General features: G+C 63.7%; 60 protein-coding genes (2 of these 60 running past the window's edge). 28 read left to right on the top strand and 32 right to left on the bottom strand.

All coding sequences use genetic code 11. The features are described 5' to 3' along the window. The 4 genes from RFM41_RS11595 to RFM41_RS11580 all read right to left on the bottom strand — a co-directional run. A protein-coding gene (locus tag RFM41_RS11595; RefSeq protein ID WP_320245342.1) for an O-antigen ligase family protein crosses the window boundary here: on the bottom strand, window positions 1–1022 show its 5' portion. The gene continues 295 nt to the left of window position 1, outside the view; only the first 1022 of its 1317 coding nucleotides appear in the window; its start codon is at window positions 1020–1022; its stop codon lies beyond the left edge, outside the window. Further along, the gene (locus RFM41_RS11590) at window positions 1019–2554 is read right to left on the bottom strand and encodes an undecaprenyl-phosphate glucose phosphotransferase (RefSeq protein WP_320245340.1); all 1536 of its coding nucleotides are present in this window, start codon (window positions 2552–2554) and stop codon (window positions 1019–1021) included. Before RFM41_RS11590 ends, RFM41_RS11595 begins: the two co-directional genes overlap by 4 nt. Before the next feature lie 99 nt (window positions 2555–2653). Beyond that, entirely contained in the window at window positions 2654–3784 is a 1131-nt protein-coding gene (locus RFM41_RS11585) for a glycosyltransferase (protein ID WP_320245339.1), read from the bottom strand. A 10-nt stretch (window positions 3785–3794) separates the two neighbouring features. Further along, window positions 3795–4358, bottom strand: coding sequence for a polysaccharide biosynthesis/export family protein (locus tag RFM41_RS11580; protein ID WP_040983193.1), 564 nt, complete (start codon window positions 4356–4358; stop codon window positions 3795–3797). Window positions 4359–4621: 263 nt separating this feature from the next. On the opposite strand from RFM41_RS11580, the gene RFM41_RS11575 reads away from it, so the two are divergent. Together RFM41_RS11575 and RFM41_RS11570 are read left to right on the top strand one after the other, a co-directional pair. Then, on the top strand, window positions 4622–6859 hold the full coding sequence (locus tag RFM41_RS11575; protein ID WP_320245338.1) for a GumC family protein: 2238 nt from the start codon (window positions 4622–4624) through the stop codon (window positions 6857–6859). 201 nt (window positions 6860–7060) lie between these two features. After that, entirely contained in the window at window positions 7061–7495 is a 435-nt protein-coding gene (locus RFM41_RS11570) for an FKBP-type peptidyl-prolyl cis-trans isomerase (protein WP_320245337.1), read from the top strand. Window positions 7496–7556: 61 nt separating this feature from the next. Here RFM41_RS11570 and RFM41_RS11565 read toward each other — a convergent pair whose 3' ends face one another. Then, window positions 7557–7793, bottom strand: coding sequence for a metallothionein (locus tag RFM41_RS11565; RefSeq protein ID WP_320245336.1), 237 nt, complete (start codon window positions 7791–7793; stop codon window positions 7557–7559). 226 nt (window positions 7794–8019) lie between these two features. Next, window positions 8020–9249 (bottom strand): GNAT family N-acetyltransferase, encoded by a 1230-nt coding sequence (locus RFM41_RS11560; protein ID WP_320245335.1) that lies wholly within the window; start codon window positions 9247–9249, stop codon window positions 8020–8022. 91 nt (window positions 9250–9340) lie between these two features. Here RFM41_RS11560 and RFM41_RS11555 point away from each other — a divergent pair, with 91 nt between their 5' ends. After that, the gene (locus tag RFM41_RS11555) at window positions 9341–10399 is read left to right on the top strand and encodes a polysaccharide deacetylase family protein (RefSeq protein WP_320245334.1); all 1059 of its coding nucleotides are present in this window, start codon (window positions 9341–9343) and stop codon (window positions 10397–10399) included. A 124-nt stretch (window positions 10400–10523) separates the two neighbouring features. On the opposite strand, the gene RFM41_RS11550 is transcribed toward RFM41_RS11555, so the two are convergent. After that, complete coding sequence (locus RFM41_RS11550; protein WP_320245333.1) at window positions 10524–10928, bottom strand: hypothetical protein; 405 nt, start codon at window positions 10926–10928, stop codon at window positions 10524–10526. Between the two features lie 94 nt (window positions 10929–11022). After that, window positions 11023–11238, bottom strand: coding sequence for a DUF2842 domain-containing protein (locus RFM41_RS11545; protein WP_320245332.1), 216 nt, complete (start codon window positions 11236–11238; stop codon window positions 11023–11025). Window positions 11239–11390: 152 nt separating this feature from the next. Here RFM41_RS11545 and RFM41_RS11540 point away from each other — a divergent pair, with 152 nt between their 5' ends. After that, window positions 11391–12482, top strand: a complete 1092-nt coding sequence (locus RFM41_RS11540) for a COX15/CtaA family protein (RefSeq protein ID WP_320245331.1) — start codon at window positions 11391–11393, stop codon at window positions 12480–12482. A 3-nt stretch (window positions 12483–12485) separates the two neighbouring features. Here RFM41_RS11540 and RFM41_RS11535 read toward each other — a convergent pair whose 3' ends face one another. From RFM41_RS11535 to speB, 4 genes are all read right to left on the bottom strand, one after another. Continuing rightward, window positions 12486–12800, bottom strand: coding sequence for a hypothetical protein (locus RFM41_RS11535; RefSeq protein WP_320245330.1), 315 nt, complete (start codon window positions 12798–12800; stop codon window positions 12486–12488). Window positions 12801–12883: 83 nt separating this feature from the next. Further along, window positions 12884–13717: an aminoglycoside phosphotransferase family protein gene (locus RFM41_RS11530; RefSeq protein ID WP_320245329.1), complete on the bottom strand. Its 834-nt coding sequence runs from the start codon at window positions 13715–13717 to the stop codon at window positions 12884–12886. Between the two features lie 6 nt (window positions 13718–13723). Beyond that, the gene (gene argC / locus RFM41_RS11525; protein ID WP_320245328.1) at window positions 13724–14656 is read right to left on the bottom strand and encodes an N-acetyl-gamma-glutamyl-phosphate reductase; all 933 of its coding nucleotides are present in this window, start codon (window positions 14654–14656) and stop codon (window positions 13724–13726) included. 29 nt (window positions 14657–14685) lie between these two features. Continuing rightward, window positions 14686–15687, bottom strand: a complete 1002-nt coding sequence (speB, locus tag RFM41_RS11520) for an agmatinase (protein ID WP_320245327.1) — start codon at window positions 15685–15687, stop codon at window positions 14686–14688. 124 nt (window positions 15688–15811) lie between these two features. On the opposite strand from speB, the gene RFM41_RS11515 reads away from it, so the two are divergent. Then, window positions 15812–17026, top strand: coding sequence for an acyltransferase family protein (locus RFM41_RS11515; protein ID WP_320245326.1), 1215 nt, complete (start codon window positions 15812–15814; stop codon window positions 17024–17026). A gap of 83 nt (window positions 17027–17109) precedes the next feature. Continuing rightward, a complete protein-coding gene (locus RFM41_RS11510; protein WP_320245325.1) occupies window positions 17110–18168 on the top strand; it encodes a glycerophosphodiester phosphodiesterase family protein in 1059 nt (352 codons plus the stop codon). Between the two features lie 180 nt (window positions 18169–18348). Here the strand turns inward: RFM41_RS11510 and RFM41_RS11505 are convergent, their stop codons facing one another. Next, window positions 18349–19221 (bottom strand): aldo/keto reductase family oxidoreductase, encoded by an 873-nt coding sequence (locus RFM41_RS11505; protein WP_320245324.1) that lies wholly within the window; start codon window positions 19219–19221, stop codon window positions 18349–18351. A 96-nt stretch (window positions 19222–19317) separates the two neighbouring features. Here RFM41_RS11505 and RFM41_RS11500 point away from each other — a divergent pair, with 96 nt between their 5' ends. After that, window positions 19318–20226: a LysR family transcriptional regulator gene (locus RFM41_RS11500; protein ID WP_320245323.1), complete on the top strand. Its 909-nt coding sequence runs from the start codon at window positions 19318–19320 to the stop codon at window positions 20224–20226. Between the two features lie 56 nt (window positions 20227–20282). Here the strand turns inward: RFM41_RS11500 and rpsI are convergent, their stop codons facing one another. The 3 genes from rpsI to RFM41_RS11485 form a co-directional block, all read right to left on the bottom strand. Beyond that, a complete protein-coding gene (rpsI, locus tag RFM41_RS11495) occupies window positions 20283–20753 on the bottom strand; it encodes a 30S ribosomal protein S9 (RefSeq protein WP_320245322.1) in 471 nt (156 codons plus the stop codon). Further along, entirely contained in the window at window positions 20753–21217 is a 465-nt protein-coding gene (gene rplM / locus RFM41_RS11490) for a 50S ribosomal protein L13 (RefSeq protein ID WP_320245321.1), read from the bottom strand. Before rplM ends, rpsI begins: the two co-directional genes overlap by 1 nt. Window positions 21218–21447: 230 nt before the next feature. Next, window positions 21448–21912 (bottom strand): PaaI family thioesterase, encoded by a 465-nt coding sequence (locus tag RFM41_RS11485; RefSeq protein WP_320245320.1) that lies wholly within the window; start codon window positions 21910–21912, stop codon window positions 21448–21450. A gap of 153 nt (window positions 21913–22065) precedes the next feature. On the opposite strand from RFM41_RS11485, the gene RFM41_RS11480 reads away from it, so the two are divergent. The 6 genes from RFM41_RS11480 to RFM41_RS11455 all read left to right on the top strand — a co-directional run bounded on the left by RFM41_RS11480 (window position 22066) and on the right by RFM41_RS11455 (window position 26784). Then, window positions 22066–22887, top strand: coding sequence for an enoyl-CoA hydratase (locus RFM41_RS11480; protein WP_320245319.1), 822 nt, complete (start codon window positions 22066–22068; stop codon window positions 22885–22887). Between the two features lie 44 nt (window positions 22888–22931). After that, window positions 22932–23714, top strand: coding sequence for an AAA family ATPase (locus tag RFM41_RS11475; protein ID WP_320245318.1), 783 nt, complete (start codon window positions 22932–22934; stop codon window positions 23712–23714). Continuing rightward, the gene (locus RFM41_RS11470) at window positions 23701–24480 is read left to right on the top strand and encodes a GNAT family N-acetyltransferase (RefSeq protein WP_320245317.1); all 780 of its coding nucleotides are present in this window, start codon (window positions 23701–23703) and stop codon (window positions 24478–24480) included. The genes RFM41_RS11475 and RFM41_RS11470 overlap by 14 nt, the downstream gene beginning before the upstream one ends. Continuing rightward, window positions 24477–24998, top strand: coding sequence for a CoA-binding protein (locus tag RFM41_RS11465; RefSeq protein WP_320245316.1), 522 nt, complete (start codon window positions 24477–24479; stop codon window positions 24996–24998). The genes RFM41_RS11470 and RFM41_RS11465 overlap by 4 nt, the downstream gene beginning before the upstream one ends. A gap of 159 nt (window positions 24999–25157) precedes the next feature. After that, complete coding sequence (locus RFM41_RS11460; protein WP_320245315.1) at window positions 25158–26438, top strand: O-acetylhomoserine aminocarboxypropyltransferase; 1281 nt, start codon at window positions 25158–25160, stop codon at window positions 26436–26438. Window position 26439: 1 nt separating this feature from the next. Next, window positions 26440–26784, top strand: a complete 345-nt coding sequence (locus tag RFM41_RS11455; RefSeq protein WP_320245314.1) for a cupin domain-containing protein — start codon at window positions 26440–26442, stop codon at window positions 26782–26784. 84 nt (window positions 26785–26868) lie between these two features. On the opposite strand, the gene RFM41_RS11450 is transcribed toward RFM41_RS11455, so the two are convergent. Both RFM41_RS11450 and RFM41_RS11445 read right to left on the bottom strand, forming a co-directional pair. Beyond that, window positions 26869–28107 (bottom strand): cytochrome P450, encoded by a 1239-nt coding sequence (locus RFM41_RS11450; protein ID WP_320245313.1) that lies wholly within the window; start codon window positions 28105–28107, stop codon window positions 26869–26871. Window positions 28108–28204: 97 nt separating this feature from the next. Next, the gene (locus RFM41_RS11445) at window positions 28205–28933 is read right to left on the bottom strand and encodes a hypothetical protein (protein WP_320245312.1); all 729 of its coding nucleotides are present in this window, start codon (window positions 28931–28933) and stop codon (window positions 28205–28207) included. A gap of 59 nt (window positions 28934–28992) precedes the next feature. Here RFM41_RS11445 and RFM41_RS11440 point away from each other — a divergent pair, with 59 nt between their 5' ends. Together RFM41_RS11440 and RFM41_RS11435 are read left to right on the top strand one after the other, a co-directional pair. After that, window positions 28993–29388, top strand: coding sequence for a DUF6949 family protein (locus tag RFM41_RS11440; protein ID WP_430708735.1), 396 nt, complete (start codon window positions 28993–28995; stop codon window positions 29386–29388). A 19-nt stretch (window positions 29389–29407) separates the two neighbouring features. After that, complete coding sequence (locus RFM41_RS11435) at window positions 29408–29935, top strand: gamma carbonic anhydrase family protein (protein ID WP_320245311.1); 528 nt, start codon at window positions 29408–29410, stop codon at window positions 29933–29935. Between the two features lie 27 nt (window positions 29936–29962). Here RFM41_RS11435 and RFM41_RS11430 read toward each other — a convergent pair whose 3' ends face one another. The 4 genes from RFM41_RS11430 to RFM41_RS11415 all read right to left on the bottom strand — a co-directional run bounded on the left by RFM41_RS11430 (window position 29963) and on the right by RFM41_RS11415 (window position 33030). Further along, the gene (locus tag RFM41_RS11430; protein ID WP_320245310.1) at window positions 29963–30541 is read right to left on the bottom strand and encodes an ankyrin repeat domain-containing protein; all 579 of its coding nucleotides are present in this window, start codon (window positions 30539–30541) and stop codon (window positions 29963–29965) included. A gap of 220 nt (window positions 30542–30761) precedes the next feature. Further along, window positions 30762–31367: a transglutaminase-like cysteine peptidase gene (locus tag RFM41_RS11425; RefSeq protein ID WP_320245309.1), complete on the bottom strand. Its 606-nt coding sequence runs from the start codon at window positions 31365–31367 to the stop codon at window positions 30762–30764. A gap of 234 nt (window positions 31368–31601) precedes the next feature. Continuing rightward, window positions 31602–32219 carry a PilZ domain-containing protein gene (locus RFM41_RS11420; RefSeq protein WP_040999862.1) on the bottom strand — a complete coding sequence of 206 codons (618 nt, stop codon included), beginning with the start codon at window positions 32217–32219 and terminating at the stop codon, window positions 31602–31604. A gap of 172 nt (window positions 32220–32391) precedes the next feature. Beyond that, window positions 32392–33030 carry a PAS domain-containing protein gene (locus RFM41_RS11415; protein ID WP_320245308.1) on the bottom strand — a complete coding sequence of 213 codons (639 nt, stop codon included), beginning with the start codon at window positions 33028–33030 and terminating at the stop codon, window positions 32392–32394. A gap of 427 nt (window positions 33031–33457) precedes the next feature. Here RFM41_RS11415 and RFM41_RS11410 point away from each other — a divergent pair, with 427 nt between their 5' ends. Together RFM41_RS11410 and RFM41_RS11405 are read left to right on the top strand one after the other, a co-directional pair. Further along, on the top strand, window positions 33458–34198 hold the full coding sequence (locus RFM41_RS11410; protein WP_320245307.1) for a rhomboid family intramembrane serine protease: 741 nt from the start codon (window positions 33458–33460) through the stop codon (window positions 34196–34198). A 132-nt stretch (window positions 34199–34330) separates the two neighbouring features. Continuing rightward, window positions 34331–34762, top strand: coding sequence for a CBS domain-containing protein (locus tag RFM41_RS11405; RefSeq protein WP_320245306.1), 432 nt, complete (start codon window positions 34331–34333; stop codon window positions 34760–34762). A gap of 47 nt (window positions 34763–34809) precedes the next feature. Here the strand turns inward: RFM41_RS11405 and RFM41_RS11400 are convergent, their stop codons facing one another. Continuing rightward, the gene (locus RFM41_RS11400; RefSeq protein WP_320245305.1) at window positions 34810–35082 is read right to left on the bottom strand and encodes a YjhX family toxin; all 273 of its coding nucleotides are present in this window, start codon (window positions 35080–35082) and stop codon (window positions 34810–34812) included. Window positions 35083–35455: 373 nt separating this feature from the next. Here RFM41_RS11400 and gatB point away from each other — a divergent pair, with 373 nt between their 5' ends. From gatB to RFM41_RS11385, 3 genes are all read left to right on the top strand, one after another. Further along, window positions 35456–36958: an Asp-tRNA(Asn)/Glu-tRNA(Gln) amidotransferase subunit GatB gene (gene gatB / locus RFM41_RS11395; protein ID WP_320245304.1), complete on the top strand. Its 1503-nt coding sequence runs from the start codon at window positions 35456–35458 to the stop codon at window positions 36956–36958. 2 nt (window positions 36959–36960) lie between these two features. Beyond that, window positions 36961–37455 carry a GNAT family N-acetyltransferase gene (locus RFM41_RS11390; protein WP_320245303.1) on the top strand — a complete coding sequence of 165 codons (495 nt, stop codon included), beginning with the start codon at window positions 36961–36963 and terminating at the stop codon, window positions 37453–37455. A gap of 127 nt (window positions 37456–37582) precedes the next feature. Further along, window positions 37583–38281 (top strand): AIM24 family protein, encoded by a 699-nt coding sequence (locus RFM41_RS11385; RefSeq protein WP_320245302.1) that lies wholly within the window; start codon window positions 37583–37585, stop codon window positions 38279–38281. 51 nt (window positions 38282–38332) lie between these two features. Here RFM41_RS11385 and panC read toward each other — a convergent pair whose 3' ends face one another. Both panC and panB read right to left on the bottom strand, forming a co-directional pair. Beyond that, the gene (panC, locus tag RFM41_RS11380; RefSeq protein WP_320245301.1) at window positions 38333–39184 is read right to left on the bottom strand and encodes a pantoate--beta-alanine ligase; all 852 of its coding nucleotides are present in this window, start codon (window positions 39182–39184) and stop codon (window positions 38333–38335) included. Beyond that, entirely contained in the window at window positions 39181–40020 is an 840-nt protein-coding gene (gene panB / locus RFM41_RS11375) for a 3-methyl-2-oxobutanoate hydroxymethyltransferase (RefSeq protein ID WP_320245300.1), read from the bottom strand. The genes panC and panB overlap by 4 nt, the downstream gene beginning before the upstream one ends. A 279-nt stretch (window positions 40021–40299) precedes the next feature. Between panB and RFM41_RS11370 the strand changes: the two genes are divergently transcribed. From RFM41_RS11370 to RFM41_RS11360, 3 genes are all read left to right on the top strand, one after another. Continuing rightward, a complete protein-coding gene (locus RFM41_RS11370) occupies window positions 40300–40698 on the top strand; it encodes an NADH:ubiquinone oxidoreductase subunit NDUFA12 (RefSeq protein WP_320245299.1) in 399 nt (132 codons plus the stop codon). A gap of 127 nt (window positions 40699–40825) precedes the next feature. Beyond that, window positions 40826–41443, top strand: coding sequence for a DUF2155 domain-containing protein (locus RFM41_RS11365; RefSeq protein WP_320245298.1), 618 nt, complete (start codon window positions 40826–40828; stop codon window positions 41441–41443). A 61-nt stretch (window positions 41444–41504) separates the two neighbouring features. Continuing rightward, the gene (locus RFM41_RS11360; protein WP_320245297.1) at window positions 41505–41894 is read left to right on the top strand and encodes a hypothetical protein; all 390 of its coding nucleotides are present in this window, start codon (window positions 41505–41507) and stop codon (window positions 41892–41894) included. On the opposite strand, the gene aat is transcribed toward RFM41_RS11360, so the two are convergent. From aat to RFM41_RS11330, 6 genes are all read right to left on the bottom strand, one after another. Continuing rightward, complete coding sequence (gene aat / locus RFM41_RS11355; RefSeq protein ID WP_320245296.1) at window positions 41885–42502, bottom strand: leucyl/phenylalanyl-tRNA--protein transferase; 618 nt, start codon at window positions 42500–42502, stop codon at window positions 41885–41887. The two genes, RFM41_RS11360 and aat, sit on opposite strands and share 10 nt — an antisense overlap. Before the next feature lie 12 nt (window positions 42503–42514). Continuing rightward, window positions 42515–43858 (bottom strand): acetyl-CoA carboxylase biotin carboxylase subunit, encoded by a 1344-nt coding sequence (gene accC, locus RFM41_RS11350; protein WP_320245295.1) that lies wholly within the window; start codon window positions 43856–43858, stop codon window positions 42515–42517. A 19-nt stretch (window positions 43859–43877) separates the two neighbouring features. Further along, window positions 43878–44348, bottom strand: coding sequence for an acetyl-CoA carboxylase biotin carboxyl carrier protein (accB, locus tag RFM41_RS11345; protein WP_320245294.1), 471 nt, complete (start codon window positions 44346–44348; stop codon window positions 43878–43880). A 26-nt stretch (window positions 44349–44374) separates the two neighbouring features. Next, complete coding sequence (gene aroQ, locus RFM41_RS11340) at window positions 44375–44809, bottom strand: type II 3-dehydroquinate dehydratase (RefSeq protein WP_320245293.1); 435 nt, start codon at window positions 44807–44809, stop codon at window positions 44375–44377. 131 nt (window positions 44810–44940) lie between these two features. Then, window positions 44941–45768: a DsbA family protein gene (locus RFM41_RS11335; RefSeq protein WP_320245292.1), complete on the bottom strand. Its 828-nt coding sequence runs from the start codon at window positions 45766–45768 to the stop codon at window positions 44941–44943. A gap of 59 nt (window positions 45769–45827) precedes the next feature. After that, window positions 45828–47240 carry a M48 family metalloprotease gene (locus RFM41_RS11330; protein ID WP_320245291.1) on the bottom strand — a complete coding sequence of 471 codons (1413 nt, stop codon included), beginning with the start codon at window positions 47238–47240 and terminating at the stop codon, window positions 45828–45830. Between the two features lie 184 nt (window positions 47241–47424). Between RFM41_RS11330 and RFM41_RS11325 the strand changes: the two genes are divergently transcribed. Both RFM41_RS11325 and RFM41_RS11320 read left to right on the top strand, forming a co-directional pair. Further along, window positions 47425–48573, top strand: a complete 1149-nt coding sequence (locus RFM41_RS11325; protein WP_320245290.1) for a pyridoxal phosphate-dependent aminotransferase — start codon at window positions 47425–47427, stop codon at window positions 48571–48573. A gap of 5 nt (window positions 48574–48578) precedes the next feature. Continuing rightward, a complete protein-coding gene (locus tag RFM41_RS11320; RefSeq protein ID WP_320245289.1) occupies window positions 48579–49508 on the top strand; it encodes a glutaminase in 930 nt (309 codons plus the stop codon). Window positions 49509–49600: 92 nt separating this feature from the next. On the opposite strand, the gene RFM41_RS11315 is transcribed toward RFM41_RS11320, so the two are convergent. Continuing rightward, window positions 49601–52555 (bottom strand): Rne/Rng family ribonuclease, encoded by a 2955-nt coding sequence (locus tag RFM41_RS11315; RefSeq protein ID WP_320245288.1) that lies wholly within the window; start codon window positions 52553–52555, stop codon window positions 49601–49603. A gap of 92 nt (window positions 52556–52647) precedes the next feature. Between RFM41_RS11315 and RFM41_RS11310 the strand changes: the two genes are divergently transcribed. The 3 genes from RFM41_RS11310 to RFM41_RS11300 form a co-directional block, all read left to right on the top strand. Beyond that, a complete protein-coding gene (locus RFM41_RS11310; RefSeq protein ID WP_320245287.1) occupies window positions 52648–52785 on the top strand; it encodes a hypothetical protein in 138 nt (45 codons plus the stop codon). 417 nt (window positions 52786–53202) lie between these two features. Next, on the top strand, window positions 53203–54456 hold the full coding sequence (locus RFM41_RS11305) for an N-acetylmuramoyl-L-alanine amidase (RefSeq protein ID WP_320245286.1): 1254 nt from the start codon (window positions 53203–53205) through the stop codon (window positions 54454–54456). A 229-nt stretch (window positions 54457–54685) separates the two neighbouring features. Further along, window positions 54686–54687, top strand: a 2-nt sliver of a protein-coding gene (locus RFM41_RS11300; RefSeq protein WP_320245285.1) for a penicillin-binding protein 1A. Its footprint extends 2455 nt past the window's final position; a 2-nt sliver of its 2457-nt coding sequence is all that appears in the window; its start codon straddles the right edge of the window (only 2 of its three bases are visible, at window positions 54686–54687); the stop codon falls past the right edge of the window.

Here is a 54687-nt window from a genome sequence, read left to right as displayed (position 1 = left end):
GATACGAAGCCCAGCCAACCGTAATCCATCAGCGCCTTCAACCAGATGTCGTGCGTGTCCTCGCCATAGATCGTGCCGAACACCAGCGGGCCGATGCCGAACGGGTGCTCCATCGCCAGCTGGAAGCCGATCGTATAGCGCGCGAATCGGCCGAGCCGCGCCGAATCGTAGCTTTGCTCGAGCTGCGCGCGCTGGGTGAACATGTCCGACACGCCAGGCAGTTGCAGGATGATGAGGAAGGCGATGACCAGCAGGGCCACGGCCGCGATCGTCATCACCACCACCCGCAGCCGGAACTTGCCGCTGGCGCTCTGCAGGAAGAGGCATGCGGTAAGCAGCACCGCCGACACCGCGAACATGCCCCAGGCGCCGCGCGAGAACGAGAAGAAGATGCCGGCGGTGATGATGAGCAGCGGCACGGCCAAAAGCGGCATGCGCGATACGGGGCCGGTCAAGAGCAGATAGAGCAGATAGGTTCCGGGCAGCACCAGGAACGGGCCGAACACGTTCGGGTCCTGGAAGGCGCCTGCGGCGCGGTCGTATTTGGTGAACATTTCCGCGCCGGGAAAGGCATGGAAATAGCCGGCGATGCCGAGCAGCGACGTCGCCACCGCCGACACGACATAGGCGATGAAGATCAGCCGGTAGAGGCTGGGCTGGACCGAGGTCACCGAGGCGAAGAACACCGCGCTGAAGGCGAGGAACAGCGAGACGGCGAGATAGAGCGGCGTGTTGGCGAGGTCGGCCATCTGTGTCATGGCGATCATGCCGCCGATGTTCATCGCCACCAGAAGCACCAGCAGCGGCACGATCGCGCGCGAGATGCGGAGGCCGAACAGCGCCCAGACCGCTATCAGCCCTGCCATGTAGATCTCGTAAGGCGCGGGCTCGCTGATGACGAAGCCGGAGAGCAGGATGCCGATGCCGATCGCCGCCGCCGCGATCAGCGAAATCAGCTTGGCGTTGACTGCTGAAGGCGGCAACTTGACTGCCGCCGGCAACTCATGGGCGATGGCGCTCAATAGGCGTTTTCCGTGTTGAGCAGGCGGACCGGCGTCAGGAACAGGATGCGCAGGTCGAACAGCATCGACCAGTTCTCGATGTAATAGAGGTCGTATTCGGTGCGCATGCGGATCTTTTCGTTGGTGTCCATCTCGCCGCGCCAGCCGTTGATCTGCGCCCAGCCGGTGACACCGGGCTTGACCTTGTGGCGCGCGAAATAGCCGTCGACCACCTCGTTGTAGAGCAGGTTGTGCGACTGCGCAGCGATGGCATGCGGGCGCGGCCCGACCAGCGATAGCGAGCCGAAGAGCGAATTGAAGAACTGCGGCAGCTCGTCGATCGAGGTCTTGCGGATGAAGCGTCCGACGCGGGTAACGCGCGGATCGTTCTTGGTCACCGTCTGCTTGGCAGTCGGGTCGGACCGGTCGGCATACATCGAGCGGAACTTGTAGACCTCGATGATCTCGTTGTTGAAGCCGTGCCGCTTCTGCTTGAACAGCACCGGGCCCTTGCTGTCGAGCTTGATGGCGATCGCGGTGGCGAGCATCACCGGCGAGAAGAGGATTATGCCGACAAGCGAGAAGACGATGTCGAACGCGCGCTTGGCGACCGAATCCCAGTCGTTGATCGGCTTGTCGAAAATGTCGAGCATCGGCACCGAGCCGATATAGGAATAGGCGCGCGGCCGGAACTGCAGCGCGTTGGAATGCGCCGAGAGCCGGATGTCGACCGGCAGCACCCAGAGTTTCTTGAGCAACTGCAACACGCGCGATTCGGCGGTCAGCGGCAGCGACACGATCAGCATGTCGATGCGCGCGATGCGGGCGAATTCGATCAGCTCCGAGATCGTGCCGAGTTTTGGATAGCCGGCGACGATCGGCGGCGAACGCTTGTCGTTGCGGTCGTCGAAGATGCCGCAGATGCGGATGTCGTTGTAGGGCTGCTTCTCGACCGAGCGTATCAGCTGTTCGGCCGCCTTGCCGCCGCCGACGATGAGGGCGCGGCGTTCCATGCGGCCGTCGCGCGCCCAACGCCGGATGAGCCTGGACATCACGAGTCTCAGGCCGAAGATCAGCACGAAGCCGACCACGAACCAGGTGCCGAACAGCAGGCGCGAATAGTCTTCCGACGCCTTGATGGCAAAGGCGGTGAGCGCCATCAGCGCGAAGCTGCCGGCCCAGACCAAAAGCACGCGCCCGAAATTGGCCAGCGGCCGCATCAGCGCCGCGATCTGGTAGCAGTCGGTCACGTCGAGCAACACCACGGCCAGGAACGACGTCGCCGCGATCGCCAGCGGATATTGCCAGGCCAGATAGTTGAAGAAGCCGACATAGTAGAAATAGACGCCGAGCCCCGACAGAAACAGCAGCGCGAACTCGACCATGCGCAGCACGCCGCTGACCATGATCGGCGACATGGTATCGCGCCGGTATTGCGAGGCGACCTGGCGCGCCACGTCGTTGATGCCGCCGGGCTTTTCGCCCTCGACGGGAGCGTCGTAGTTGCGCACCGCATCTATGGAAAAGCGGCGCGCGGGGTCGATCTCATTCATGGGAATTGTCCGCGAGCTTCGCGAAACTGCATAGCAAAAGAGAGCTAAGAAAGCCTTGAAACAACCGGTGGTTTTGAAGCTGTCGGGCCGGCCGCGTGCCTATTTGTTCAGCGCGGCGAAATAGGCCTTCTCGATCTCGGCCGCCATCACGTCGGCTCCGAATCGGGATTTGAGCTCGCCGGCCTGCGGCATCGCCTTCAGGTACGCGTGGCGGTCGTCCAACGCTGTCCCCATCTTTGCCGCGAGCTGCGAGGGATCCGGCCGGATCAGGGCAGGGGAGCCATCGCCAAAGATCTCGGGAATGCCGCCGACCGCGGTCGCGATCATCGGCATGCCCGCGGCCAAGGCCTCGAGCACGATATAGGGCATCGCCTCCGCGCGGGATGGCACCACGATCAGCCCGGCCAGCGCGAACGCGTCTCTTGCCGGCATGGGCGGCAGGAAACGGACATGGCTCTTCAAGCCGAGTCGTTCCACTTGCGCGTGGTAGCGCGGCAGGTCGTCGCCATCGCCGACCATCACGGCGCTCAACGGACTGCCCAATGCGCTGCCGGCCAAAGCCAGCGCATCGATGAAGATATCCGGGCCTTTCAGGTCGCGCATCATGCCGATGTATAGAAAATCGGCGGCATTCGCCGCCGTCGCGACCGGTTCGAATTCGGCGGCGCGCAGGCCGTTATAGACAAGCGTGTTGGGTATGGGCGGCTCGCCGACCTTGCGGCGATAGGTGTTGCGCTCATAGTCGGAAACGAATAGCAGGCAATCGGTGAAGCGCGCCATGAAGCGCTCCAGGCCGAAGAACAGCTTTCCCATCGCCGTCGTTTCGTCATAGTGGAGGGAGCCGCCATGCGGCGAATAGAGGCGGGCAACGCGAGACCTTGAAACCCGCAACAGTGAGCCGAACAGCCGGGCATAGGCGCCACCCTTGGCGCCGTGCCCATGCAGCACGTCCGGCCGCAATTCCTTGATGATTCGATAGGTGCGCCAGGCCGAGGCGAGGTCGCCCGGCCCGACATGGCGCTGCATCGGCGTGCGATGGATGCCGAGCGCGAGGCTGTCCTTCATCGCCTCGAAGAGCCGCTCCTCATAGTCGCCGCCGGTCGTCGAGTCGCAGACGATGCCCACCGCATGACCAGCGGCGACCTGCGCCTCGGTCAAGTCGCGCACGTGCCGGAAGATTCCTCCGACAGGTGAGCGAAAGCAGTGGACGATCCTGAGCTTCACCGCCACGACGGGTTTTTCAGAACAGGCGTTCGCGGACGTAGACGGTGTCGCCGGGCAGGAGCGGATCGGATGTCAGCACCCGTCCGGTCATCACCTTGCCGTTGATGTCACGGGTGATGTCGACGCTCTCCTGATTGGCGCGCGGCGTGAAGCCGCCGGCAATGGCGACCGCCTTTTGCACCGTGAGTCCCGGCACATAGGAGTACTGGCCGGCAGCGCCCACTTCGCCCATGACGAAGATCGGCCGGTAGCGATCGATTTCGACCGAAACGTCGGGATCGCGCAGATAGCCTTGGCGCAATTTGTCGGCGATCTCCTTTTCCAACTGTTGCGCGGTGTGGCCGCGCGCCGGCACTGCGCCGACCAGCGGGAAGGAAAGATAGCCGGATTGGTCGACGCTGTAGGTGTTGGTCAATCCGTCCTGCTCGAACACCGTGACACGGACGCGGTCGCCGGCGCCGAGCCGGTAGGGCTGGTCGAGCACCTCATGGAAGGCGGCGGGTGTCGGACGGTAGCTCGAGCATCCCGTGAGCAGCGACAGGGCAAGCAAAGCGCGAAAGAGGGAAGCAGTGCTTTTCATGACCGGCCAGGAACCTTCATCGCTCTTGCCGCAAGCAGCGGCACAACCCCAGGAAAGTGCGACCGTTATCATCCTGTTAGGGTTAATGGGTGGTAAAGGAGCATGATCGGGGAGGGCTGAGATCGGCAAAAAGCCCAATTGTTCTATTGCTTTCGCGCAGTCTTCTTTGAGTGTTCACTAATAAGCGTGCGTTCCGATCTTAACGGGTGGGTTACCATAGTTGTTTACGGTCCATCCTCGACTCAAAGTTCGGAGCAGGATGCATGTCCGTTCAGTCCGCGGCAGCAGACGTCGATGTCGATCTGAGACAGCTCTTCGCCAGCCTGGCGAGGAACTGGCTGCGCATTGTTCTCGTCACCCTCATGGTCGCCGGGCTCGCCTTTGCTTTGGCCTGGCTCGCGACGCCTTATTATAAGGCGACGGCCAAGCTGGAGATCGGCTCGCGCGAATCGGAATACACCCGTCCGCCAGGTACCAACGACGACGACAAGCCGATTCTCGACGAGCAAGGCGTAGCCACCCAGGTCCAGATCATCTCTTCGCCCGATATCCTCAAGCAGGTGGCGACGAAGCTCAACCTGGACAAGCTGCCGGAGTTCGACGAAACGCTGAAGATGTCGGCGCTCGGACGCATGCTTGTCCTCGTCGGCCTGAAAAGCGATCCCTTCGATATTCCGCCGGAAGAGCGCGTGCTGAATGCCATGCACGACAAGCTCAACGTCTACGCCGTTGAAAAGACGCGCGCCATCGCGATCGAGTTCGCCTCGAAGGACCCCAAGCTTGCCGCTGACGTCGCGAACGGCATCGCCAACGCCTATATCGCCTCGAAGGGCGACGCAAAGCTCGAATCGAATGCAGCCGCCACCGACTTCCTGGCGCCGGAAATCGCCGACTTGCAGAATCGGGTGAGGGACGCCGAGGCGAAGGTCGCGGCCTTCCGTGCCCAGTCCGACCTTCTGATGGGCGGCAACAATGCGGTGCTGCCGACTCAGCAGCTCGCCGAGCTGTCGAGCGAGTTGTCGCGCGTGCGCGCCAGCCGCGCCGCCGCCGAGGCGAGCGCCGAGAGTGTGCGCCGGGCGCTGCAGAATGGCGGTTCGCTGGACAGCGTGCCGGAGGTCCTGTCCTCGGAGCTGATCCAGCGCCTGCGCGAGCGCCAGGTGGAGCTCAGGGCCAACATTGCCGACCTCTCCACGACCTTGCTCGACAACCATCCGCGCATTCGCGCGCTGAAGTCGCAGCTTGCCGACCTTGACGGCCAGATCCGCAACGAGGCGCAAAAAATCATCCGGGGGCTGTCGGCCCAGGCTCAGACCGCCAAGGCTCGCGAGGATCAGCTGGTTGCCGACGTCAACACGCTGAAGGCCGCCTCGGCGCGCGCCGGCGAGCAGCAGGTGCAGTTGGACGCCCTGCAGCGCGACGCGAACGTTCAGCGCCAACAGCTTGAATCCTATATGGCAAGTTACAATGCGGTGGCCTCGCGCAAGGATCGCAGATACTCGCCCGTCGCGGCGAGCCTGATCGCGAGCGCCCAGGTGCCGTCCCAGCCTTACTTCCCGAAGATCGGGCCGATCACCGGTGCCGCCGCAGCCGCTTCGCTGCTGCTGATGGCGATCGGCACGCTGCTTGGCGAGCTGTTCTCCGGCCGCGCCATGCGTCCGGCCGCTGGCGCCCGTTTCAGCGATATCGAGCAGGTGGCGATGCCTGCGGCCAGGGTGGAACCCATGGTCGCCGAGGCACATGATGAGGGTCGGGCTTTTGCGCCTTATGAGGAAGCCGCGGCAGGACATTCGATCGCGGAAGCGGAACTCCCCAGACCGGCCGAGAGCGAGCCGGCTGAGGATCGCGCAACCGCAATGGAAGCCTCCGAGCCGAGCGAAGCGATGCCTGAACCGAGGCAATCCAGGCTCGGCGAGATCGATGTCGAAAAGGCTGCGGAGAAGCTGATCGCCTCCGGCGCCGCGCGTGCGATCTTCGTGTCGCCGGAAGGCGACGAGGCGGCAGCGTCCGCCGTGCTCGTGGCGCGCGAAGTATCCGACGCCGGCCTGCGTGTGTTGCTGCTCGATCTGACCGCGTCGGGTGCGGCCTCTCGGCCGATGCTGGACTCGAGCCTGTTTCCGGGCATCACCAATCTGCTGGCATCCGAAGCGCAGTTCAGCGACGTCATCCATCCCGATCTCTATTCGGATGCGCATGTCATCCCGGTCGGCACCGCCGACCCGGTCCGCGCCATGCGCGCCGCCGACCGGCTGCCCATCATCATGCAGTCGCTGACCACGGCCTACGACCTCGTCGTGGTCGAATGCGGCCCGGCCGATGCGCAGGGCATCAGCCGCCTGGTCGGCGACGGCACCGAAGTTTTCCTGTCGATGCTGGAAGCCGACGACCAGGTGACACAGGCCGCGGTGAAGCTGATCGAGAACGGCTATCCGGACGTCACGCTGGTCACGCCGGTCGGTCATGAACCGGGAGATCCATTGCCCGGGCGTCGGTCGGCTGCATAAGGCTGGAGGCCGTCAAGGCGGTCCCGCGCTGCAGCGGCGCTGCGCCTAACCGTGGCATTTCTCGGCGGCTCCTGCACTTTACATTGGCGGCAAAGCACCTAGTTCTGATGTTTCGCGCTGCGCACTTTTCGTGTGTGGATGATCGAGAGCGGGACCGTGAACCCTGGGCCGGTCCCTCAAAACTCCCAAAGGATGGCTGTTATGACACAGGCCAAGAATGGCGACACCGTACGCATCAATTACACTGGGCGTCTGGTTGACGGCACTCAATTCGATTCTTCCGGCGGTGAACCGTTGCAGTTTACACTGGGTGAAGGACAGGTAATTCCTGGTCTCGAAACCCATGTCGAAGGCATGGAGGTCGGCACGAAAAGCACCGTCACCGTTCCCGCCGACGCCGCCTACGGTCCCCATCGCCCGGAAGCGGTCGTAACGATCGACCGGGCCAGCGTGCCGGACAACATCAATGTCGACATCGGCACCCGATTGCAGGCCCGCACCCGCGAGGGACGTCCCATGCAAGTAACGGTCGTCGGTGTGGACGACGCCAGCGTCAAGCTCGACGGCAATCATCCGTTGGCCGGAAAGGACCTGGTGTTCGACGTCGAATTGGTCGAGATCGTTCAGGCGGCGTAGTTAGAACTGAACGACTGGCCCAAGGTCCGCCCGGCCCTCCAAGGCGGGGGAATCGCGATTGTCACGGCGCGCGATCGGTCAGGGCGTTGGCTCCTTCCTGCCCGGCGCAATGCGCGCAGCAATAGATGACATCGCCCTGCTCGACGCCATGTCCCATGATCCGCACCCTGCAATGCGGACAGGTCGGCGCAAGCTTCTGGATCGCGCACTCGAAGCTGTCGAACGTGTAGGTTTGCCCGCCCAGGCTCACCAGGAATGCCTTGTCATAGTCGTTGCCGCCCTGGTCGCATTTAGCCATGGCCCAATCTCCTTCCGAGTGCGAAAACCTCTCGGCGCTCGATAGGTTCCGTCGAGTCCCTCTGGGTTTCGGCCCCTTGCCCGCATCCCGGGAGCGTAGCGGCGATTGCGCGACTCTTGCTGGGCCTAGAGCATGTCTCCCGAAAGTGGAAACCGGCTTTCGGAAAAGATCACGCTCCAACAATGAGTTAGATCAGGGTGACGATTCAACGAAACGTCACCCTGATCTAGCTGTCGTCCTCGGCTGCGGCAGGTGCTGCCTGTCCGGCAGCCCTGCGTCGCAGCATCTTGGTCAACTTCCAGACGGTCGGATTGTTCTTGATGAAGGACTTCGCCCGCGCGCCCTGCCGCAACCCGGTCGCCAGCGCCCGGCCCTTTAGCGTCAACGGCGCAAGCACCTCGAAATGCTGGACCTCGATATCGCACCAGAGCCGTTTGTAAGGTTCGTCGCCGACCGAGAAGTCGTACACGTCGAAGCCAAGCTCGCAGGCTTCCTGGATATTGTCGAAGAACAGGAAGTCGCCCGGGCTGGTGAAGGCGAGATCGTCCTCGGCGATGGCGCCAAACTCGCAGATCAGCCGCTTGCCGGAGCGGCTGGAGCCGGTGACCGCGCGCAGCTTGCCCGCCACGTCCAGGCCATGCAGTAGGAAAGGGGGCTTTTCCTTAGCCAGCGCATCGGTGAACAACGCCCGGAAGAAGTCGCGCACTTGCCTGTCGCCGAAGACATTGGCGATGCCCATCTTGGCGAAACGCGCTTCCTTCATCTCGAGGAAGGCATCGAGCAGCCTGTCGACCTCCTCGCGGGTGCGGGCCTCGATGCGGCGGAAGGTGCCGACAGCCTCGAACTTGCGCGTCTGCGAGCGGTGCTTCTTGCGCTTGCGCTTGCCGCTCGCGCGCGAGAGCAGCGCATCGAACCCGCCGTCCAGGTCGACGGCGAGCGCCAGGTTCGGACTCGGAAAGCCGGGCAGCGCAGCGAGCGGGTTGGCGACGCCATCGAGGTCGGGCAGCAGCCTCTCCAGTGAGATCAGGTCGATGTCCGGCCGCATTCGGGCGATTGCCTTGAACATCGAGCGGATCGCGGGGCCGTCGACGGCGGGCAGGAGCCGCGGATCGACGGCGGCGAAATTGCCGTTGGCGTGCCGGCCGCCGGCGAAACGGGCAACCTTGAACGGGCCGCGTCGCACGACTTCCAGCGCCAACGACAGCGCCGGGCGAGCATCGCAGGCCAGCGTCGCGACAACCATGTCGGCGCCGGTCGCGGTCGCCCAGTTGCTCACCCAGGATCCGCTTTGCGCGGGCGCAAACAGCGCCGAGGCGCAGAATTGAACGTAGTCCGCAATGCCGATGCCGTCGCTTGTCGTCGCGGCCCAGTGGTTCGGATGGGCTCCAATCGGTCGCGCGGAAATCTCGTTGGCCGCGACCCGGTTGCCGTCAAATGACGCGGCGGCGTCAACCATCCCTCAATCCTTAAGACGTATTGGTTCCGACTTGGGGGTTCGCATAGGCGAATGTCGTGCTTGCTTGAGCCTAGGCGCAAAAGGTGAAGGAATGATCGACGGGGGCGAGGCGATCCGGAAACTGGCATTGAACCTTGCCCGCTACTCCGGTCTCGCGCCTTTGGCGCGCCCGTTTGTCGGCGGCATCGGCGCTATCCTGATGCTGCACCGTGTCACCGCGACACCGGAAAAGCCGAACAGCGTCAATCGCCATCTGAACATCGCCCCCGCCTTCCTCGACAGGCTGATCGCGGACATGAAGGGGCAGGGCTATGCCTTTGTTTCCCTTGATGAAGCAATCGAGCGCATCAGGGATGGCGGCAAGGGCGGTCAGTTCGCCACGATCACCGCCGACGACGCCTATCGCGACAACATGACCGAGGCGCTTCCGGTCCTGGAAAAGCATGGCGCGCCGATCACCATCTACGTCGCTCCCGGCCTGATCGACGGCGCCGTCGATCTCTGGTGGGACGTGATCGAGGACATCGTCGACACCAGCTCGCGCCTGACGCTGACCATCGCGGGCAAGTCGACGGTGATCGATTGCTCGACACAAGGCAAAAAGATCCAGGCCGTCGCGCGGCTGAATGCCTGGCTGACATTGGAAGTCTCCGAGGAAGAGCAGGGTGCAGCGCTCCGCGAACTGGTCCGTTCGAATGGGTTCAAATTGGGGTCAAGCCGCCCATGCACCTTGATGAACTGGGATGAGCTTCGCACCATGGCCGCCCATCCGCTGGTGACTATCGGCGCGCACACCGTCAATCATCGCAACTTGAAGCGGCTGTCCGAAGCCGATGCGCGCCATGAGATCGGCGACGTTCGCCGCATCCTCAAGGAAAGGCTCGGCGAGGAGCCGCGTCATCTGGCTTACCCCTATGGCTATGCCAGTGCCGTCGGCTGTCGCGAGGTGGGCTTTGCCCGCGACGCGGGCTATGCCTCTGCGGTGACCACGCGCCATGGCGTGCTGCGCGCCGAGCATGCCGGTTTCCTGCAAGCGCTGCCGCGCATTTCCGTCAACGGCCGCTATCAGAGCCTGGCGCATATCCGCACGATGCTGTCCGGCATCACGACGCCGCTTGCCAATGCGGGCAAGATGGTTGTGACGATCTAAAGCATGTCTCCCGAAAGTGGGAACCGGTTTCGGCATAAAGACATGCGTGAAATCAAAAACCTACAGCGCACGGAGCGAATCTGAAAGATCGCGACGCGCTTTAGGCCTGCCTCGCCTGCGCTGCTCAGCACTTATGGAAATATCGGTAGGTATCCGGCGCGCTCATCCATTTGAAGTTCGCCGACAGTCCGCCATGCGCGTTGATCCAGCCTCTGATGTCGGCTGCGTAGGCATTCCAGAGCATGCCGGTCGCGTCGGTGCGGTGTGCCAGATGGAAGCCGAAGCTCGCCGCTGGCGTCACGCAGATGCGGCTGCGCGGAATATAGCCGAGCAGCACGGTGCAGGCGGACTGGCACTTGCCGACGATCCGCACATCGACGCCGCGGGCCGCAAGCGCCTTCCAGCGCTGGCTGTAGGCGGCGACGCTGCCACCGTGTGCGTCCGAGACATCGATGGTTTCCGCTGTCGCGATCGAAGCGGCGAGCGAGCCGATCAGAACGATCAGCCCCGCGAACATGGTCCTCAGCATGCCAAGCCTCCCTGCCGGGCTATCAGCCAGGCAGGGTAGGCGCGGGTTCAATTACGTCTGAATCACATTCGTGTTTGGCCTGGCCGAGGGCGGCTCAGCTCTTCGGACGCGGCTCGATGATCAGCCACTTGATGATGGCCATGGCCGGCAGAACCCAGAGAAAACCGCTGAACAGGAAGAACAGGAGATGCACGGTCGGACCATATTCGACCAGCCTGGTGACCGCGATGGCGGAGGCGATCAGCGCGTAGATGACGACCAATGCCACTAGCAGAATGGTTCCGATCAGCTTTTTCAGGCGAATGGGCATGTCGCGGTTCCGTTGATCCGCCCCGCTTAGGCCGAATGAAGGGAGCGCGCAACCGTCGCGGCCCGGCGCGACGGCGTGCCGCGCTGGACAGGCTTGCCAGTCGGGCGGCCTTGGTCCACCACGTCAGCGCTTCAACTGCCGGAAAAACGCCCATGGCTGCCATCACCGCCACGGCTCCCTATGCCGCCCGCGCCCGCGACCTCCACAACCGCGCTTTGGTGCGCGGCTGGCTTTACGCCGTGCTGCTTGTGCTGTTCGCGCTGGTGCTGGTCGGCGGCTCCACGCGCCTCACCGGGTCGGGGCTGTCGATCACGGAGTGGCAGCCGATCCACGGCGTCATCCCGCCGCTCAACGACGCCGAATGGCAGGAAGAGTTCCAGCGCTACCAGCAGATCCCGCAATATGCCGAGATCAACAAGGGTATGAGCGTCCAGGACTTCAAGTCGATCTTCTGGTGGGAGTGGGCGCACCGTATCCTGGCGCGTAGCGTCGGCGTCGTCTTTGCCTTGCCGCTGCTGTTCTTCTGGGCGACGCGGCGCATCGAACGCGGCCTCGGGCTGAAGCTCGCCGGCATATTGGCGCTTGGCGGGTTGCAAGGCGCCATCGGCTGGTGGATGGTGGCTTCGGGCCTGGTCGATCGCGTCTCGGTCAGCCAGTACAGGCTGGCGACGCATCTGACGCTTGCCGCGCTGATCTTCACCGCAACCATGGTCGTCGCGCGCGGGCTGGCGCCGCATTCGGAGCCGGCCGCCGACCGGTCGACGCAGCGGCTTGCCGGCTTCATCGTGCTTTTGGCGATGATCCAGATCTATCTCGGCGGGCTGGTCGCCGGGCTGCACGCGGGCCTTTCCTACAACACATGGCCGCTGATGGACGGAAAAATGATCCCGTCCGATCTGCTTCTCCTGAAGCCCGCCTGGCTGAACTTCTTTGAAAATCCGAAGACGGTGCAGTTCGTGCATCGCATCGGCGCCTATACGATCTTTGTCGTGGCGCTCTGGCATATGATCGCGACGTGGCGGCGCCAGCCTGGCACCACCCATGCCCGCCGGGCCACGCTTCTGTTCGTGCTGGTGGTCGTCCAGGCCTCGATCGGCATCGGCACGCTGCTGATGCAGGTGCCGCTGCACATGGCGTTGACGCATCAGGCGATCGCGCTTGTGTTGCTCGGCTTCGCCGCCGCGCATTGGCGCGGCACCAAGGGCGCTTATCCGCTGCCGACGAAGATGAGCGCCAGAAGCTGACGCTCACATCGAGAACAAATGCGACTGGGTCGTCGGCTCGTTGTCGAATTCCGCCTGGCGGGCGGCGGCCGCGGACGTCGTCGACTGGTTCTGGTCGGTCTTTTTCGCGTCGGCGGCCTTGAGCGCGTCGAGCTTGGCCTGGAGGGCGGCGGCCTGCTGCTGCAGCCTTGCCGCGTCGGCTTCATCCTGAGCCGCCTTTGCTTGATCTTGCAGGGCCTGGATCTGTTTTTCGAGCGCGGCTTCCTGCGCCGCGTCGTCGGACGACGTTGACGAGGAATATTGCACCGACTGGACGGAGCTCGAGATCGCGCTGACCATGGGATATCCTTCGTGGGAGGCTGGATTCCATCAGTAGTCGATTATGGTGAATCGATGGTTACCACGGCCATCGCCCTAAACATTCAAAGCTTTGCCCGAACCATGCGGATTGCCTCGGCGACGGCCAGCTCCCGCTTCTCGTCGACCGCGTTCTTGTCCTCGCGATGCCACGCGGCCGACAGGCAGCCATAGGCGATCGCGTGGTCGAGAATGGCACGTGGCGACTGCCCGAGCGTCTTTCCAAACATGTCGGCCATATGCGCGATCCGGCGCGGATCGAGGCAGAGATCGTCGCGGTCGAGCGGATTGTAGAACATGTTGGCCGCATCGAAGCCGGGATCGCCGATGACCCCCTTCGGATCGATCGCCAGCCAGCCGCGCGGCCCGAGCAGGATGTTGTCGTGATGCAGGTCGCCATGCAGCGGCTTGATCTCGTGCGGATCGGCAAACAACCGCTCGGCGATGTCTGCGGCGTGGACATAGAGGCTGGTTCGCCCGGTGGCCCGGTCGGCCTTGGCCGCTCGAAACAGGCTGACATACCGTTCCCGCAGCGGCTGCAGGTCGGGCGGAGGCGTGTGCTCGGACGGCGACAGCAGCTTCGCCATCACGTCGGCCGCGATCGCGGTGGCGGCATCGTCGCCATGCTCCGCAAGATGCTCGGAAAGCAGCCTGTCGCCGGCATGTTCGAGAAGCATGCGATTGCCGACACGGCCGAGCAGCCGCACCGCGCCTTCGCCGCGCCGCCAGGCGAGGTAATGCTCGCCGCGCAACTCGTCCGCCACGTCGTCGAAGGGTTTCAGGTCCTTGACGATCGCCGGCGAACCATCCTCGCGCATCACCTTCCAGATCCGGCTGGAAAAGGTCTCTGCAATGAGTTCAGGAACGCTGACCTTCCAGCGCTCGGGAAATGCCTGCATGACCTGTCAGTGCTTGATGCCGAGCATCAGGTCGAGATTCTGCACTGCGGCGCCGGAAGCACCCTTGCCGAGATTGTCGTAGACGGCCATCAGCAGCGCCTGCGCCCGCTCGTCATTGGCGAACACATAGACCTTCATCCGGTTGGTGCCGTTATAGACCTCCGGGTCGATCTCCGGGATGCGCTCCATATGGGTGTAGGGCGCAACCTCCACCACGCCGCCGTCGATCGACGCATAATGGTCGGCAATCGCCGCGTGAAGCTCGGCGCCGGTCGGCACGCGGTCGAGGCCGCCGAGCTGCAGCGGCACCACGGTGATCATGCCCTGCGCGAAATTGCCCACCGCCGGCTGCATGATCGGGTCGTGCGACAGCTTCGCATAGGTACGGAGCTCCGGCACATGCTTGTGCTGCAGCGTCAGCCCGTAGGGCAGGAATTCGGGCGCGTCCTCGCCCTTGCCGACATAGTCCTCGATCATCGGCCGGCCGCCGCCCGAATAGCCGGAGATGCCGTTGACGGTGACTGGGAAGTCGGCAGGCAGCAGGCCGGCCGCAACCAGCGGCCGCAGCGTAGCGATCGGGCCTTGCGGCCAGCAGCCCGGATTGGCGATGCGTTTCGCGCCGCCGATCTTCTTCGCCTGGCCCTTGTCCATTTCGGCGAAGCCATATTCCCAGCCCTCGGCCACGCGATGCGCCGTCGAGGCGTCGATCACCTTGGTCGTGTCGTTCGTGATCAGCGACACGCTCTCCTTCGCCGCCGCATCCGGCAGGCAAAGGATCGCGACATCGGCCGCGTTGAGGAATTCGGCGCGGGCGGCGGTCTCCTTGCGGCGTTCGGTGGGGATGGAGATGATCTCCAGGTCGCCACGGTCGGCCAGCAGCGCCCTGATCTGCAGGCCCGTCGTGCCATGTTCGCCGTCAATGAAGATTTTCGGTTTCATCGCTTGCCTGATTCCCTGCGATTCCAATGTCATATGCCGTGAGCATGATTTAGCGCGACATGATTGCCGTTGCTCAGCTCTTCCGCCCGTGCCTTTCGCTCCGCCAGCAGGCCGAGATAATGCATGGCGATGATCGATCCGGCGATGGCCGTTATATCGGCATGATCATAGGCCGGCGCAACCTCGACGATGTCGGCGCCGACGATGTCGATCTGGCCGAGTTGGCGCAGCGTCGACAGCATCTTTGCCGAGGAGGGGCCACCGGACACCGGCGTGCCGGTGCCGGGCGCGAAGGCCGGGTCGAGGCAGTCGATGTCGAAGGTGAGGTAGGTCTTCTTGCCGCCGGTGCGCTCGACGATCGCATAGGCGATGTCGGAGGCGCGCATTTCCTCGACCTCGTGGCCGTAGAGGATTTTTATGCCGAACGTGTCGGGCGCATGGGTGCGGATGCCGATCTGGATCGAGCGGTCGGGGTCGATGATGCCTTCCTTGACCGCACGGGCGACGAAGGAGCCATGGTCGATGCGCTTGCCGTCATCCGGCCAGGTGTCCTGATGCGCGTCGAACTGCACCATCGCCAGCGGCCCGTGGATCGCGGCATGCGCCTTGAGCAGCGGCCAGGTGACGAAATGGTCGCCGCCGAGGGTCAAAAGGAACGCGCCTGATTTCAGGATCTTGGCCGCCTCGCGCTCGATCGTGCCCGGCGTCTTCTGGTGATTGCCGCTGTCGAGCAGGCAATCGCCGTAGTCCACCACCGAGAGGTGCTCGAACAGATCGCGCGAGAACGGATATTGCGGATCGTTGTCGAGGATCGCCGAGGCGCGGCGAATCGCCTGCGGCCCGAAGCGCGCACCGGGCCGGTTGGTGACCGCGGCGTCGAAAGGAATGCCCCACACGACGGCGTCCGCGCCCTTCACGTCTTTCGTGTATTTGCGCCGCATGAACGACAGCGCGCCGGCATAGGTCGGCTCGAACGACGCGCCCGTCTTGGAGCGGGCAGTGAAGGCGTGGTCGATCTCTTGGTTCGCCATTACGGGTCCTCGGTTTTCATCGGGCAGCCACAACTACAGAACCGGCACGCAACATGCCAGTCACTGCTTGCGGAAAGGAAGCGGCGCTCGGCGAGTGCCACGGCAACACAGGACCTGTATCATTATGGCTGAGACCGCCTTGCTCAACCTTGTGCCCGCGCCGGCGGCGACCCGTGTCGGCACGATGGCCGGGGAGCGCTTCCTGGTGCTGGATTCCTGGCGCGGTATCTGCGCGCTGCTGGTGGCGCTGTTCCATTTCCCGACCACCTCGATGATCTCGCAAAGCGCCTTTGTCGGTGGCTCCTACCTGTTCGTCGATTTCTTCTTCGTGCTCTCCGGCTTCGTCATCGCCAGCGCCTATGGCAGCCGGCTGAGCGAGCAGGACGACCTTGCCCGGTTCGCGCTGGTGCGCTTCGGCCGCATCTACCCGCTGCATATCCTGATGCTTGCTGCCTTCGCCGGCTTCGAGGCGCTGCGGCTCGTCCTGCCGGCGCTGCACGGAACAGGTCCGGCACCCTTCACCGCCGGTTTCGGCCTGAAAAGCCTCGTCGCCAACCTGTTCCTTTTGCAAGGCATGGGCGTTGAGGATCGTCTGAGCTGGAACGCGCCGAGCTGGAGCATTTCGGCCGAGTTCTTCACCTATCTGCTCTTTGCCGCCGTCGTCTTCATCGCTGGCCGGCGCGCGTGGATATGGTTCGTCGCCGCCGCCGTGACGGCGCCGCTTTTCCTGATCGCGGTCTCGACGCGTCATATGGACGTGTCCTTCGATTTCGGCTTCATCCGCTGCCTTTACGGCTTCTCGCTCGGCGCGTTGCTTGCCTGGTTTCAGCACGATTCCATTGCAGAGGCGCGACAGGCGCTGAGCGACGGGGCAGGGCGCCTCGCCTGGACGCTGGCCGAGATTGCGATGATCGCGGGGATCGCGCTGTTCGTCTCCATCGCCGGCACCAACGACCTTGGCATTGCGGCGCAGGTTGTCTTCGCCCTGGCGCTTTACTTGTTTGCCCATGAGGGCGGTCTGGTCAGCGCCCTGCTGCGCAGCCGGCCGATGCTGCTGCTCGGCTCGCTCTCCTATTCGATCTACATGGTCCACGTCTTCGTCCAGGCGCGCATGATCAATGTCGGCGGCCTGATCGAACGCAAGCTCGGGCTCGGCATCGTCGGCGACCTGATGCTGCGCGGCGACCACGCGACCGGCTTCGGCGCCGGCTCGCCCTGGATCGGCTTTGCGGCTTTGATCGCCATGTTGATCGCTGTCATCGTCGCGTCGTGGTTCACCTGGCGCTTCGTCGAAATGCCGGCGCTGGCCTGGTTCCGGCGCCTTGCGAAGCTGATCTGAGGAAACAACTAGCCGGCTTCGTTCACCGGCATGTCATGGGCATCGCCTAACCGGGTCCCGACCCGGAACGGAGCGATTCCCCGATGCGAACACTCTGGCTGAGCCTTCTTCTGTCCGCCGCGCTTGCCGCTGTCTCGGGCCAAAGTTTAGCCGGCGAGACGCGTGCCGCCCAAATCCTCGACCGCTTCGAACATGCCAACCAGTGGCGCGATCATGTGATGATCGCCGCGCATCGGGCCGGCAGCATGCAGGCCGGCAAGACGCTTTATGCCGAGAATTCACTGGCCGCCGTCGAAGGCTCGATCGCGATCGGCGCCGAGATCGTCGAGGTCGACGTGCGGCGCGCGAAAGACGGTGAGTTCGTCATCATGCATGACAGCTGGCTCGACAGAACGACCAATTGCAAAGGTGAGGTGGTGAAATACACGCTTGCCGAGCTGAAGAAATGCCGGCTGGTGATTGAGGGCACGGGCGTCGTCACCAACGAGACGGTGTCGACATTGCGCGAGATGCTGCTTGCGACCAGGGACAGGATCCTGATCAATCTCGACAACAAGCTGGAGGTGACTGACCTGCCGGGCATGATAGCGGAGGCGCGCGATCTCGGCATGGCCGATCAGGTGATCGTCAAGGAGAACCTCTGGAACCGCCAGCGCATCGATGCCGCAAGCGCAGCACTTGCCAAGGCCGGCGGCGGCTTCCAGTTCATGCCGATCCTCGCCGACGATGCCGTGCATGACGCAACCTTTGCCGGCGAGGTCGACAAGGCTTTCGCGCCGCGCGCCATCGAATTGATCAATTGGCGCAACGGTGCCGAGACGCTGACGTCGACCGGCGGCCCGCTGTTCAGCAACCATATGCGGGCGGAAGCGGCCCGCGGCGACTGGCACCTCTGGGCCGACACCTACGCCATCGTCAACAAGCCCGGCGGCTTCCTCGCCGGCGGCCGCGGCGACGAGCTGGCGGTCGCCGCCAGCCTGCCGCGCGAAGCCTGGGGCTTCTGGGTCGACCACGGCGCCACGATCATTCAGACCGACGAGCCGAAAGCGGCGATCGAGTGGCTGGCGGCGAATGGTTATAGGGTGCCTTACACGACAGACATCAAGCAGGCCGAGCCGGCGCATACGGCGAGTATAAATTGAGCGAGGCGCTGGAACTGGAATCTCCCCCCTTGAGGGGGAGATGGCCGGCAGGCCAGAAGGGGTCGTCTCACGTAAATCGCCTGCGTGGTCTCTCGTTGCGGAAGGCGCTGGCGCTCCACGCGAAGCGACCCCCTCTGTCGCCTTCGGCGACATCTCCCCCTCAAGGGGGGAGATTAAGGCTCACGCGGCTTTCGCCACGCCCTCCAACTCGCGCAGCACCTCGGCCGACAGCTTCAGCCCCGCGGCCGCCAGGTTCTCCTGCAGATGCCCAACCGACGATGTGCCCGGGATCAGCAGGATATTGGGCGAGCGCTGCAGCAGCCACGCCAGCGCAACCTGCATCGGCGTCGCGCCAAGCCGCTCCGCCACGCCGGACGGCGTCGAGGATTGCAGCGGGCTGAAGCCGCCAAGCGGGAAGAACGGCACATAGGCGACACCGTCGCGTGCGAGTTCGTCGATCAGCGCGTCATCGTCCCGGTGGGCCAGATTGTATTGGTTCTGCACGCAGACGATCTTGCAGATCTTACGGCCTTCCGCGATCTGCGCACGGGTGACGTTGCTTAGGCCGATATGGCGCACCAGGCCTTTGCGCTGCAGTTCCGCCAGCACGGTCAGGGGCGCCTCGATCGAACCTTCGGCCGGGCCATGCACCCCGAACATGATGCGCAGATTGACGACGTCCATCACCTCAAGGCCGAGGTTGCGAAGATTGTCGTGCACGGCCTGTTCGAGCTCATCGGCCGAGTAGGCCGGCAGCCAGGAGGCGTCTTCGCCGCGCCGCGCGCCGATCTTGGTGACGATGGTAAGGTCGTCGGGGTAGGGCGCCAGTGCCTCGCGGATCAGCTTGTTGGTTACATAAGGGCCATAATAGTCGCTGGTGTCGATGTGATTGACCCCATTCGCCACTGCTTCGCGCAGCACGGCGATGGCTGCGTCATGGTCTTTGGGCGGACCGAACACGCCTTTGCCCGCAAGCTGCATGGCGCCATAGCCGATGCGACGGACCGAGCGGTCGCCGAGTTTGTAAATGCCGGATTTGTCTACGCTGGACATTGCGTTTTCTCCTTCGCTGTCGGCGAGAGAGATAGGGCATGGCTGCTGTCCCGATAACCGGATATAATCGGCACAGCTTGTGCGGAATCTGGAACAATGGCGGCTGAGCTCAACGATCTTCAGGCGTTCATGGCGGTGGCGCGCGCCGGAGGCTTTCGCGAAGGTGCGCGCGCGACGGCGGGCAGCGCCTCCGCGCTCAGCGAGGCTATTCGCAGGTTGGAGACCCAGCTTGGCGTCAGGCTTTTCAACCGCACCACGCGAAGCGTCGCCTTGACCGAGGCCGGCGCCAGCTTGCTCGCGCGGCTTGGCCCGGCGCTGGGCGAGGTCGAGGCGGCGCTCGATGTGGTGAACGGCTTTCGCGATCGTCCTGCCGGCACCTTGCGCCTCAACGTGCCGATAAGCGCCTCGCGGCTGGTGCTGCCCCGGATCGTTCCGGGATTTCTCGCGGCCTATCCCGCCATTCGCCTGGAGGTGATTGCCGAGGAGAACTTTATCGATCTGCTGGTGGCTGGCTGCGATGCCGGCATCCGCTATGACGAGCGGCTGGAACAGGACATGATCGCCGTGCCGATCGGACCGCGCACGCAGCGCTTCACCACCTCCGCCGCGCCGGCCTACCTTGACCGGCACGGTCGGCCGCAGCATCCCCGTGATCTGCTTGGTCATGCCTGCGTGCGCGGCCGCTTCCCGAGCGGGGTCATGACGCCCTGGGAGTTCGAGCGGGATGGCGAGGTGGTGCGGGTCGATACCACGGGCCCATTGCTCGTCAGCATCGGTGGAGGCGTCGATCTCGCTATCGATGCGGCGATCGCCGGCGTCGGCATTCTCTGGCTGTTCGAGGACTGGGTGCGTCCGCATTTTGAGAGCGGCGTGCTGGAACCTGTGCTGGAGCCGTGGTGGCAAAACTTCTCGGGGCCGTTTCTCTATTATCCCGGCCGACGGCTGGTGCCCGCGCCACTGCGTGCCTTCATCGACTATATCAAAACGCCGGCCGGGCACTGGTAATGGAAACAAAAAGGCCGCCCGGAGGCGGCCTTTCGAGATCTTGCGTCTCTCGACGCTTAGCGCTTCGAGAACTGGAAGCTGCGGCGGGCCTTCGCCTTGCCGTACTTCTTGCGCTCGACCACGCGGCTGTCGCGGGTCAGGAAGCCGCCCTTCTTGAGCACCGAGCGCAGGCCCGGCTCATAGTAGGTCAGCGCCTTGGAGATGCCGTGACGCACGGCACCCGCCTGGCCCGAGAGGCCGCCGCCGATGACGGTGGCGACGATGTCGTACTGGCCGGCGCGGTTGGCCGCGACGATCGGCTGGTTGAGGATCATCTGCAGCACCGGACGCGCGAAATAGGTCGCGAATTCCTTGTCGTTGATGGTGATCTTGCCGGAGCCCGGCTTCACCCAGACGCGCGCGATGGCGTTCTTGCGCTTGCCGGTAGCATAGGCGCGGCCCGACTTGTCGAGCTTCTGGACATGCACGGGCGCGGCCGGCTGCGCGGCGACGGTGCCGAGTTCTGCGAGCGAGGAAAGCTCAGCCATTACGAAGCCCTCTTGTTCTTGGAGTTCAGCTTGGCCACGTCGAGCGTGACGGGCTGCTGGGCGGTGTGCGGATGCTCGGCGCCAGCATAGACGCGGAGATTCTTCATCTGGCGGCGGCCAAGCGGGCCGCGCGGGATCATGCGCTCGACGGCCTTCTCGAGGACGCGCTCGGGGAACCGGCCCTCGAGCAGCTGGCGCGCGGTGCGCTCCTTGATGCCGCCGGGATGGCCGGTGTGCCAGTAATAGACCTTGTCGGTGTACTTCTTGCCAGTGAGCACCACCTTGTCGGCATTGATGACGATGACGTTGTCGCCATCATCGACATGCGGGGTGAAGGTGGGCTTGTGCTTGCCGCGCAGATGGTTGGCGATGACGGTGGCCAGACGACCGACGACGAGACCTTCGGCGTCAATCAGCACCCACTTCTTCACCACATCCGCAGGCTTCTGCGAAAAGGTAGCCATGGTTTTGCTCTCAGGTTGACCTTTCCCGTCCCAGGAGGGGCAGGGAGAAGGCGTTTCTTGTTGCTTGGATTGACGGGAGAACCGGAGCCACCCGCCAATAACAAAACGGCGGCCGTTGCGGGCCGCTGCTTCGCGAGGGCTTATAGGCGAGGGCGGTTGATGCGTCAAGGCAGCGAAAAATGAGTTATGGCGAATAAACGTAGCAAAAACAATGCGTTGGTAATGAGGTATTATTTTACCGCATCATTGTCGAGCTTCCTTGGGATCGAATAGGTGCCGGTGGCATGCGCCACAGTGTGCCCATCCGGCCCTGCCACGATGTCGATGTCGAACACCATCAGGCTCTTGCCGAGCTTCAGGATCCGGCAATGGCCGTCGATCGGGCCCGCTTCGGCCTTGCGCATGAAGTTGATGTCGAGGTTGACCGTCACCGAAAGCGCGTCCGGGCCGGCATGGCTGAGAACGCAGACATAGCCGCCGATGTCGGCAAGCGTGAACAGCGACGGACCCGAGACCGTGCCACCGGGGCGCAGATGCCGCTCATCGGCGTTGAGCCGCACCGTGCAGCCACCCGGGAACACGTCGATCGCCTCATAGGAGGTGAAATTGTCGTTGAGCTGCGGATAGACGCTCGCCATCAACGCATTGACCTCGGCCGCGTTGAGCATTGGCTTCAGATTGCTTTGGGCAGGCATGGGCGGCGTCCTATATGAAAGGGCAAGCTCCGGGCGACGTGCCTGGACCAAACGGTGCGACGGAGAAAACACGGCTCGCGGCTGTTCTTCAACCGGCAGCGTGCTAGTTCTGTTGCTCCATGCGCTGCGAGCGCTGACCCGAGAGGTTTGGAAATGGCCGAAGTCGTCGCCATCAAGCCCGCCGTCGCCGACGGCCCCGTTCTTGTCGCCCAGGACAAGGGCATCCTGCGCCTCACGCTCGCCAGCCCGCCGGCCAATGCGCTGTCCTTGGCGACGATGGCGGCGCTGCAGGCCGAGCTCGATCGCGTGAAGACCGACAAATCCGTGCGCGTCATCATCCTGGCCGCATCGGGAAAAGTGTTCTGCGCCGGCCACGACCTCAAGGAAATGACGGCTCGCCGCGCCGATCCGGATCGGGGTAAGGCGTTCTTCGAAGAGACATTCGCCGCCTGCGCCAAGCTCATGCAGACGATCGTGCGTCACCCGAAGCCAGTGATCGCCGAGGTCGACGGTCTTGCCACCGCCGCCGGCCTGCAGTTGGTCGCCAGCTGCGACCTCGCCATCGCCTCGCATGAGGCCAGCTTCTGCACGCCGGGCGTCAACATCGGCCTGTTCTGCTCGACGCCGATGGTGGCGCTGTCGCGTAACGTCTCGCGCAAGCAGGCGATGGAGATGCTTCTGACCGGCGAGACGATCGACGCCGCGACCGCCAAGGAATTCGGGCTGGTCAACCGCATCGTGCCGCGCGAATATCTGAATCAGGTTGTCAACAAATACGCGCAAACCATTGCATCCAAATCATCTTTGGTGGTCAAGACCGGTAAGGAAGCCTTCTACGCCCAGGCCGAAATGGGGCTCGCCGACGCCTATGCCTATACCGGCCGCGTGATGGTCGAAAACATGCTGGCGCGAGATGCGGAGGAAGGTATCGGCGCCTTCATCGGCAAGCGTAAGCCCGAGTGGGCCGACGAGTAGCCGGTTTGAATGGAGCCGCGCCATCCCATCGCTGAGGGTTCGACGTGGCTGCCCGCAAGCAACTGACGCGGCTGAAAGCGCCCTATCTCACGCGCATCCTGCTTGAGCCGTCGCGCGTTGCCGACTGGGAGCAATATCCCTGGAACCTGCCGATCTTTCGTGATCGCGAATTCGAGTTCGAATTCGCCTCGGCCATCACCATCATCGTCGGCGAAAACGGCACCGGCAAATCGACGCTGCTTGAAGCCATTGGTGCGCTGGCCGGCTATGACGAGGCGGGCGGCGGAAAGGGCTACATGCCCGTCGATCATTCCATCGCTATTGACAAGAGCGGCGCGTCACTTGCTGGCGCGTTTCGCGCACATTGGCTGCCGAAGGTCACCGCCGGTTGGTTCTTTCGCGCCGAGTCTTTCTACTCTGTCGCGCGCTACCTCGATAAGGTTGCGCTCGAGGATCCGTTCAAGCCGCCGCCGCCCGATTTCCTCTCCTGGTCGCATGGTGAGGGCTTCATCCGCTTCTTCGAGGAGCGCTGCCGCCGGCAAGGCATCTATATCCTCGACGAGCCTGAGAGCGCGCTGTCGCCGACGCGCCAGATCGAATTGCTGAAACTGCTTCAACGCATGGAGCAATCCGGCACCGCCCAGGTGATCATGGCGACACACTCGCCGCTGCTGATGGCTTGCCCGAATGCACGGCTGTTCCGCATCAGCCGCTTCGGCCTCGACCCGGTCGATTTTCAGGACACCGATCATTTTCGCATGATGCGCGACTTCTGCAGCGACCCGCAGACCTTTATGGAGGAGGCATTGCGGGATGACGATGACTAGCGGTGGGCGCGTGAACCGGGAAGACCTCAGTTGGGAAGTGGAAGAAGCCTGTCGTGAGGCATGGCCTGCGGCGCTCGAGACCGTCGCTCTCGGATGGATGTTGCGCAGCTCAGGCGGGCGGATAAGGCGGCCGAATTCCGCTAATCCCCTGCGCGGCAGGCGCGGTACGCCGGGGCGGGTAGTCGACGCCGCCGAGGCGTTCTACACCAGCCATGGCCAGGCCCCGCTGTTTCGCGTTCCCGACATCGCCCCCGAACTGGAACTCGAACTCGACCGTCGGGATTACAGCCGGGAAGGCGGTACGATACACCTCCATGCCGAGATCGACGCGCTTCAGGGACATAGCGATGGCGACGTCACGGTGTCAGCGGCGCCGACCGAGAACTGGTTCGAGGCGCGCTTCCGTACCGGCGGCTACGACGATGCGGAGCGCCGCATCTTTCGCCATATGGCGAGCTTGATCGCGGGCGACAGGGCATTTGTGTCATGCGAGCGTGATGGCCAAATCGCAGCCTTTGCCTTTGGCGTCATCCGCAACGGGCTGCTCGTCGTCGAGGCGGTTGAAACCGACGCCGGTTTCAGGCAGCAGGGGCTCGGCCGCAGGACGGTCGGCAGCCTGATCGGCTGGGCCAGGCGAGCGGGCGCAAAGGCCGGGTGCCTGCAGGTGGTCGCCGACAACACGCCCGCCCGCGCGCTCTACGCCTCGCTCGGCTTCAACCGCGAGCTCTATCGCTACCATTACCGCAGGAAGACCACGGCAGCATGAACCACGATAGCTACGACAACGCCTACATCGCCGGCATCCTGAACTCGGTGAGGACGATCGCCATGGTCGGCGCCTCGCCCAACGACGTGCGGCCGAGCTATTTCGTGCTGAAATATCTTTTGGCCAAGGGCTTTTCGGTGCTGCCGATCAATCCCGGTCATGCCGGCAAGCAGATCCTCGGACAGACGGTCTATGCCAGCCTGGTGGATCTGCCGCATCCGGTCGATATGGTCGATGTTTTTCGAGGCTCGGCGGCAGTGCCCGGCATCGTCGACCAGGTGCTGAAGCTCGATCCGCTGCCCAAGGTCGTCTGGATGCAGCTTGGCGTACGTCACGCCGAGGCCGCTGCCCGCGCCGAGGCCGCCGGCATCAAGGTGGTGATGAATCGTTGCCCGAAGATCGAGTACGGCAAGCTGTCGGGCGAGATCGGTTGGACCGGCGTCAACTCCGGCGTGCTGTCGTCTAAGAAGCCTTTGATGAGGCAGGGCTTCCAGAGCTTCGGCGTGCGGCAGAAATAGGCGGGCCGCGGTTCGCGCAAAATTATTCCGGGAAGAAATGCATTTTTCCGGGCGTTCGTCGCAGATCGCGCCCCGAACGGTATTTTCTTCTTTGCATTCCAACTCGGGCTTCGCCAAGAATGCCCGGCGATTTTCGAAGATCAGGAGAGGTAGGTTTCGATGACCCGTACGCCCGGTTTCAACACTTTAGCCGTTCATGCCGGCGCAAAGCCCGATCCGGCAACCGGCGCGCGCGCCACGCCGATCTACCAGACGACCTCGTTTGTCTTCGACGACGCCGACCATGCCGCCTCGCTGTTCGGGCTGAAGGCCTTCGGCAACATCTACACCCGCATCATGAACCCGACTCAGGCGGTTCTCGAGGAGCGTGTGGCGGCGCTCGAAGGCGGCACGGCGGCGCTTGCCGTAGCTTCCGGCCATGCAGCCCAGGTGCTGGTCTTCCACAACCTGATGCAGCCCGGCGACAATTTCATCGCCGCCAACAAGCTTTATGGCGGTTCGATCAACCAGTTCGGCCATGCCTTCAAGAACTTCGGCTGGGAAGTTCGCTGGGCAGAAGCAAACGATCCGGCGACTTTCGAGAGCCAGATCGACGACAGGACCAAGGCGATCTTCATCGAGAGCCTGGCCAACCCCGGCGGCGTCTTCGTCGATATCGAGAAGATCGGCGATATCGCCCGCAGGCACGGCCTGCCGCTGATCGTCGACAACACGCTGGCCTCGCCTTATCTGGTCCGGCCTATCGAGCACGGCGCCGACATCGTCGTGCACTCGCTGACCAAGTTCATCGGTGGCCACGGCAATTCGATCGGCGGCGTCATCGTCGATGGCGGCACCTTCGATTGGTCGAAGTCCGGCAAATACCCGATGCTGTCGGAGCCGCGGCCTGAATATGGCGGCCTCGTCCTGCACGAGACCTTCGGCAATTTCGCCTTCGCCATTGCCGCGCGCGTGCTCGGCCTGCGCGATATTGGCCCGGCGATCTCGCCCTTCAACGCTTTCCTGATCTTGACCGGCCTGGAAACGCTGCCGCTCAGGATGCAGCGCCACTGCGACAACGCGGCGAGCGTTGCCGGCTGGCTGTCGAACCATCCCAAGGTTGCCTGGGTGAACTATCCCGGCCTCCCAGGCGACAAGAACAATGCGCTGCAGAAGAAATATTCGCCGCAGGGCGCCGGCGCGGTGTTCACCTTCGGCCTCAAGGGCGGCTACGACGCCGGCATCAAATTCGTCGAGGCGCTCGAACTGTTCTCGCACCTCGCCAATGTCGGCGACACCAAGTCGCTGGTCATCCATCCGGCTTCGACCACGCACCGACAGCTTTCCGACGAGCAGAAGGTCAAGGCCGGCGCCGGGCCGGACACGGTGCGGCTGTCGATCGGCATCGAGGACGTGAACGACATCGTCGCCGATCTCGAACAGGCGCTCGGCAAGGTCTGATATGTCGGCCTTCCTTGCGGTCAATGCCGACAACGTAGAACCGGAGGCCGGCGCGCCGGTCCCGGATCGCGTGCTGTCGGGCGATCCCAAATTCCGCACCTGGAACGTCGAGGAGCGCGACGGCGGTCTCTATGCCGGCATCTGGGAAGCGACGCCAGGCAAATGGCGCATCGTCTATGACGAATGGGAATTCTGCCACATCCTGTCCGGGGTCTCGGTGATCGCCGAGGACGGCGGCGAGGCCCGCACCGTGCGGGCCGGCGACAGCTTCGTGCTGAGGCCAGGGTTCAAGGGCACATGGGAAGTGCTGGAGACGACGCGCAAGGAATATGTGATCAAGCTCTGAGTGGGGGCCTATCGTTTCGTCATTCTGTGGTCTGCGCGTCGCTTCGCTACGCCCAAGGATGACGAAGCCGCGTTAGGCCTTGGCTCAAAACGTGACGGCAACCCGCTCCAGCCCGTGGAAGTGATAGGTGTCGCGGAAACGCGGCACTTCTGCCAGACGAAGCTTTGGCAGCCGGTCGAACAGCGTCTTCAGCGACACCTGCAACTCAAGCCGCGCCAGCGGCGCGCCGATGCAGAAATGGATGCCGGCGCCGAAGGAGACGTTCTTCTGGTCCGTCCGGGCCGGATTGAAGGTGTTAGGCTCGGCAAACGCCAACGGGTCATGATTGGCCATGCCGAGCAGCAGCGCCACCATCTCCCCGGGTTTCACCAGGATGCCCGGCGAAACCTCGATCTCCTCATACGCGTAGCGCAGGAACATATGCAGCGGCGCGTCGTAGCGCAGGCACTCCTCGACTGTCGCGGCGTTTCTTTCCGGCGTTTCGAAGAAGCGGCGCGGATCGCCGCCTTGCGCCAGGATCGATCGCACCGCATTGCCGGTCAGGTGCACGGTCGCTTCATGGCCGGCGTTGAGAAGCAGGATGGCCGAGGAAACCAGCTCGTCTTCCGACAGCTTCTGGCCGTTGTCCTGCGCCTCGATCAAGAGCGACAGCAGGTCGTCGCCCGGCTTCCTGCGCCGCTCGGCGACATAGCCGCGCAGGAAGTCAGAGAAGTCGCGCGCGGCGCGGTTGGCCATGTCCTCGGCCTCGCGCGTGCGGCCATGCATGTACATGGCGACCATCTGATGCGACCAGTCGAGCAGTTGCGGTCCCATCTCGACTGGAACGCCGAGCATCTCGGCGATGATGGTGATCGGCAAGGGGGAGGCGTAGGCCGGCAGAAGGTCGACGCCTTTTGGCTCGAAGCGGTCGATCAGTTCATTCGCCAGCACCTCGATGCGTGGCCTGAGGCGCTCGACCTGACGCGAGACGAAGGCGCGGTTGACCAGCGTTCTGAGCCGCGTATGCACCGGCGGCTCCAGCTCCAGCATGGAATTGGCCTCGGTGGCATCGAAGGCCGCGAGATGCGAGCGGTCGTCGCCCACGCCGCGGCTGTCGGGAATTCCGGCCGGGTTCTGCCGGCCGAAGCGACGGTCGCGCAACAACCGGTTGACGTCGTCGAAACCACCAAAACACCAGAAACCATAGTCTTCCCAAAAGAAGGCGTTGGCGGTGCTGTTTAGGAAGGCATAGGCCTCATAAGGATTCTGCACGAAGGTTGGTTCGTGCGGGTCGAGGCGCAGGCGGCGGCTGGTCGGGTCGAAGGCAAGATAGGCTGGCGTCATGGCTGACTATTAGCGCGCCTTGTCAGTCCTATGCCAGCCGGTATTTCCGGCCGCCAAGGCGAGGCCTGGAGCCCAGTAGGCGATTAAACTGGAACTGTCAGTGGCCCGTCTTCAGGATGTTTGCCACCTTTGCGGCGATCGCCGCGTCGAGCGCCGGCCAATCCGCCAGCAGCTCGCGAGGAAAACGATAGGTGAGGCTGAGATCGTCGCCGACCTGGATGTCGCGCTCGCAGGGCGCTAGTGATTCCTCCGCGCTCGGACCGCTCAGGCAGCGGGCGACGAACGGATCCTTGCCAGCGCGCTCGGCAACGGCCAGCATCTCGTTGAGATAGCCTGACTTTTCCGTGAAGGTGTAAATCGTCGTGCCGCCTGGACCGGGCGTGCCCGGCTTTTCGATCAGGGCGCTGTAGATCGGTGCGAAGCGGCCGCTCATGTCGCGCGACATCATCCGCGGCTCGAATGACAGGAAGATGATCTTCCTGGTCGTCGTGTGGTTGAAGTCGTCGCGCGAGGCCGTGCTGTAGCCGTCCATCTCGGGATAACGCAGATAGAGATCGAGCCGCGAGGCGATGCCGTCGCGCCTGGCCTGGTCGAAGCGGATGAAGTTAGCCGGCACGCTGATCAGGTTGTTGCCCATGACGATCTGGCGCACCGTCGTATCGTCCGTATAGCCGGCCATGGCGATCGACCGTCCGAGCCATTTGCCGCCGACGCTGATCGCCACCGAAAGCAGCGCCAGCGCCGCGAAGATGTAGAAGACCCGCTTCATCAGGGTCGAATCGACGACCTCGAAGTCCGGGCTCTCGGCAGTCGTTGCGTCTTTCATTCCTTCTTCCTCGATCCGCCCATCTGTCCTTCGGCGGCACAGCCGGCGCGGCATGGCTCTTGCAGCGCGTTGGCACGACTGTGCGTTTTCATGGTAAACGGTTGGTAAATATGGATCCCATTGTGCTTGTTCTTTACGCGTTTGCGGTTGGCGTCACGGCTTGCGGGCTGGCCGGGTCGGCCATGGAACTGTTGTCAGGCCGGCGCCTGGCCTTTGCCGAACCCTATGTTTCGCCTGTCCATATCCTGCGTTCGCTGGCGGCAACGGCTTGCGCCGGGCCGTTTATGCTCGCCAACGAGGCTTTGGCCGCCCGCCGCGAAGGCCGGATCGGCACGATGGCGCTCTTGTCCTGCGGCTGCACTGCAATCGCCTGGGCACTGGCGCTCGGCGTCGTGCTGATCGCCATTGCATCATGGGCGACCGCCAACCTAGGGTCTTTCGAATTCGCTGGTTGAGACGAATCGGAGACGAGAAATGCCGATCTATGCGATCGATGGGAAGGCGCCTGAGTTCGAGGACGCCGATACGAACTGGATCGCGCCGGACGCCACGTTGATCGGCAACATCCGGGTCGGCCGTAATGTCGGCTTCTGGTTCGGCGTCGTCATCCGCGGCGATGGCGAGCCCATCACGATCGGTGCCGACACCAATGTGCAGGAACATACGATCATGCACACCGATCCGGGCTTTCCGCTGACCATCGGCGAAGGCTGTACGATCGGCCACAGGGCGCTGCTGCATGGCTGCACGATCGGCGACAACAGCCTGATCGGCATGGGCGCCATCGTGCTGAACGGCGCCAGGATCGGCAAGAATTCGCTGGTCGGCGCCGGCGCCCTCGTGACGGAAAACAAAGTTTTTCCGGACAATTCGCTGATCGTCGGCTCGCCGGCCAAGGTGATCAGGACGCTGGACGAAGCGGCGATAGAGCGGCTGCGCGTCTCGGCCGCGCACTATGTCGCCAACGCTAGGCGCTTCAAGGCCAAGCTGAAGGCCGTGTGACGACGGCGGCAGCGTCTCCGCACGTCTTCATCCGCGGCGGCTGTTCATCGCTTCGCGCAGCAGAAAAGCGCCGGCTTCGAAACCTGCCTCTTCCACGCCTTCCAGCGCCGTTTCGTAGTCGTCGATACGGGTCCTCAGGGACGGATCCGCGCCTGAGAGCAGCAGGAGACGGATCGCCTCGGCGTCGCGCCGGGACACTGAATAGTGGAGGGGCGTCCAGTCGTTCACGCCGCGCATGTCCGGGTCCGCGCCATGCTCGAGCAGGATACGGACGACATCCAACCGGTCCGGCCGCTCCGTCGACAACGCCGCAATGATTGAGGGAAACCCGGCAGGATCATCGTAATTCGGGTTCGAGCCGGCATCGAGAAGCGCGCTGATGAACGTGGCCGGGCTCCAGTAGATCGCATATTCCAGCGGATGACCGAGGCCGAGCTCGAACGGCATCCGCTCGTCGAACCAGCGTGCTGAGCCGCCGAGGGCGAGACCCAAAGCTGCGAAATCCCCGGCCTTGAAGGCGCCGTCTATAGCCATGAACAGCCGGTGTCTGGCGCCGCGATCCTCAGGGAGTTCCAGCATCGCCTTCATTCGCAATGAACGAGCCATTCTGCTCTGATCCGCCTCGGCGTGGAAGGGCGTCGTCAGCAGTGCGGCGCCGATCGGTTGCAGCGGGTGGGCTCGGCCCGAAATAGCGGAGCCGGCCCCGGGGACAGGGGCCGGCTCCTAAAACCCGGTCGTTGGGGACGGGGAGGGTGGGGACTCGACCGGGCTTTCTCCTTGGGCACGTCGCTACATCACGGGCGACGTACCCGATCGCTTTGGCGTCTCAGCGGACGCTGGCGACCGCGTCCTCGCGGCCGTCGTTGATCGTCACCCAAACACCCGAGTTCTCAGTCGATTGACGCTTGAGATAGGTGTAGGCCGTGTCGTTCCAGGCGAGCACTTTCGGTTCGAGATTGTCGAGGATGAATTCGCCGAGGCTGGTGCGCACCGTCAGCACCGCATGACCGTCGCCATTCGGCTGGCGCACCACCGTCATCAACAGATCGCCGGCAGGCACACCCGCGGCCATCAGCTCGCGGCGCTTCTCCAGTCCGTAATCCTCGCAGTCGCCATAGCCGTTGTCCGGATAGGCCCAGTATTCCTCGTCGCCGTAGTTCTCCATGTCAGTGCGCGGCTTGATGCGGGTGTTGACCGAATTGTTGACGTTGATGATCGTCGCCCACAGCTTGCGCGTCAGCTCGACCGGCGGGCCCTTCGGCGTCCGCTCGTTGCATTCGGCCGGGATGCGCTGGCAGAGATCGTAATGACCGACCGGCTGGGTGGTGCGTCCGCCCGTATGCATGAAAGCCGGTCCCGCGCTTGCCGTGCCCCACGCCGACAGCTGCATCGCCATTGCCAAGAGCAACAGCTTGCCCCTCGTCATTTTCATTGTGGTAGTCTCCCCGTTTGAAGGAGACTGTGCCACGTTGGGATTTATTTGACGCAAAAACCCGAAGTAGATATTGAGTAAAACGCCAGTAGAATAAGCATAAAATTTGAACTATCGCGATTTCGGATTGTTCAGATTTGCGAGGCTCCTGCGGCGCTGAGCGGCCGGGCTAAAACCAGGCAACAAAAAACCGGCCGCCGAGGGCCGGTTCGCTTCGCTTGCGGTGAGCTTATGTCAGGAGCGCGGCGCGTTGAATTCCTGGTCGAGGGTTTCCGGCCGCTGGATGACCGCGAATTCGATGGCGACGCCGTCCTCGAAATGGCGCACCACCTGGCCGCGCATCGTGCCCAGCATGACCTGCACGCCGATGGCCGGCTTGACGTCGATCTCGATTGCAGCGCCCGAGAGCGACAGGTCGATGATGCGGCACTGATACTGGCGCCCGTCGGTAAGCTGCAGGACGCTCATCGGATTGCGCGGCGCCACGCGCTCGTGGCGGCGGTCCTCGGGCAGGTCGAGCTCATGCTTGTTGGCAAGCCAGGTGAGCTGCGCGGCGAGCTTATCCTTCTTGCGGTCCGAGGCGATGACGGTCATGGCGAAGCCGTCCTGCGACGTGCGCGTTACGATGCCTTCGACACGACCGATATGGTCGATATAGGCGATGACCTTCTCGCCCGGCTTGCCGATACGGTCCGTGCGCAACGCAACGTTGCCTGGCGACATATCGATCACCTGGCATGGATGCTCGGTGCGGTCTTCCAGCATGAAGCGCCCGTAAATCTTGACGCGGACACGCTGAAAATTGCGCCGCTCAGCTCGTGACGGCGCATATTCTACCGCCGCTGACCTCATGACTGCCTACACCCCGTTGGCACTCCGCGCGATGATGCGAGGAATTTCACCCGAAAACTACAGCAAAGCAGGTTAACAAACGGGAAAAATCGGCCGTGAAAGCCTGGACCCGGGGCCTCGCGCGACGCGGAAAATCAACCGCGGGCGAGGAGCAAATCCGGCGCGGCCAGGCTCACTCGTGACGCCCGCCGTCGAGGACGACGAGATGGCGGATGCGACGCACGCGGCCGAGCGCCGAAATGGTCTCCGGAGGATCGAATTCGGCCGGAACGAGCGAGGGGACGTCGATCGCCGGACGGTTCTTCAGGAACATCGGCTCCTTGTCGGGGTCTATCACCCGGATCGTATCGATGAGCGCGTCGGCGATCGGATCGGCGCCAAGCCAGAAGGGCTTGTCGGCCGTGCTGATTATGCCGAGGCAGCGCTGGTTCTCGGCGCCCCCATCCAGCGGCAGCGCCAGGAGCTCGAATTTGTTGGAGCGGCCGTTGCGGCTGAACCCCTCATAGGTCATGAGCAGGACCGACTTCTGATCGAAAACGCCTTGCATGAGCCGTGACACCAGCCGCTGATCCTTCTCGCGCCACAGCGAGGGGAAGGAGAAGCCTTTGAGCTCCCGGCCGTAATAGGCGCAGAGCCTTGTGCCGGCCAGCCGGAACACCGCTTCGCCGCGTGTATCGCGCTCGAGGATGAAAGTGTCGGCCAGAAGCGACTTGATGTCGGCCGGCTCCACCTCCGATCGCTTCGGGGCGAGGCGACCATCACGCAGATGGTTCCAATATTGGAACAGCGCGATTGATCCTTTTTCTTTCATGTCCATTCCGCTCCGCACAATCTGTCTTTTGATGTCCCATCGGCGAACAGACAGGGCGCCCTCCGATGACCTTCATGCGGTGCGGAGCAGGATGCGTGCCAGTATCGTTAACGTTTGTTCACGCCTCGGGGTCGTTAAGGTTAACAAGTGGTTTACATTGCGCGCCGCCGAGGCCTGTGGCACACCAAAATCACTCCAAAACGGTCGTTTCAGCAGCGACCGGCAGCACTTCAGTCACGGGTTTATGGGGAGCAGGGGGACTCGACCGGCCGTTCAGGGAAATCCTGGACGGCCTTCTTTTTGATTCGTCCCTGTTCTGATTCGCCCCTTTTCCGTACGCGCGCTGTGGCGAATAGCCGTTTGTGATTCGAAAGGGCGTGATCTACATGCTCGTCGAAAATCCCGAGTCCCGGACCTGCAAGGCTGCATGAGCGAGCCCGTAAGCCCCACTGAAAACGAACCGCTGCCGGAAGAGGAGGCTTCCGAGCCGCCGCGCCGCGAACCCGTGTTCAACCTGCCGCCGGTTGTGCTGGCGGTGATCGGCATCTGCGTGGCTGTCCACCTGGTGCGTGTCTATCTGCTGACCGACGACCAGGATTTTGCCCTGCTCGTCCGGGCGGCCTTCGTCCCCATTCGCTATTCCGGCCGATACGACCTTGATTTCTATGCTTTTTCCAGCCCATTCACCTATGCCTTCCTGCATGGCGGCGTGGCGCATCTGCTGATCAACATGATCTGGCTTGCCGCTTTTGGTTCGCCTTTGGCCAATCGATTTGGCACGTTGCGCTTCGCGTTGTTCTTCGCCGTGACGAGCCTTGCTTCGGTAGCGCTCTTCTGGGCGTTGCATCCGCTTGGCGAGGTGCCGCTGGTCGGTGCGTCGGGCGCGATTTCCGGCATGATGGGCGCGGCGGCGCGCTATGGCTTCCGCGTCGACCGATCGTCCGGCAGGGCGGCCTTCGCCGGCGAGCCCTTGCCGATCGCGGCGGTATTGCGCTCGCGCGGCGTCATGACCTTTCTGGGAGTCTGGATGGTCATAAATCTCGCCACGGGTCTGCTCGGCTTCGCGCCGGGGATCGAAGGCCAGATCGCCTGGGAAGCGCATATCGGCGGCTTCGTCGCCGGCTTTTTCGGGCTGCGTTTCTTCGACCATCCGCTGGCTGCGACCTAGTCCTTAGGCGCACTTGAAATGCAACCAATGACGGCGCACCATGTTGCCTAAGCACCCCGTGTCTTCCTAAGGGCGCCGGGGCTCAAAAGCCGGTTGTGGCGGGAGCCGGCGTCAAAGGCTGTGGAGGACGCCATGACGGTTAAGGCAATTCTTGAAAGCAAGGGCCATGACGTGTTCACGCTCGGGCCTAATGAGAAACTCAGCGAGGCCATTCGCATGCTGGCCGAGCACAGGATCGGCGCGCTCGTCATCACCAATGGCGACCGAAAGATCGTCGGCATTCTCTCGGAGCGCGATATCGTCAAGGTCGTGGCCAAGGAGGGCGCCGCCGCGCTCGACATCGCCGTGCGCTCGGCAATGACTCCGAAGGTCAAGATCTGCAACGAAAACCACACCGTCAACGAGGTGATGGAGATCATGACGAGAGGCCGCTTCCGCCACCTGCCGGTGGAAAAGGCCGGTCTGCTCGACGGCATCGTCTCCATCGGCGACGTGGTCAAGCGCCGCATCGAGGATGTCGAGCGCGAGGCCGAGGAGATCAGGGCCTACATCGCCACCGCCTGAGCAGGCGGGAAGGTGCCGCCGGTGTTTCCGGCCGGCGGCATTTGGCATCAGCGGTTGTCGAGCTCGGCGCGGACCAGTTGGAGCCCGCGTCGGGTGATGCGGTAAGGGCCGCCATCCGTCGAGGAAACCGCTTTCTTGCGCCTCAGCTTCCGAAAGAGCTTCAGGTCGAAGCCCGGATAGCGCCAGCCGTCGCGGGTCAGGCACTGGACCGAGGCGATCTTCCTGCTCTCGTTCTTTTCGATTTCGATACGCCCGCCCTGCGCGAGCAGGTGCAGGATGCGCTGTTCCCCACAGCGCCGCGCGTCCTCTTGGACGCGCAAAGGACGCTGTGGCGCTCTTAATTTGGCGCATGATCCTTTCCGAAAATCGGGTCCGATTTTCGGGGTCATGCGCTGCGCTAAATGTCCATTGGAGAAATTCCCGGGAAAAACAACAAAAGCCGCCGCCGCGAGGCATCGCGGCACGGGGTTTCAGGTTTTTCTGCCCTGCCTCGCTTAGGAGGTCAGGGCTTCACCGGGACTGAGCGTAAGTGGACATCCACTCTCCATTGCGGTGGATGCTTCTTAGGCGAAAGCGCAGGAAAAGGCCAGCGGACGGCTTTGCGCTTGTCTCGCCGGGCGGTTTGCACTAGCGAAGTTGCGCGCCCAAATGTGCATTAATGCAATTCCGAGAATTCTAAGTTCGTAGGCTTCCATGAGCATCATCGACACCCGCACCCCCGACGCGAAACGTCTGATCCCCGGCGCCACCGGCGATTGGGAGATCATCATCGGGCTCGAAGTGCATGCGCAAGTGATCTCGGAGGCAAAGCTCTTCTCTGGCGCCTCGACGGCGTTCGGCGCGGCGCCCAACGCCAATGTCAGCCTAGTCGACGCAGCGATGCCCGGCATGCTGCCGGTCATCAACGAGGAATGCGTCAAGCAGGCGATCCGCACCGGGTTGGGCCTGAAGGCCGCGATCAACCACAAGTCGGTCTTCGATCGGAAGAACTATTTCTATCCGGACCTGCCGCAGGGCTACCAGATCTCGCAGTACAAGCAGCCGATCGTCGGCGAAGGCAAGGTGATCGTCTCCGTCGGGCCCGACCGCCAGGGCGAGTTCGAGGATATCGAGGTCGGCATCGAGCGCCTGCATCTGGAACAGGATGCGGGCAAGTCGATGCATGATCAGCATCCGACCATGTCCTATGTCGACCTCAACCGGTCCGGCGTGGCGCTGATGGAGATCGTCTCCAAGCCCGATATCCGCTCGGCCGACGAGGCCAAGGCCTATGTCACCAAGCTGCGCTCGATCATGCGCTATCTCGGCACCTGCGACGGCAACATGGACGAAGGCTCGCTGCGCGCCGACGTCAACGTCTCGGTGCGCCGTCCGGGCGGCGCGTTCGGCACGCGTTGCGAGATCAAGAACATGAACTCGATCCGCTTCATCGGCCAGGCCATCGAATATGAGGCGCGCCGGCAGATCGCCATTCTCGAGGACGGCGGCAAGATCGATCAGGAGACACGCCTGTTCGACCCGGCCAAGGGCGAGACGCGTTCGATGCGCTCCAAGGAAGAAGCGCATGACTATCGTTATTTCCCGGATCCCGACCTTCTGCCGCTGGAGTTCGATCAGGCCTATGTCGACGCGCTCGCCAAGGACCTGCCGGAACTTCCCGACGACAAGAAGGCGCGGCTGGTCGATGTGCTCGGCCTTTCGGCGTATGACGCTTCGGTGCTGGTTTCGGAAAAGCCGATCGCCGATTATTTCGAGAAGGTGGCGACGGGGCGCGATGGCAAGCTCGCCGCCAACTGGGTCATCAACGATCTCCTTGGCCAGTTGAACAAAGCCGGCAAGGACATTGAAAATGCTCCGGTTTCGCCAGAGCAGCTCGGCGCCGTTCTCGACCTGATCAAGGAAGGCACCATCTCCGGCAAGATCGCCAAGGACCTGTTCGAGATCGTCTGGAACGAAGGCGGCGATCCGCGTGAACTCGTCGAGAGCCGCGGCATGAAGCAGGTCACCGACACCGGCGCCATCGAGAAGGCCGTCGACGAGGTCATCGCCGCCAACCCGGACAAGGCCGAGCAGGCGCGCGCCAAGCCGACCATGGCCGGCTGGTTCGTCGGCCAGGTGATGAAGGCGACCGGCGGCAAGGCCAACCCGCAGGCGGTCAACGACCTGGTCAAGGCCAAGCTCGGCATCGAGGGCTAGCGATGTTCGTGCGGACGGCGAGCGAACGCGATCTCGCAGCCGTCCGAGCGTTGCTGGTCGAGACTTGGCATGCCACTTACGACGCGATCTACGGCGCCAAGCGGGTAACTGAAATCACCGATGACTGGCATTCGATCGCTTCGCTCAAGGCGCGGCTGACGCGCCCGAATTCCGAGTTCCTGGTGGCCGACGACGGCAAGCGGCTCGGCGGCATGGCCTTCGCCGCCACCACCACCACCACCGACCCGAAGATCGTCCTTTTGAACCAGCTCTATGTGCATCCGGCCTGCCAGCGGCAGGGGATCGGCCAGTCGTTGCTCGACGAAGTCGAAGCCAGTTTTCCGGAGATGGACATACTGCGCCTCGAAGTCGAAGAGGCAAATGCCGTGGCGATCGCCTTCTACGAGGCGAACGGGTTCCGCCAGGCCGGCAGGACCGCAGATTGCGGCGGCAATTCGGGATTGCCCGCCCTCATCATGGAGAAGGGCCGCCGCTAGATCGGCGGCGAGCCCCATTCATCGCGCGGTTTTGATTTGATCGCGTCGTGCGCGCGATCAAGGCTGCTCCGCGCCGGCGTCGCACCCTCCATAAGGCAGGGGCGTCGTCCGCAATTGGGGGATTGCCATGCCGAGCTTGCCGGAACTGATGCCGACCGAGGTGTCGGACGAGACTTTTGGCGGCGTGACCTATCACGTCGCCAGCGAACTGGTGCCCGTGCTGTCGGTCGATGTGACCAACATGCCGGTCTATTTCGAGCACCACATCCTTTTGTGGAAGAACACCACGATCACCATCGGCCTGAAATCGCTGAAGGGTGCGCTGAAGCGCATGATCGCCGGCATGCAGATCTTCGTCACCGAGGCGTCCGGCCCGGGCGTCATCGCCTTTAGCCGCGACGGACCGGGCCATATCGTGCCGATCCATCTTCGCCGCGGCGAGGAGATCCAGGTGCGCGAGCACCAGTTCCTCGCCGCGACCGCCAGCGTCGACTACACCTTCGAACGCGTGCGCGGGCTGGGAACGATGCTGTTCGGCCAGAGCGGCTTCTTCATCGACCGCTTCCGCGGCGAGACCGGCGACGGCATCGTCTGGCTGCATGGCTACGGCAACGTTTTCGAGAAGGCGCTGGCGCCCGGCGAGACCATCGACGTCGAGCCCGGCGGCTGGCTGTTCAAGGACGCGTCGGTGAAGATGGATACGAGGATCGACCGGCTTTCCAGCGGCTTCTTCGGCGCCGCCATGAATTTCGTCGTCAATCGCTTCACCGGGCCGGGCCGTGTCGGCATCCAGTCGATGTACCTGCATATGCCGTCGGAAGAGTAGGCTGGAGCAATTCCAAGTTGCGCCCTGCGTACGCTGATCGGCAAGGATCGCTCAGGCGGAGGGGATCTCCACATTGTCGATCAGCCGCGTCGTGCCGAGCCATGCCGCCGCCAGCACGCGGCCGTCACGGCCCCGCTGCCACGGTTCGAGCGTGACGCTCGTGCGGGCGGCGACATAGTCGACCTTTTGGAAGCCTGCTGAGACAAGCGCCTTTGCGGTATCCCCGGTAGCGCCGGCCTCATCCGCGCCGGCTGAAAGCGCTGCCGCTGCGCGGCGCAGGATCAGGTTGAGCTTGCGCGCGATCTCGAGCTCGCCCTCGCCTAGGTAGGCATTGCGCGACGACATGGCGAGACCGTGGGCGTCGCGCACCGTCGGCGCGCCGACGATCTCGACGGCCAGGTCGAGATCGCGGCAGAGTTGCCTGACGACGCAGAGTTGCTGGTAGTCCTTCTCGCCGAACACGGCGCAATCGGGCGCTGCCTGTAGCAAAAGCTTGGCCACCACGGTCGCGACGCCGTCGAAGAAACTTGGCCTGAAGTCAGTTTCCAGCCCACGGGAGGGGCCGCCCACTGAGATCTTGGTGGCGAAGCCGGCGGGGTACATTTCGCTCACGCCTGGTGTGAAAGCGAGATGCGCGCCCGCCTCCCGCAACCGGTCGAGATCCCGCGCCAGTTGGCGCGGATATTTGTCGAGGTCTTCCGTCGGCGCGAACTGCGTCGGATTGACGAAGATCGACACGACGCAGCGCTCGGCCCGTTCGAGTGCGATCCTGATCAGCGAGATATGGCCGTCATGCAGCGCCCCCATCGTCGGCACCATGGCGACCTTGAGGCCTGCCTGCCGCCAGTCCCGGACCTGCGCCCGAAGGGCGGTGACGCTGTCGACGACGATTGGCGCGTTCATGTCTTGTCCTTGCCGGAAGCCGTCGTGAAGACATGGCCGGGGCCGGGGAAAGCGCGGCTCCGCACCTCGGCGGCGTAGCGCGCCGCCGCATCCGCTATCGCGCCGCGCAAGTTGGCGTATTCCTTGACGAATTTCGGCACACGGTCGACGGTCATGCCGACCATGTCGTCGATCACCAGGATCTGGCCGTCGCAGTCGGCACTGGCGCCGATGCCGATGGTCGGTATGGAAACGTGATGCGTCAGCTTCGCGGCCACGGCCTCCATCGTGCCCTCGATGACGACCGAGAAGGCTCCGGCTGCTTCCACCACTTCGGCATCCCTGAGCAGGGCAGCAATATTGTCCTGCGTCCGGCCCTTGATCTTGTAGCCGCCGTCCTTCTCCACCGATTGCGGCTGCAGGCCGATATGACCCATGACCGGTATTCCTTCGGCGACGATCGCCGCGATCTGGGAGGCCATGTCGACGCCGCCTTCGAGCTTCACGGCCTGGCAGCCCGTTTCCTCGACAATGCGCTTCGCCGCCGCCACCGCCTGTGCCGGCGAGGCCTCATAGCTGCCCGCCGGCATGTCGACCACCACGCAGGCCTTGGCCGAACCACGCATCACGGCCTGGCCGTGCGCGATCATCATCTCCAGCGAGGCGCCGAGCGTGGTGGCATGGCCATGCAGGACCATGGCGACGCTGTCGCCGACCAGCAGCAGGTCGACATGTGGATCGAGCAGGCGGGCGATCGGATAGGTATAGGCGGTGAGGCAGACGATGGGCACGCCGCCCTTGCGGCGGCGAATGTCTTCGGCGCTGATCCGGCTGTCGGCGGACGGATCCCGGGTCAATCGTCACCTCCCTAGAGCATGATGCCGAAAAGTGTGTAGCGGTTTTCGGGCGACATCATGCTCTATCTCTTCGATCTAGGCGCGCGCCCGAAACGGGGCGGGCCGAGCTTTAGAAAGACGGGCCGCGCTTGGCAAGCGGCGCTGCCGCCGGTAGTAGCGGTGCATCGATTTAGCGCACGAAGCATTTACATTCCGGGCGCGGCAAAACCCTTGCCTTCGCGGTGGCGTGACGCCATAAGCAGGGGAAAGGCAGGAGCCGCTGCCGCCGCGAGGATCTGGATGAAAACTTTCCTGCTGCAGTTTTTCACCTGGTGGAACAGCCAGACGCTCGGCACCCGCTTCCACACCTGGCGCTTCGGCAAGCGGGTCGGCGAGGACGAAGCCGGCAACGTCTACTATGAGGGCGGCGTCGATTCGGAGGGCCGCACCCGCCGCTGGGTCATCTATCGCGACTATTCGGAAGCCTCGAAGATCCCGCCCGGCTGGCATGGCTGGATCCACCACCGCGTCGACACCGCTCCCGCCAGCGAAAACTACAAGCCGCGCGAATGGCAAAAGCCGCATCAGGCGAATCCAACCGGAACGCCGTCGGCCTATCGGCCGAAGGGTTCGATCCTGACCAACCAGCATCGCCCGCAGGTCACCGGCGATTACGACGCCTGGACGCCCGGATCGTAATCCGCGTCCACGACGCCGCTTCGGTCCTTTGTCGCCACAATTGGCATTTAGCTGCTTGCTGATAGCGCAGCCTCGATTAGCCTTGGGCGTTGAGAGAATCACCCGGGCGCAACCACCGGTATTTTGCATGAGCGATCCAGAGCAATTCCAGGAAAAGTGCGCAGCGGTTTTCCGTCCGGAATTGCGTTCCTGGATTCCAAGCTACACCTCAAGGGCGCTGATCGCGGCGACGTCCCTTCTGCTTGCTTCGACGGCAGCCTTCGCCGCCGCGCAGGCGCCGGCCGCCGCGCCCGCGGCCTCCGACCGCATCACCAATCCGGTGGCCGAGTTCGCCGGCATCGACAAGATCACCGGCCGCATTATCACCTTCGATGTCTATATCGACGAGACCGTGCAGTTCGGCGCTTTGCAGGTGACGCCTCGCGTCTGCTATTCGCGGCCGGATACGGAGCAGCCCAAGACCGATTCCTTCGTCGAGGTCGACGAGATTACGCTCGACCGCAAGATCCGTCGCATCTTCACCGGCTGGATGTTTGCCGAAAGCCCCGGGCTCAACGCCGTCGAGCACGCCGTCTATGACGTCTGGCTCAAGGGTTGCAAGCAGAAGTCGGACGTGCCGCCGCCGACCGCGGCCAAGGCCGACGCGGCCAAGCCGAAGACTCAGGCCGCCAGGCCCAACGCCCCGGCGCAACCGGCGGATGCCACGCAAGAGCCGGCTGGCGACGAGCCCTCCAACACCAACTGATCTCGGAACCTGCCCGCGCTTGAGCCGTTCCAAATCGGCGACAGGCGAGGAGCATTCCGCGATGACCACCAAACCCATCACCGCCAACAAGCAGGAGCTTCTCAAGCTCGAGAAAGGCTTTTGGACCGGCGATTCCGCCTATTATGAAGCCAATGCCGATATGGAATGCCTGGTAGCCTTCCCGGGAATGGCCAAGGCAATGACTAATGCCGAATTGGCAAAGACGGCCAGCAAGCCAAACCGGTGGCGCGACCTCGATATCAAGCTGAAGGGCATGGTCGAGCCGGGCAGCGATATCGTGATGCTCACTTATGAAGCGCGGGCCACGCGCGAAAATGGCGAACCCTATGCGGCGCTCGTCAGCACCGGCTACGTCCATCGCGCCGACGGCTGGAAAATGATGTTCCATTCCCAAACGCCGATCGAGGCGGCAAGACAAACTCAAGGATAAAAGACGGCTTCGCCCTTCAACGCCTCGGCGAGCATTTTCTCGTACTGACCGCGCGGCACGTCGACGGCGCCGAAGCGCTTCAAATGCTCGGTGGTGAACTGCGTGTCGAGCAGCGCGAAGCCGCGCGCCTTCAGCCGCTCGACGAGATAGTGGAGACAGGTCTTCGACGCATCGGTCTCCCTGGCGAACATGCTTTCGCCGAAGAACACGCGTCCGAGCGAGACACCGTAGAGGCCGCCGACCAGCCGGTCCTCGCGCCACGCCTCGACCGAATGGCAGTGCCCCAGGCGATAGAGCTCGACATAGGCTTCGCGGATCGGCGCGTTGATCCAGGTCGAGCGGCGCTCCTCGCGCTTTTCGGCGCAGCCGTCGATCGTCGCCTCGAAATCGAAGTCGTAGCGTATCTGGAACGGATGCTTGCGGATCGTCTTCTTGAGGCTGCGCGGTGTATGGAAACCGTCCAGCGGAATGATGCCGCGCGTTTCCGGCCGCACCCAGAACACCTCCGGGTCGTTGGCGCTCTCGGCCATCGGGAAGACGCCGGATGCATAGGCCCGGAGCAGCAGGTCGGTCGGAATGCGGTAGCCTGGCGCGTAGGGGCGGGTCATCGCATCCCCGTGCTATTCACCCTTGGCCAGGTATTTTTCCAGCCAGTGGATGTCGTAGTCGCCATTGGCGATGTCGGGATTGCCGACAAGATCGCGGAACAGCGGCAGCGTCGTCTTGATGCCGTCGACGACGAATTCGTCGAGCGCGCGGCGCAGCCGCATCATGCATTCGACGCGGTTGCGGCCATGCACGATCAGCTTGCCGATCAGGCTGTCGTAATAGGGCGGGATCTTGTAGCCAGAATAGACGCCGGAATCGACGCGGATGCCGAGACCGCCGGGCGTGTGGAAATGCGTGATCGTGCCGGGCGAGGGCGCGAAGGTACGCGGATCCTCGGCGTTGATGCGGCACTCGATGGCATGGCCGTTGAACTTGATGTCCTCCTGCCTGACCGACAGCCCGCCGCCCGAAGCGACGCGGATCTGCTCGTGCACAAGGTCGATGCCGGTGATCGCTTCGGTCACCGGATGCTCGACCTGCAGGCGCGTGTTCATCTCGATGAAATAAAACTCGCCATTCTCGTAGAGGAATTCGATCGTGCCGGCGCCGGAATAGCCGAGATCGGCGATCGCCCTGGCGCAGATGTCGCCGATGCGCGAACGCTCCTCGGCATTGAGCGCAGGCGAATTGGCTTCCTCCCAGACCTTCTGGTGGCGCCGCTGCAGCGAGCAGTCGCGCTCGCCGAAATGCACGCCGCGGCCGGCGCCGTCGCCGAACACCTGCACCTCGATATGGCGCGGTTTCTCCAGATATTTCTCGATATAGACGGCGTCGTCGCCGAAGGCTGCGCCCGCTTCCGACTTGGCCGTCTGCAGCGCGACTTCGAGGTCCGCCTCGGTATGTGCCACCTTCATGCCGCGGCCGCCGCCGCCGGCGGAGGCCTTGATGATCACCGGATAGCCGATCTCGGCGGCGACGCGCTTGGCTTCCTTGTCGTCGCTGATCGCGCCGTCCGATCCGGGCACGACCGGAATGCCGAGACGCTTTGCCGTGCGCTTGGCCTCGATCTTGTCGCCCATGATGCGGATATGGTCGCCCGACGGGCCGATGAAGGTGATGTTGTGGGCGGCAAGGATGTCGGCGAACTTGGCGTTCTCCGACAGGAAGCCGTAGCCCGGATGCACTGCGTCGGCGCCGGTGATCTCGCAGGCGGCGACGATCTGGTGGATGTTGAGATAGCTTTCGCGCGAGGGCGGCGGGCCGATGCACACGCTCTCGTCGGCAAGCCGCACATGCATGGCGTCGGAATCCGCGGTCGAGTGGACCACCACCGTCTGGATGCCGAGCTCCTTGCAGGCGCGCAGCACCCGGAGCGCGATTTCGCCGCGATTGGCGATGAGGATCTTCTGGAACATCTCTTGGCTGTTCCCGGCTCTACTCGAGGACCACCAGCGGCATGCCGTACTCGACCGGTTGGGCGTCCTCGATGAGGATCGCCGTCACCGTGCCGGCGCGCGGCGAGGGGATCTGGTTCATCGTCTTCATCGCTTCGATGATGAGCAGCGTCTGGCCTTCCTTCACTTTCTGGCCGATCTCGACGAACGGCTTGGCGTCGGGCGAGGGCGCCAGATAGGCCGTGCCGACCATCGGCGAGGGCACGGCGTTCTTCGACGGATCGGCGGGTGCCGCAGCAGCGACCGCGGCAGGCTGAGCCGCTGCGCCCATCGGAGCGGCTGCGAGCGCCGGCAGCGGCGCTGCAACCGCGTGGACGGCCTGCGACTGGCGCGACACGCGCACCTTAAGGTCGCCGAGCTCGACCTCGATCTCGGTCAGATTGGTGTCGTTCAGAATGCCCGCCAGGTCGCGGATCAGTTGCTGGTCAACACCGGTCTTTTTTATCGACATTTTCGAGCCTTCTGTTTGGGGGCCGGTCACAGGCGTGCCGCCAGTGCCTGCAGCGCGAGCGTGTAGCCGAGCGGCCCGAACCCGCAGATCATGCCGACAGCGACCGGCGCGACCATGGAGACGTGACGGAAAGGCTCCCGCGCGTGGATGTTGGAAAGATGGACTTCCGCGACGGGCAGCGGCGCGATAGAGCGGATGGCGTCGTGGATGGCGATCGAGGTATGGCTGTAGGCGCCGGGATTGATGACAATTCCTGCCGCCTTGTCGCCGGCTTCCTGGATCCAGTCGACCAGATCGCCCTCATGGTTGGATTGGCGAAAATCGATCTCGAGTCCGAGCGCGGCGCCCGCCGCCTTGCAGTCCTCGGCGATGGCAGCAAGCGTCTTGCCGCCATAGATTCCCGGCTCGCGTTTGCCGAGCGCATTGAGATTGGGACCGTTGAGGACGAAAATCGTTTTCAATATGTCGACCTTGTTCTACGCCGGCCCCGAGCCGGCGCACTGGCCTCTATAATGGGCATAGCCGCCCGCGAAAAGAGCGCAAGTGCGTTCTTGCGCTGTCCACAGCGGCCGGCTTTTGCATCCGCAAGCGCTTACAGCGCGCTCTTGGCCTGTTCGATCTTTTCCGCCAGAACCTGCTGGCCGAGCGCTCCGAAGATCACCTCGTTGCCGACCACATAGGACGGCGTGCCGGTGATCGAGAGTTTCGTCGCGAGGTCATAAGTGCGCGACAGCGTTTCGGCGATGCGCGGATCCTTCATCTTCTCGCGCAATGCCGCCTCGTCGGCACCGAGCGAAAGCGCCACCTTGATGGCGGTCGCTTCGGTGGCGCGGCCCTGGCCGCCGAGCAGCGCGGTGTGGAATTCGCCGTATTTCTCCGGATGCATCAGGTGGAAAGCCATGGAGACGACGCTGGCCTTCTGCGAATCCGGGCTGAGGATCGGGAATTCCTTGAGCACGAAACGCAGGTCCGGGTCGGACTTGGTCAGCGCCTGCATGTCCTCGATCGCGCGTTTGCAGAAGCCGCAATTGTAGTCGTAGAACTCGACGATCGTGACCTTGCCCTTCGGGTTGCCGACGACGCCGTCGAAGGTGGAGTTGAAGATCTCATCCTTGGAGTTCTTGATGACGCCGAGGGCCGCGAGCCGCTGCTCTTCCTTCTGCTTGGCCTCGAGCGCGTCCTGGACTTCGAGCAGAACCTCGGGGTTCTTCAAGAGATAATCGCGGATGATGCCTTCTACCTCCTTGCGATCGATCTTGGTGTCGGCGGACGCTTTGTCGTCGGTGGAGGACGTGATCTGCGCCACTTGCACGGTGTCGGCTTTCGCGGCCTGCGAGTTTCCCGCGACGAAGCCGAAGGCCAGCATGCCGAGCGCCACCGCCAGACCGCCAGCACTGCCAAGCAGGATTGCCTTGTTCATGATTATCGATCCTTTTGCCTGTCCCGGTCCGCCTTGGTCGCGGCCAAGCTCCGGGAGGTTCATTTGAGTTTGTTCGATGGCGTGTAGTTTATAATATCCTGGGCGCGGACCCAGCGGGGTTCGCCGCGCTTCAATTTCTGTTGAGCGCGCATGGCGAAGATCTTCGCGTTCTGGTAGTCGCCCGAATAGTAATGGCCCTCGGCGGTGGCGAGATCCGCGGCTGGAACGTCGCCGAGTTCGCCATAAGCCTGCGCCAGAAAACGATAAGCGTCGGAATTCTCTCTGTCTCGCCCGACGCCGTTGTTGAGCTGGGTGACGGCCTTCTTGAGCGAATCGGGTGTACCGACCGCCATCAGCGCCTGGCCGAGGGAGACCAGCAGCAGGCCGGAGCGCGCGGGATCGAGGCTGACCGCCTTGGCATAGGCGTCCGCCGCATCCTTCGGCTTGTTGACCTTCATCAGGATGTCGCCGCGCAACTCCTGGAAATATGGGTTCTTCGGCTGTTCCTTGATCAGCGCCACCGTCTTGGTCAGCGCCGCGCCCGGATTGCCGTAAAGATAGGTCTGCTGCGCGTCGCCGTAACGCGAGGCGAGGCTGGCCGGGTTCTTGCGCATCAGCCGCGCGACGGCCGCCTGGCCCTGCATATAGGCGGCGATCTTGATGCGCATCATGTCATGCCGCTGCTGCAGCGCCGGCGGGTCGACAACGTCGACGAAGGGGCTTTGCTTGACCAGCACTTCGAGGTTGGCGATGCGCTCCTGCGGCATCGGGTGGCTGATCCGGTAAGGGTCGACCTGGGTGCCGGCCAGCGACAGCGCGCTCTGGAAGCGGCCGAAGGTCTTCAGCATGCCCATGCCGGACTGGCCGGTGGCGTTGAGATAGGTGATCGCCGAACGGTCGGCGGTGATTTCTTCGGTGCGCTGGTAGGCAAGGATCGAGCGTTGCGCCATCTCGCCGCCGCCGGCGGCGACGCCCATGCCGGCGCCGGCCAGGCCGCGGCTGTTGGTGGTGGCGCCGGCCACCATGGCGCCGGCACCGAGCAGCGTGGCGATGATGGCCATGGTCTTGGCGCGGTCGAGCTGGTCGCGCAGTTTCTGCTGATGGCCGCCGGCGATGTGGCCGGCCTCGTGCGCGATGACGCCGATGATCTCGTTCGGCGTCTCGGCGGTCACCAGCGCGCCGGTGTTGATGAACAGTCGCCGCCCGGTGACGAAGGCGTTGAAGCTCTGGTCGTTGACAAGGACGATGTCGATGCCGTCATTGGCAAGCCCCGCCGCCTTGAAGATCGGCCGGGCATAATCGCGCACCAGCGCCTCAATCTCGGCGTCGCGCACCACCGGCACGCCTTGCGCCAAGGCGCTGACCGAGCTCGAAACGGCAACAGCGGCGGCAAGCATAAGCGTCGCGAAACCGCGCGCGGTTCGGCTGATGGAGGTCGATTTGCCAATCGATGGGCGGGGTCGGCTCAACATAGGTCCACTGGTAGACGAGCGGGCGAAAGATGAAAAGTCGGCGCCGGCAACTTCCTGCGCGCTTGTGATCCCCACATCAATCGGGCATTTGTGCGGCGCTGTTCCTTTAACTAGGGCAGTTCAAGGGCAAGTCTGCGCCGCTTGCCCCCAGAATTCACGAAATAGGGCAGTTGGAAGAGGTCAAATGGTCGTTTCGCTTTCGCGCCGGGGGGAAGTCGAGCCGTTCCACGCCATGGACATCCTGGCCGAAGCCAACCGGCTTAAGGCCACCGGCGTGCCCGTCGTGTCGATGGCCGTCGGCCAGCCGTCGGATCCCGCGCCGATCGGCGTCCGCGAGGCGGCGGCCGCGGCGCTCAGGCATGGCCGCATCGGCTACACCGACGCCTTGGGCCTGGCCGATCTGCGCAAGGCGACCGCGGCGCATTATGGCGAGCATTACGGGATCGACGTAGCGCCGTCGCGCATTGCAGTCACCACCGGTTCCTCGGCCGCCTTCAACCTCGCTTTCCTGGCCATGTTCGATCCGGGCGACCGCGTCGCCATCGCCGCCCCCGGCTATCCCGCCTACCGCAACATCATGGCCGCGCTCGGCATCGAGATCGTCGAGATCGAACTCGGCACGGATGCCTATTTGCATGCCGAGCACCTCAAAGCCGCGCATCGCGAGAAGCCGCTGAAGGGCGTGCTGTTCGCCAGCCCCGCCAATCCGACCGGCGCGGTCATACCGGCGGAGGAACTCGCCGCGCTGGTGAAGACGGCGGAGGAGCTCGGCATCGCTGTGATCTCGGACGAGATCTATCACCGGCTGGCCTATGCGGCGCCCGATGTCACCGCGCTGGCGCATGGCGCTGGCGTCACGGTGATCAATTCTTTCTCGAAATATTATTGCATGACCGGCTGGCGCATCGGCTGGATGGTGTTGCCGGAAGAGCTCGTGCGGCCGGTAGAGCGCGTCGCCCAGAGCCTCTACATCTCGCCGCCGGAATTGTCGCAGGTCGCCGCGATCGAGGCCTTCAAGGCGACGGAGGAGCTCGAAAAGGTGAAGGCGCGCTATGCCTGGAACCGCGATCTGCTGATGAAGCGCCTGCCGGAGCTCGGTTTCGCGCTCGCAGCCCCGATGGACGGCGCTTTCTATGCCTTCTGCGATGTCACCCGCCACACCAATGACAGCATGGCCTTTGCCCGCAAGATGCTGGCCGAGGCGCATGTCGCCGCCACGCCCGGCCGCGATTTCGACCCGCTGCAGGGCCACCGCACCATGCGCTTTTCCTATGCCGGCAGCCATGACGACATGGTCGAGGCGCTGGCGCGCATCGAACGCTGGCTGAAATAGAAGCCATGCCGGAACTCGAGCAAGCTTTGGCCGAAGTGGCCGCCGAAATGGCGGCGCGCACCGATCGCGGCGAGGTGGCGACCTACATCCCTCAGCTCGGCAAGGTCGATTCGAAGAAATTCGGCATCGCCGCCGTGACCAATGACGGCCGCGTCATTCTGGCCGGCGATGCCGATCAGCCCTTTTCGATCCAGAGCGTCTCGAAAGTCTTCACGCTGACGCTGGCGCTGGGCAAGGTCGGCGATGCGCTCTGGCACCGCGTCGGCCGCGAGCCGTCCGGCAATCCATTCAACTCGATCGTCCAGCTCGAGCACGAGAACGGCATCCCGCGCAACCCGTTCATCAATGCCGGCGCCATCGTCGTCTCCGATGTCCTGCTCGCCGGCCATCAGCCGCGCGAGGCGATCGGCGAGATCCTGCGCTTCATCCAGTTCCTCGCAGATGACGAGACGATCATCATCGACCGCGAGGTGGCGGCATCCGAGCGGGCCACCGGCTACCGCAACTTCGCTCTGGCCAACTACATGAAATCATTCGGCAATCTCCATCACGAGCCCGAGCTCGCGCTGGGTGTCTATTTCCATCATTGCGCGATTGCCATGAGCTGCCGCCAGCTCGCCATGGCCGGCCGGTTCCTGGCCAATGGCGGCAGGAACCCGGCGACGGGGCATTCGGTGGTGTCGGCCGAGCGGGCCCGCCGCATCGGCGCGCTGATGCTGACCTGCGGCCATTATGACGGTTCCGGCGATTTCGCCTTCCGCGTCGGCATTCCCGGCAAAAGCGGTGTCGGCGGCGGCATTCTCGGCATCGTGCCAGGCGTTGCTTCGCTGGCGGTGTGGTCGCCCGGCCTCAACGAGAACGGCAACTCCAAGCTCGGCTCCATCGCGCTCGAGAAGCTCGCCCGGATGATGAACTGGTCGATCTTTGCGCCTTAGAGGCGGCTTTCCGGTCTGCGTGGAAACGAAAAATCCCGCGCCGGATGAGGCGCGGGACTCTTTTAAAAAGCCAGTCTAACGACCTGAAAGGTTTAGAAAAAACCCTTGCGCTGCCACCAGCCGGCGCGCTTCGGCTTTTCCTCGGCCTTCGCCTCGTCGGATACGTTCGAGGACACGACGGGAACAACCGGCGCGTCGATCGACTGCGGCTTGCGCCGCGTCGGATGCGCGTTGGCGGCAGGCTCCGCTTCAGCCGCCGCGGGAGCGGCAGCCTCCGGCTCCGGTTCGGGCTCGACCGCCACGGGCGCGACCTTGGCTTCCGCCACAGGCTCCGACACCGTCTCGGCCACGGTTTCCTCGGCCGCCTTCTTGGCTCGCGAACGACGGGCCTTCTTCGGCTTCTCAACCGCCTCGGCGTCGTCATTGGCGGCCGCGGGAGCGGCAGGCTGCTCGGGAGCGGCTGCCATCGCCGGCTCGCCGGCGGTTTCCTCGCCCTCTGGCGCTTCATCCACGGCGTCCCCGACAGTCTCGTCGGCAGTCGCCTCCGAAGCCTCATCCTCGCGGCGGTTGCGCTTGCCGCCGCGCTTGCCGCGCCGCCGCTTCTTGGCCGAACTGTCCTCGGTTGCCTCGGTTGCCGCCACGGCTTCATCGCCGGCTGTCACGTCCTGGGCTGCTTCTTCGGTCGCATCCGTGGCATCGTCGGTTGCTTCCCCGGCTTCAGCCGGTGCCACCGCATCGCCAGTGTGCTCACGGTCGCGGTCCCTGCCGCCGCGCCGCCGCCGGCGCTTGCGGCGCCTGCGGCCTTCGCCATCGTCGGAGCGCTGCTGGCCCTGCTGCTGCGGTTGGCGCTGTTCGGCCTGGGCCGAAACCTCTTCTTCCTCTTCTTCGACGACGATCTCGTCCTCGGGCTCTTCCGGCTCGACATAGGCGGGCAGGCTGCGCACCTCGACAAAGCCTTCCGGCTTTTCGGCAATGGCGCCGCGGAAGATCGCGTAGTGCTGGGTGCCGAGCGTCTCGTCGGCTTCGATCGTGATGGTCAGGCCGAACCGGGCTTCGAGCTCCACCAGATTGGCGCGCTTGTGGTTGAGCACATAGAGCGCGGTCGCGGCCGGCGTGCGAACGATGATGTGGCTGCGCGAATCCTTGAGCAGGAATTCCTCGATCGCCCGCACCACCATCAGCGCCACGGAGGAATCGGAGCGCACATGGCCGGTGCCGCCGCAATGTGGGCAGGGCTTCATGGTCGATTCCAGCACGCTGGCGCGGATGCGCTGGCGCGACATTTCCATCAGGCCGAAATGCGAGATGCGGCCGACCTGGATGCGGGCGCGGTCGTTCTTGAGGTGATCCTTCAGCCGCTTCTCGACAGAGCGGTTGTTGCGGTTCTCCTCCATGTCGATGAAGTCGATGACGATGAGGCCGGCAAGGTCGCGCAGCCTGAGCTGACGCGCCACTTCCTCGGCCGCCTCCAGATTGGTGTGGAGCGCGGTCTCCTCGATCGAATGCTCCTTGGTGGAGCGGCCGGAGTTGACGTCGATCGAAACCAGCGCCTCCGTCTGGTTGATGATGATGTAGCCGCCGCTCTTCAGCGTCACCTGCGGTTGCAGCATGCGGTCGAGCTGCGCCTCGATGCCGTTGCGCACGAAGATCGGCGTGGTGTCGCGGTAAGGCTGAACCACCTTGGCGTGGCTCGGCATCAGCATGCGCATGAAGTCCTTGGCCTCGCGATAGCCGTCCTCGCCGGAGACCAGGATTTCGTCGATATCCTTGTTGTAGAGGTCGCGCACCGAGCGCTTGATGAGGCTGCCTTCCTCATAGACCAGGGCAGGGGCCGTGGATTGCAGCGTGAGGCTGCGGACATTCTCCCACAGCCGCATCAGATATTCGTAGTCGCGCTTGATCTCGGCCTTGGTGCGGCTTTCACCGGCGGTGCGCAGAATGACGCCCATGCCCTGCGGCACTTCGAGGTCGGCGACGACCTCCTTCAGGCGCTTGCGGTCCTGCGCGTTGGTGATCTTGCGCGAGATGCCGCCGCCGCGCGCCGTATTGGGCATCAGCACCGAATAGCGGCCGGCAAGCGAGAGGTAGGTGGTGAGCGCCGCGCCCTTGTTGCCGCGCTCTTCCTTGACCACCTGCACCAAAAGGATCTGGCGGCGCTTGATGACTTCCTGGATCTTGTACTGGCGACGCACGGGCTTGCGGCGGTTGCGGATCTCCTCGAGCGCGTCTTCGGCGCCGACCGATTCGACCTCGTGCTCGTCCGAATGCGAGGACGAGACATCCTCCAGCATGCCGCGATCATTGTCGCTGGTCGCTGCTTCGCCGCTCTGCTCGGGCTGGTCCGTCAGCGGGACCGCTTCGGAAATCACGTCGGCGTCGACGTTCGCGGCGATCGATGTGGGGCCGCTTTCGGATGGCTTGCCATCCTCGTCGGCCGCTGCGGTCTCATCGCCTGTCTCGGCGGCAGCCTCCTCAGACGTTTCCGACGCGGCCTCGACGGCCTCGGTATTTTCGGCCTGGGCATAGGCGGTCTCGCCGCCGGCATCCTCGCGCTCCGCTGCCTCGGCAGCGGTTTCGTCGCTCGCTATGGCCTCGACCGGGCTTTCCCCGCTTTCAGGCGAAGCAGCGACTTCGGCATCGTGCTTGTGCTCGCCGCGATCGCGGTTCTTGCCGCCGCGACGCCGGTTGCGCCGGCCGCCGCGATCGCGCGCCTGCTGCTCTTCGCCGTTCTCGGCCTCCTCGTCGTCTTCGTCCTCGGCCTCCTGCGCTTCGGCGCGCAGCAGGGCCTGACGGTCGGCGACGGGGATCTGGTAGTAATCGGGATGAATTTCACTGAAGGCGAGGAAACCGTGACGGTTGCCGCCATACTCGACAAAGGCTGCCTGGAGGGAAGGTTCGACCCGGGTTACACGGGCGAGATAGATGTTTCCTTTGAGCTGCTTTTTGTCTTGGGATTCAAAGTCGAATTCTTCGATGCGGTTACCGCGAACGACGACAACGCGTGTTTCCTCCGGGTGGGAGGCGTCTATCAGCATCTTGTTGGGCATTATTTTGTTTCCTGCCGGCAGCCGACGGCCGCAGTTGGCGTGGCAACGCCCGCCGCTGTGCGCCTGTATCTGTATGCATGCCGGATAATTGAATGTCCGCCAGCCGCCGCTTCAGCGCAATGGCGGTGCCGCCCGCAGCCATTATGGCGCGGTTCGATGCGGACCTTTCCATGATTGCGCTTGAAGCCATCGGCACCCAGCAGAACCTTTTGAACCAAAGCCCGGGCTGAGCCGGACCAGCTTGTTTGCTCACGAAGAGCCGGCGCGGGGCAAACCCGGCCGTTTTCCTCACGCAAGCGATTCCCCCGCCACGAGGGCACGCCTGCGAAAATCGTCGCGACCACCTGAGCCTGGAAGGATAACGGAGCCGCCTTTGCATCCGACCTTTGGCAGGAAACTGCTGAGGCGAGCGGTTCCAGGATTGCAGTGATCCAACGTCGCTTTTATGATTTGGCGGGATGGAAGGCAACCCCGATTTCGGATGCCGGCAAAAAGCGCTTCCGCAAGGGAAGGCGCCCTTCGTCGCGCTTCATGAAAGGCTTGGTTAACCTTCTCTGAATACCAATCGTTAATCGAATTGGTGACCTGACAGGCACTCTGCGGGAAGGTCGAGCGCAATGCGTCGGACCGGGAGCGACGGATAAGAGATGGGACCGGTAGGCACTGCGGACAAGAGGGGTAGGGCCGCCGGGCATGTCCTACGCCTGGCCTGGACCGCCTTGCTGGTGACCATCCTGTCCTGTTTCGCCGCCGCGCGCGCCGATACCCAGCTTGGCGCGACCGGCTACAAAATGGCCGGCGACGCAACAAAGATGCGCATCGTCGTGAATTTCGACCGCGAGCCGGACATCAAGTGGTTCCTGCTGCGCGGTCCCAATCGCCTGGTCGTCGACCTGCCGCGTACGCGATTCGCCCTCGATGCCAAGGATGTGAAGCCGCGCGGCCTTGTCCGGGCCGTCCGCTACGGCGATCAGGGGCATGGTTCGCGTTTGATCCTCACCGGCAAGGGGCCTTTCGCCGTCGACAAGCTCGACGTGCTCAAGAATGACGACGGCAGCGGCTATCGCATCGCCATCGATATGTCGGCCGCCTCCGAACGGGAGTTCGACGAAGCTCTCGCCAACCAGTCGCTGACGACCGGTTCGACGGTTTCCAGCGAAAAGGGCGAGCGGGTCGGCACCGGACCGGTCTCCGCGCCTGGCCATCGCTTCACGGTGGTTATCGATCCGGGTCATGGTGGCGTCGACGGCGGCGCCGAAAGCTCCGCCGGCACGGTCGAGAAGGACGTCACGCTCGCTTTCGCCAAGGAGTTGCGCGACAAGCTGGCGGCGGTCGGCAAATACGATGTCTACATGACGCGCGACAACGACGTGTACCTGGCGCTGGACGAACGCGTGCGCATCGCGCGCCAGCACGAGGCCGATCTTTTGATCTCCATCCACGCCGATACGATCGCCGTCAAAGGGCTTCGCGGCGCCACGGTCTACACGCTCTCGGACAAGGCCTCCGATCCGGAAGCCCAGGCGCTCGCCGATCGCGAGAACCTCTCCGACCAGTTCGCCGGCATGAAGATCGAGGACGACAACAAGGAGGTCACCGACATCCTGATCGACCTGATACGCCGCGAAACCCATGGTTTCTCGATGAGCTTCGCCCATACGCTGGTCGGCCAGCTGTCGACCAGCGTCGGCCTCATCAACAATCCGCAGCGCTCGGCCGGATTCAAGGTGCTCAAGGCTCCCGACGTGCCGTCGGTTCTGGTCGAGCTTGGCTACCTCTCCAACGTCAAGGACGAGGCGCAATTGCTCAACGCCGACTGGCGCGGCAAGGCGGCGCAAAGCATAACCAACGCCGTTGCTTTGTTTGCCGCGGCCAAGGCCGGAACAGCGACGGGTGGCTGACCCGCCGCACCTGCCCACAACCGCCGGATGACTACAACCACAAGCAGCGTTGCATGAGGACAACACCCGGCGTTATTATTGGGCAACCGAGTCCTCAAATTTCGCGCTGCCGTATTTTGTCCACATGGTGGCGACATGGGTTTTCGATTGCGGATTGGGACCGCCCCGGGAAGCTTGCGCGACTGCCGGCTTCGTTTAGGAAATTCCCGAACCTCGGACTGGAGCGGGCAT

The organism is Mesorhizobium vachelliae, assembly GCF_033977325.1.
In the GTDB taxonomy this organism is placed as follows: domain Bacteria; phylum Pseudomonadota; class Alphaproteobacteria; order Rhizobiales; family Rhizobiaceae; genus Mesorhizobium; species Mesorhizobium vachelliae.
Note: the sequence above shows the minus strand (reverse complement) of the source record. Positions and strands in the feature narration are given on the sequence as shown.

Bases quoted from the DNA above. Each gene is read 5' to 3' on its own strand.
- RFM41_RS11590 (WP_320245340.1), bottom strand. From the start codon at position 2,554: ATGAATGAGATCGACCCCGCGCGCCGCTTTTCCATAGATGCGGTGCGC.
- RFM41_RS11580 (WP_040983193.1), bottom strand. From the start codon at position 4,358: ATGAAAAGCACTGCTTCCCTCTTTCGCGCTTTGCTTGCCCTGTCGCTG.
- RFM41_RS11575 (WP_320245338.1), top strand. From the start codon at position 4,622: ATGTCCGTTCAGTCCGCGGCAGCAGACGTCGATGTCGATCTGAGACAG.
- RFM41_RS11570 (WP_320245337.1), top strand. From the start codon at position 7,061: ATGACACAGGCCAAGAATGGCGACACCGTACGCATCAATTACACTGGG.
- RFM41_RS11565 (WP_320245336.1), bottom strand. From the start codon at position 7,793: ATGGCTAAATGCGACCAGGGCGGCAACGACTATGACAAGGCATTCCTG.
- RFM41_RS11560 (WP_320245335.1), bottom strand. From the start codon at position 9,249: ATGGTTGACGCCGCCGCGTCATTTGACGGCAACCGGGTCGCGGCCAAC.
- RFM41_RS11555 (WP_320245334.1), top strand. From the start codon at position 9,341: ATGATCGACGGGGGCGAGGCGATCCGGAAACTGGCATTGAACCTTGCC.
- RFM41_RS11550 (WP_320245333.1), bottom strand. From the start codon at position 10,928: ATGCTGAGGACCATGTTCGCGGGGCTGATCGTTCTGATCGGCTCGCTC.
- RFM41_RS11545 (WP_320245332.1), bottom strand. From the start codon at position 11,238: ATGCCCATTCGCCTGAAAAAGCTGATCGGAACCATTCTGCTAGTGGCA.
- RFM41_RS11540 (WP_320245331.1), top strand. From the start codon at position 11,391: ATGGCTGCCATCACCGCCACGGCTCCCTATGCCGCCCGCGCCCGCGAC.
- RFM41_RS11535 (WP_320245330.1), bottom strand. From the start codon at position 12,800: ATGGTCAGCGCGATCTCGAGCTCCGTCCAGTCGGTGCAATATTCCTCG.
- RFM41_RS11530 (WP_320245329.1), bottom strand. From the start codon at position 13,717: ATGCAGGCATTTCCCGAGCGCTGGAAGGTCAGCGTTCCTGAACTCATT.
- argC (WP_320245328.1), bottom strand. From the start codon at position 14,656: ATGAAACCGAAAATCTTCATTGACGGCGAACATGGCACGACGGGCCTG.
- speB (WP_320245327.1), bottom strand. From the start codon at position 15,687: ATGGCGAACCAAGAGATCGACCACGCCTTCACTGCCCGCTCCAAGACG.
- RFM41_RS11515 (WP_320245326.1), top strand. From the start codon at position 15,812: ATGGCTGAGACCGCCTTGCTCAACCTTGTGCCCGCGCCGGCGGCGACC.
- RFM41_RS11510 (WP_320245325.1), top strand. From the start codon at position 17,110: ATGCGAACACTCTGGCTGAGCCTTCTTCTGTCCGCCGCGCTTGCCGCT.
- RFM41_RS11505 (WP_320245324.1), bottom strand. From the start codon at position 19,221: ATGTCCAGCGTAGACAAATCCGGCATTTACAAACTCGGCGACCGCTCG.
- RFM41_RS11500 (WP_320245323.1), top strand. From the start codon at position 19,318: ATGGCGGCTGAGCTCAACGATCTTCAGGCGTTCATGGCGGTGGCGCGC.
- rpsI (WP_320245322.1), bottom strand. From the start codon at position 20,753: ATGGCTGAGCTTTCCTCGCTCGCAGAACTCGGCACCGTCGCCGCGCAG.
- rplM (WP_320245321.1), bottom strand. From the start codon at position 21,217: ATGGCTACCTTTTCGCAGAAGCCTGCGGATGTGGTGAAGAAGTGGGTG.
- RFM41_RS11485 (WP_320245320.1), bottom strand. From the start codon at position 21,912: ATGCCTGCCCAAAGCAATCTGAAGCCAATGCTCAACGCGGCCGAGGTC.
- RFM41_RS11480 (WP_320245319.1), top strand. From the start codon at position 22,066: ATGGCCGAAGTCGTCGCCATCAAGCCCGCCGTCGCCGACGGCCCCGTT.
- RFM41_RS11470 (WP_320245317.1), top strand. From the start codon at position 23,701: ATGACGATGACTAGCGGTGGGCGCGTGAACCGGGAAGACCTCAGTTGG.
- RFM41_RS11465 (WP_320245316.1), top strand. From the start codon at position 24,477: ATGAACCACGATAGCTACGACAACGCCTACATCGCCGGCATCCTGAAC.
- RFM41_RS11460 (WP_320245315.1), top strand. From the start codon at position 25,158: ATGACCCGTACGCCCGGTTTCAACACTTTAGCCGTTCATGCCGGCGCA.
- RFM41_RS11455 (WP_320245314.1), top strand. From the start codon at position 26,440: ATGTCGGCCTTCCTTGCGGTCAATGCCGACAACGTAGAACCGGAGGCC.
- RFM41_RS11450 (WP_320245313.1), bottom strand. From the start codon at position 28,107: ATGACGCCAGCCTATCTTGCCTTCGACCCGACCAGCCGCCGCCTGCGC.
- RFM41_RS11445 (WP_320245312.1), bottom strand. From the start codon at position 28,933: ATGAAAGACGCAACGACTGCCGAGAGCCCGGACTTCGAGGTCGTCGAT.
- RFM41_RS11435 (WP_320245311.1), top strand. From the start codon at position 29,408: ATGCCGATCTATGCGATCGATGGGAAGGCGCCTGAGTTCGAGGACGCC.
- RFM41_RS11430 (WP_320245310.1), bottom strand. From the start codon at position 30,541: ATGGCTCGTTCATTGCGAATGAAGGCGATGCTGGAACTCCCTGAGGAT.
- RFM41_RS11425 (WP_320245309.1), bottom strand. From the start codon at position 31,367: ATGAAAATGACGAGGGGCAAGCTGTTGCTCTTGGCAATGGCGATGCAG.
- RFM41_RS11420 (WP_040999862.1), bottom strand. From the start codon at position 32,219: ATGAGGTCAGCGGCGGTAGAATATGCGCCGTCACGAGCTGAGCGGCGC.
- RFM41_RS11415 (WP_320245308.1), bottom strand. From the start codon at position 33,030: ATGAAAGAAAAAGGATCAATCGCGCTGTTCCAATATTGGAACCATCTG.
- RFM41_RS11410 (WP_320245307.1), top strand. From the start codon at position 33,458: ATGAGCGAGCCCGTAAGCCCCACTGAAAACGAACCGCTGCCGGAAGAG.
- RFM41_RS11405 (WP_320245306.1), top strand. From the start codon at position 34,331: ATGACGGTTAAGGCAATTCTTGAAAGCAAGGGCCATGACGTGTTCACG.
- gatB (WP_320245304.1), top strand. From the start codon at position 35,456: ATGAGCATCATCGACACCCGCACCCCCGACGCGAAACGTCTGATCCCC.
- RFM41_RS11390 (WP_320245303.1), top strand. From the start codon at position 36,961: ATGTTCGTGCGGACGGCGAGCGAACGCGATCTCGCAGCCGTCCGAGCG.
- RFM41_RS11385 (WP_320245302.1), top strand. From the start codon at position 37,583: ATGCCGAGCTTGCCGGAACTGATGCCGACCGAGGTGTCGGACGAGACT.
- panC (WP_320245301.1), bottom strand. From the start codon at position 39,184: ATGAACGCGCCAATCGTCGTCGACAGCGTCACCGCCCTTCGGGCGCAG.
- RFM41_RS11370 (WP_320245299.1), top strand. From the start codon at position 40,300: ATGAAAACTTTCCTGCTGCAGTTTTTCACCTGGTGGAACAGCCAGACG.
- RFM41_RS11365 (WP_320245298.1), top strand. From the start codon at position 40,826: ATGAGCGATCCAGAGCAATTCCAGGAAAAGTGCGCAGCGGTTTTCCGT.
- RFM41_RS11360 (WP_320245297.1), top strand. From the start codon at position 41,505: ATGACCACCAAACCCATCACCGCCAACAAGCAGGAGCTTCTCAAGCTC.
- aat (WP_320245296.1), bottom strand. From the start codon at position 42,502: ATGACCCGCCCCTACGCGCCAGGCTACCGCATTCCGACCGACCTGCTG.
- accC (WP_320245295.1), bottom strand. From the start codon at position 43,858: ATGTTCCAGAAGATCCTCATCGCCAATCGCGGCGAAATCGCGCTCCGG.
- accB (WP_320245294.1), bottom strand. From the start codon at position 44,348: ATGTCGATAAAAAAGACCGGTGTTGACCAGCAACTGATCCGCGACCTG.
- RFM41_RS11335 (WP_320245292.1), bottom strand. From the start codon at position 45,768: ATGAACAAGGCAATCCTGCTTGGCAGTGCTGGCGGTCTGGCGGTGGCG.
- RFM41_RS11330 (WP_320245291.1), bottom strand. From the start codon at position 47,240: ATGTTGAGCCGACCCCGCCCATCGATTGGCAAATCGACCTCCATCAGC.
- RFM41_RS11325 (WP_320245290.1), top strand. From the start codon at position 47,425: ATGGTCGTTTCGCTTTCGCGCCGGGGGGAAGTCGAGCCGTTCCACGCC.
- RFM41_RS11320 (WP_320245289.1), top strand. From the start codon at position 48,579: ATGCCGGAACTCGAGCAAGCTTTGGCCGAAGTGGCCGCCGAAATGGCG.
- RFM41_RS11315 (WP_320245288.1), bottom strand. From the start codon at position 52,555: ATGCCCAACAAGATGCTGATAGACGCCTCCCACCCGGAGGAAACACGC.
- RFM41_RS11310 (WP_320245287.1), top strand. From the start codon at position 52,648: ATGTCCGCCAGCCGCCGCTTCAGCGCAATGGCGGTGCCGCCCGCAGCC.
- RFM41_RS11305 (WP_320245286.1), top strand. From the start codon at position 53,203: ATGGGACCGGTAGGCACTGCGGACAAGAGGGGTAGGGCCGCCGGGCAT.